This is a genomic window from Gordonia oleivorans (assembly GCF_040044975.1).
Taxonomy (GTDB): domain Bacteria; phylum Actinomycetota; class Actinomycetes; order Mycobacteriales; family Mycobacteriaceae; genus Gordonia; species Gordonia oleivorans.
Genome location: NZ_JBDZDI010000032.1, coordinates 1 through 43,036 on the forward strand (window position 1 = coordinate 1; position 43,036 = coordinate 43,036).

Consider the following 43,036-nt stretch of genomic DNA (forward strand, 5'->3'; position numbering starts at 1 on the left):
GTGGCGTCGTCGGCGGTCATCGACAGTTGCGGGACCTGATTGGTCTGAATCATAGTGTCGGCCATGGTGTTCACCTCCTCTGCTCGGTCGCTCCAACTGAACTGAGTCAAGTGTAGCGAGGGGGTCCGACAACTTTCGCCGGCGCGGAATCGGTTGGGGGTGAACGCTGTCAGCGTCGGCAGATCCGTGTTCGGTTGTCGGTGGCTCGGTTTCGCTGTCGGGTTGCGGAGGTCTCGACTCGGCTCGTCGCTTGCGCTCCTCACCGGCTCGACCAACGGGAGGGGGCGGGTCGGTTCGATGGGCGGGAGGAGCGCGGCCGACGCCACCAACGGGAGGGTGGGGCCGACTCCACCAACGGGAGGGGCGCGTCGCTTCGACGGATGGCACGGCCGGTTCCACCCAACGGGCGGGTCGGCCACCAACGAGAGGGTCCGGCTCGGCTCAGCCAACGGGAGGGCAGGGGCCGGTCAGCCCTCGCCGCGCGCCGCTTGTGCCTTCTTGCGTTCGATGTCGGCGAGAGCGCGTTCGAGTTCGGCACGTTCGGCGGCGTTGGCGGCCCAGGCGTCCTTGCGATTCTTGACGACGCGGGCCGGCGCACCGACGGCGATCGAGTAATCAGGGATGACGCCCTTGACCACCGCGTGCGAGCCGAGGACGCAGCCCCGGCCGACGATGGTGTTGCGCAGCACCGTCACCTTGGCGGCGACCCAGGTGTCGGGGCCGATGCGCACCGGCCCCTTGACGATGCCCTGATCCTTGATGGGCAGGGTGATGTCGTCCATGCGGTGGTCGAAGTCGCAGATGTAGCACCAGTCGGCGATCAGGGTGGAGCCACCGATCTCCAGGTCGAGGTAGGAGTTGACGACGTTGTTGCAGCCGAAGACCGTCTTGTCGCCGATGCGCAGGCTGCCCTCGTGGCAGCGGATGGAGTTGCCGTCGCCGATGTGGACCCAGCGGCCGATCTCCATCCGGCTCATCTCCGGGGTCGCGTGGATCTCCACATTGCGGCCGAGGAACAGCATCCCGCGCAGCACGATGTGCGGATTGGCCATCCGGAACTTCGCGAGACGGTAGTAGCGCACCAGATACCAGGGCGTATAGGCCCGATTGCGGAGCACCCAGCGCAACGAGTCGATCGTCAGGAACCGCACCTGCTCGGGGTCCCGACGACGCCCGGCCCGGAACCTCGACCGGTAGCTGGCGTTCCACATCGTGGTCATGACAGGCAACCCTAGGCCATCGCGTGTGGACCGGATTCGCCAGATATCACCTCCGGGGGCCGTGTCCGGGGCGTCGCGGCACCGGTCGCCGACGCCCCACAGGATAGGCTCTAGCGTTGGCGTCGCCGGTGATGGCTCCGGCGAGCAGAGGTAAAGGAGCTTCGATGGCGGTTGCCCGACGTCCGCGAGGTATGCGGCGCATGCCGGCAACTCTCGTCGTGGTGTTCGCGGCGGTGGCCGCCCTGGCGCTGTCCTCATGCTCCGACGGCCACATCGACGTCCGGTCGGTACCGGGAATCGGGTGGTCCAGCTACGGCGGCAACGCTGCGAACTCCAACTTCGCCTACCCCAGCGTCCCCGACGATCTGGCGTTGAGCTGGACCCGCCCGACCGGTGGCACGGTGACCGCGCCGGTGACCATCTCGGCGACCGGCAACGTCGGGGTGACCTCCAACGCGACCGGATGCAACCTGCTGGTGCTCGATCAGCGCTCGGGACGCAAGAACTTCTGCAAGAACATGCGTGAGGGTGTCTCGGGCAACGCCATGCTCACCGATCAGTACGACCAGCCCTACATCGGGGAACAGACCACCTTCCTGGCGTTCAACGCCGGTGGTGCGATCCGGTGGCGGATGCCGGTGGTCGGGGTGCCGTTGTCGGCGAAGTTCGCCGACCCGGGCATCGCCCTGATGGTGACGACACAGGGCCAGATCCTGCTCATCGACACCCAGACGGCGCAGTTCGCCGCACCCGAGGTACGGCTGCGTCCCGAGGCCGATCCGGCCGACCCGCTTTACGGATACGGCGACTGCGTCACCAACGGTCCGCGGTGTGCGGTTCCCGCTCCCCCCGCGGTCGACATGGCTCATCAGCGCTTCTTCCTGAATGTGTGGCCCACCGGCGCGATCGCCAGCGAGATCCGTGGGTTCTCCTACGCCGAGGTCGACGGCAAGCGGACGATCTCGGAGATGTGGAAGGCGCAGGTGCCCGGCGGGGTGATCGGGCCGGCCACGTTGTCGGCCGACGGCTCCACCGTCTACACCTTCAGCCGCCTCGGCCAGATCGTGGCCCTCGACGCCGCGACCGGCACCACCCGCTGGACCTACGACAACGGCGGCTACGGGTTCGCGACGATGACGGTGTCCCCGGATGGATTGATCATCCCGACCGGTGTCATCGGCGCCCCGTTGACGCTGCTGCGCGACCGCGGCGACAGAGCCGAAAAGGTGTGGCAGCGCAACGATCTGGCGACCGTGAGCCTTTCGGCGCTGACCAATTCGGGGACCGCGTGGACCGTCGTGCGCGATCCCGGCAAGGACACCCTGTCGCTGACCGAGGTGTCCACCGCCGACGGCAGCACCGAACGCAGTCTGACGCTGCCCGATTCGGCCGGCTTCACCACCGGTATCGCGGTGTCGGCGTCCGGGCAGATCGCCACCGCCACCAATCTCGGCGAGGTGTACTTCTTCGACTCGAAGAGCAACATCCCCGGCTGAGCGGAGGGTTCACGCACCGCGGAACGTGCGCCGGTAGGCGATCGGGGCCATGCCGAGTTCCTTGCGGAGGTGGTGACGGAGATTGTCGGCGGAGCCGATACCGGTCTGTTCGGCGATGACATCGACGGACAGGTCGGTGGTCTCGAGCAGCTCCCGGGCGAGGTCGAGCCGCCGGTCGCGCAGCCACGCGCCCGGCGCGGAACCCGTCTCGTCGCGGAACCGGCGGATGAAGGTCCGCGTACTCATCTGCGCGTGCGCAGCCATCCGGTCGACGGTGACGGGTTCGGCCAGATGCGTGAGCGCCCACTCCCGCGCCACCGCCGTTCCCGGACCGTCACCGACCGGTACGTGCCGTTCGATGAACTGAGCCTGACCACCCTCACGCCAGGGCGGGACCACACAGTGCCGGGCGACGCGGTTGGCGACGGCAGCCCCGTGATCGCGCCGAATGATGTGCAGGCACAAGTCGATTCCGGCGGCGAGACCCGCGGAGCTCAGCACCGCACCCTCGTCGACGAACAGCACCGATTCATCGAGGTCGACCTCGGGGTAGAGGCGCCGGAAGTCGTCGGCGTACTGCCAGTGCGTGGTCGCCCGCCTTCCGTCGAAGACGCCGGCCGCGGCGAGGACGAAGGCACCGGTGCAGATCGACACCAGTCGGGCGTCGTGCTTGCGCGCGTCGAGTGCGCGCGCCACGTCGGGGTCGAGGACGCCGTCACGACGACTCGACGCCAGGCGCGTACCGGGCACGACGATGGTGTCGGCCGTGGCGAGCGCCTCGGGTCCCGCCGCGGCGACGATCCCGTAGCCGGTGGTGGTGTCGAGAGGTCCGGGCGACAGCGACACGGTCGTGACCGAATACAGCGGGCTGCCGTCGTCGGCGCACGCCTGACCGAACAGCAGTGACGGCATCGTCGCGTCGAAACCGACGACCGGCGGCAGCAGCAGGACCGCCACCGCATGCGGAGTCGCGACAGACACACGCTTGGCATGATCTTCCGACATATTGGCAATCATGCCAGTGGTGGCCCGGCACGTCGATACCCGATGCTGTATCGGTGACCAACTCCCCCACGCCCACCGTGCCGACCTCCGGCCGGCGGACACCGCACCTGCACTGGGCCTGGATCGTCGCCGCCGTCAGTTTCATCGCGATCCTCGGCGCGGCCGGCTTCCGGGCCGTTCCGAGCGTGATGATGGACCCGTTGCACATGGAGTTCGGCTGGTCGCACGCCACCGTCGGCGCCGCCATGTCGATCAACATGGTGCTCTTCGGTGTCACCGCCCCGTTCTCGGCGGCACTCATGGACCGATTCGGGGTGCGCCCGATCCTGACCGGCGCGCTCCTGCTGATCGCCGCCGGCACCGGACTCGGCGTGTTCATGACCGCCAGTTGGCAATTGCTCCTGCTGTGGGGTGTCCTCGTCGGCCTGGGCACCGGGTCCATCTCGATGGGCTTCGTGGCGACCGTCTCCACCCGCTGGTTCGTCGCCAAACGCGGCCTCGTCACCGGAATCCTCACCGCCGCATCGGCGACCGGTCAGCTGATCTTCCTCCCCGTGGTCGCCCACATCACCGACGCATACGGCTGGCGGTGGGCGTCGATCGTGGTCACCGGCGCAGCACTCGCTGTGGTTCCGCTGGTGGTGCTGTTCATCCGGGACCGTCCCACCGACGTCGGTACCACCGCGTACGGCGCCCGTCCGGACGACGCCGAAACCGCTCTGCCCACCAGCGGATTCGGCTCCGCGGCAAGCGGACTCGTGCGCGGGATGCGCGTCCGGGCCTTCTGGCTGCTGGCCGGCAGCTTCGCGATCTGCGGAATGACGACGAACGGTCTGATCGGGACCCACTTCATCCCGGCGGCGCACGATCACGGCATGCCGACCACCGTCGCCGCATCATTGTTGGCGACGATCGGTATCTTCGACGTCGCCGGCACCGTGTTCTCGGGATGGTTGACCGATCGGGTGGATCCCCGCATCCTGCTGGTGATCTACTATCTCGGCCGCGGTCTGTCGCTGGTGCTGCTCCCGATGCTGTTGTCGCCCAACGCCGAACCGAGCACCTGGGTGTTCATCATCTTCTACGGCCTCGACTGGGTGGCGACCGTCCCACCGACGATCGCGATCTGTCGGCATTACTTCGGCGCGGACACCCCGGTGGTCTTCGGCTGGGTGTTCGCCTCCCATCAGATCGGTGCCGCCGTCGCCGCTTTCGGCGCCGGTTACATCAGGGATGCGCAGGGCTCCTACGACAACGCCTTTCACGTCGCGGCGGCACTGTGCGTCGTCGCCGCCGCACTGTGCGCGGGAATCCGGCTCCGCGCCAACGACATCGCCGAAACCGACGTCACCGAAACCGAGGTCACCGTAACCGACGTCACCGGGGCCGCACCGGCGGGCTCAGATCCCGCGGATCCCGGCCTCACAGACGAAGGCCACTCCCTTACGGCCGATCCTGGTGAGCACCAACGACAGTGACCGGGTGCCCTTGAGCTTGAGCCGTTTCCGCAGTGCGTCGGGGTCGACGTCGAGGCCGCGCACCAGGATCTCCAGGGTGCCGCAGTCCTGGGCGGCGAGCGCCTTGCGCAGGACCTTCTCACTTGTCGAGCCCAGCCGCTCGATGATGCGGAACCCGCGCTCACCGGATGGCACCGCATCGCCGGTGAGGTAGGCGATCTGCGGATCCAGTTGCCACAACCGGTGTCGGTGCGCGTAGTGCCGCACCAGTCCGGCGCGGACGACCGCACCGTCGGGATCGATGATCCACTCCCCCGGTTCACCGGTCGGGATGTCGTCGGGTTCGGCATCGGTGAGTTCCCAGACCGACACGGCGCCGTCGACACCGGTGCGCATCACCGTGGCCCGCCGTCCGACACCGATCCCCGGCCCCGACCACAGGCACGCCTCCCGCACCGACGAGTCGAGCGAGGTCACCTGCACCTCACCGGAGAATCCGAAACGATCCCGCATCACCTGATAGTCCAGTCCCGGAGCACATTTCACCGCCAGCGGACGCCCGGCATAGGTCATCAGAACATCCAGCAGCGGAGGGCTGAGCGCGTCCGGTGAGAACACCCGCCCGGCACCGGTGCGTCGCGCCGGGTCGGCGAGGACGACGTCGGCGGTCGAGGTCGGGGTCAGTGCGTCGGCGACGAGCAGCGTCGGAGGGCACGACACATTCAATGCGGTGTTGTGCCGCGCCATCGCGAGTCGCACACGATCGAGGTCGCTGCCGATGACACCACCGATTCCAGCGATGGCGGCGAGTTCGATCAGTTCAGCGCCGACCGAACAGGTCACGTCGTGCACGATCGCGTCGGGATAACGCCGGGCGATCTCGGCGGCGCGGTGCGCGGCGACGACCGATGCGGTCGACTGTTGCAGGGCGTCGTCGGTGAGAAGCAGATCGGCGGCGTGCCGGAGCTTGCCGACGGCACGCCGACGCAGTCGGACCGTCTCGATGAGAGCGGCGTCATGGGGTGCGTAGCGGCTGCGCGCCTCGGCGATGTCGGACAGCATCGACGCCGGCGTCAGGGCCAGGCCACCGACGTTCTCCAATGCCTTGTCGCCATGCCGTGACCGCAGAAATGCCACATCGTCGAGTCCGAACCTGTACCCCATCACCGTTGATCTTCTCGCGTCCCCGCCGCGGCGTACCACCCGGGTCCGCCGTCATCGGTCCATCCGGTCTGTTCGGCACCGGCATGTCGGGGCATCCGCCCGGTCGCTCGCGTTAATCTCACGGCGTGAAGTCGAGCGATCACCGTCCCGAAGAGTTGAACGGTCCGGCAGTCACCCGTGCCCAGTGGTGGGTCGGCCTCCCGGAGTCCGAGCGTGCCCGTCTGCGCACCGATCATCCGGAGTGGATCGGCAATTCCGACGGCATCCTCGCCACCGACCGCGACATCGCCAACCGCGCGATGCTCCCCACCATGCGTGCCGACCTCCAGAAGCAGAGCGTTGACCTCGAGAAGCGGCTCGCCGACAACCGCTTCGGCGGAACGTTCACCAGTGACGACACCCGCAAGTGGTACGTCGACAAGAAACTCGCCGACATCGGCGCCATCGAACACGAACTCGGACGCGCCGACGAGAAGAATCCGCGACTGCTGATCTCCTTCGACATGCACAGCGGTGAACGCGGCCACTGCGCCGTGGCCATCGGCAACCCGGATCACGCCGATCACATCGCCATCAGCACCCCCGGGCTCGGCACGACGATCTCGCCGTCACTCACCGGCGATCTGCCCTATCAGGGGATGGGTGGTGAATCGCGACTGCTCCGCGAGGAAGCCACCCGGCAGCTGGGATTGGCCGGGCGCGGACAGGAGACCGTGGCGGCCATCGCCTGGATCGGCTACGACACCCCGAATCTCACCGGGCCCGGCGGCCGAATCTCGACCGCGCGCGGCGCCTTTCACGTCAGCACCGAGGGCAAGGCACGCGACACCGCCCCGATCCTGTCCCGCTTCTATGCCGGCATCGCCGCCGCCTCGGACCGTCGTCCGCGTCTCGTCGCGCTCGGACACTCCTACGGGTCACTCGTGACCGCCGAAGCGCTGCGCCTGACCCACGGACTGATCAGCGACGTCATCTTCTACGGCTCACCCGGCCTCGGCGGCGAGCGCGGATACGATGCCGATTACACCCCGCAGGATTTCAACCTGATCGGCGGTCGCGCCTACTACCTCCGCAACGACGGCGACACCATCGCCGAACTCGGCATCTTCGGCAGCGACCCCGCCGAGAGCGCCGACCTCATCCGGCTGTCCACCCATGCCGGCACCGACAAGACCGGCGTGACCCGAGTCGGGAGCACCGCCCACGCCAGCTATACCCGCGACGTCGACGGGAAATCGACGATGGCCCAATACAATATGGCCGCGGTCGTGGCGAATCTCCCGGCGAATCTGATCGTCGGGCCGTAGCGACTACTGCGGCTTGGTGCCCGTCACGACGACGTTGTAGAAGAACTTCGGGGGCACGATCTTTCGCAGCACGTTCTCGTCGAGCCAGGTGAGCCGCTTCCACGAACCGAACGCGAATCCGGCCCAGCCCCAACCCAATTTGCCTGCGGGCACCGCGGCCTCGAAGGTCCGGACGGGCCAGCCGAGCATCGCGGCGGCGAATTCCTCGGTGGCGGTGTCGACGCCCTCGGCGCCGGCGGCGCGGGCGATGCCGGCCAGCTCGTCGGGATCGAAGGTGTGGATGTCGACGACGGCCTCGAGCGCGGCCGCGCGGGAGGATTCGTCGAGTTCTTCCTGCGGCCGCCGCCACGACTGCAGCGGACCGAGTTTGGTGATGTTGGTCGTCAGGTACCAGGTGGCGCGACTCATCCAGCGGGCGTAGAAGTCGCCGATGGTCGACGGCTCGCCGGCGAACAGGAACCGACCACCCGGCTTGAGGACCCGCAGCACCTCGCGCAGCGCCTGCTCCACATCCGGGATGTGATGCAGCACGGCGTGTCCGACGACGAGGTCAAAGGTGTTGTCGTCGTAGGGGATCTTCTCCGCGTCGGCCACCCGGCCGTCGACGTCGAGTCCGAGGTTCTCCGCGTTGCGCAACGCCACCTTCACCATGCCCGGCGACAGGTCGGTCACCGAACCCTTGGTCGCGACCCCGGACTGCATCAGATTGAGCAGGAAAAACCCGGTGCCGCAACCGAGTTCCATCGCCCGCCCATACGGCAGCCCCTCGTCGGTCTGCACGGCGTCGAACCGGCCGCGCGCGTAATCGATGCAGCGTTCGTCGAAGCTGATCGACCACTTCTCGTCGTAGGTCTCCGCCTCCCAGTCGTGGTAGAGCACCTGGGCGAGTTTGGTGTCGGTCAACGCGGCCTGCACCTGTTCGGCGGTGGCATGCGGATTCGGCGCGGGATCGATTCCCTGATCGTCGGTCGCGCCGCCCTCGGGGGTGGTCCCGTTCTCGGTGGTCGTCATCGCTTGGCGTTTCCTCTCTCCGACGCCCCCGGTGGGGGCCATCGCCTTACTTACCGGTGAACGTGGCCTTGCCGGGGCCGTTCTCCACGAACGACGCCATTCCGATCGCGCGGTCCTCGGTGGCGAAGAGCGCGGCGAACAGTTGTTCTTCGATCTTGAGCCCGGTGTCCAGGTCGACGCCGAGGCCCTGGTCGACGGCCTTCTTCGCAGCGGCGATGGCCACCGACGCGGCGTTGGCGAACTGTCCGGCCCACTTCAGGGCGGCGTTGTACACCTCGTCGGGGGCGACGACCTCATCGACCAGCCCGATCTCCAGCGCCTCGGCCGCACCGACGAAGCGGCCGGTGAACATCATGTCCTTGGCCTTCGACGGCCCGACCAGCCGGGCCAGACGCTGGGTGCCGCCGCCGCCGGGGATGACGCCGAGCAGCACCTCGGGTACGCCCAGTTTGGCGTTGTCGCCGGCGATCCGACGATCGGCGCCGAGCGCCACCTCGAGTCCGCCGCCGAGGGCGTATCCGGTGATCGCGGCGACGGTCGGCTTCGGGATCTCCGAGATCGCACCCAGCGCACGCTGCAGAGACCCGGCGACCTTGGACATCTCCGCGTAGGTCATGTCGGTCATCTCCTTGATGTCCGCACCGGCCGCGAGCACCTTGGGGCCGCCGTAGACGATGACCGCCTTGATGTCGTCACGTTCGGTGGCCTGCGCCGCGGCGGCCGCGAGTTCGGACTGCACCTGCCGGTTCAGCGCATTCATCGGTGGGCGATGGAGCAGGATCGTGCCCACGCCGGGATGCTCTTCAGAGGTTTCGAGAGTGACGAACTCAGCCATGGTCGAAGGCTACCGGTCCGATCCCGCCGATCGCGTTCCGGGTTGACCAACGAGACGGGTGGGGCGTCCCGATTCGCACAATCTGTCGGCCACCGCCACCGACGTGGTGAGGTCCGCCATCGTCACCGCCCCCAGCCCCCGGCATCCGCCATCGGAGAGCTCGACCGCCCGCTCGGCCGCGAGGACCGCGGCCACGCCGGTGGCCGCGGACTGGGCTCGCCCTCTCGCGATACGAACCTCCCCCCTTCGACGGTTGACCACGGTGATCCGCCACCGATCCGAGCCGACGTGTGGTGCCCGCCCGACCAGGGCCCGCAATCGCGGACGGCGTGCCGCGAGCGCCAACGCGCGAGTGGAGAGCGCGTCGGTCATCGCGAGGTGGGAACGCACCGCCGCCGGCCGCGCAGTGGTCCCGAGCAGCACATGGTCGGGAAAGTCGGCCCGCAGATGACGTCGCGGACGTTCGCCGCCGTAGCCGGGAAGTACTCGTGACTGGCGAAAGTTGGTGACCGGCATGCCATCCGGCGACGCGAAGATGTCCTGCCCGATCAATCCGATCGTCCACGCCACCGCCGCCGTCCCGTGGTGCTCACCGGTGCCCAGCATGACGCCGACGTCGATCTCGTCGTCGGGTGCGGACGCCATGTCGGCGACCAACGTGGTGGACAGGCCGGGGGCCAGCCCGGCGCCGAGGACCACCGTCTCCCGCGGACCGGTGCTGCGGCGCAGCGCGGCGAGGTAACGCGACGTCGCCGAGATCTCGACCACCGGCACCGGCAACGTGGCAGTCGTTCGTCCTCGACCCCGGACGCGTTGATCAGCACGTCGTGGCCGACGGCGAGGCCGGTGAGCACGTCAATTCCGTCCCGCGCCGACACATCGACCCGGCCGCCCTCGCCTTCGCGGCGCCCCGCGGGCGTGACGTCATGTCCGCGGCGCTCGAGTTCGCCGACGATCACCGATCCCACCGCTCCTCGCGCACCGAGAACCATTGCCCGCATCGCCACCACCGTCCAATCTCCAAACGTTCAGTTGGATATCAATGGTAGGCGGGCACGCCCTCGTTTCCAAACGTTCGGTTGGAGAATTGGTAGGGTGATCGTCCATGGCCTGGGACACCGAAGCGACCCGCACCAAACTCCTCGACGCCGGGGCACGTCAGTTCGCCCGCGCCGGGTTCGCCGGCGCGCGCATGGACGCCATCGGGCGCGACGCCGGGGTCAACAAGGAGCGCGTCTACCGCTACTTCGGCGACAAACAGGGTCTGTTCTCGGCGGTACTCACCCGCGAGCTCACCGACCTGCTGACCGGCATCGACGTCACCGGCACCGGCCCCGAGCGGGTCGGCGAGTTCGCCGGCCGCCTCTACGACCGCTGCCGCCGCCGACCGGAACTGCCGCGCCTGCTCGCATGGGAAAGCCTCGAACTCGACCACGCGGCGTCGCCCGATTCGCGTCGACCGATGTGCACCCGGAACTGGAGCGGCATCCGGTCGGCACTTCCCGACGTCTCCGAAGCCGACGCACAAGGTCTCCTGCTCGCGGTCATCTCGCTGGTGGTGAGTCACTGGACGCTCGGTGCGTTGCGTGATGTCATCCCCGCCGATCCCGATCCGGACCGCCACCGGGCGATGCTGATCACCCAGTGCACGGGCATGGCGACCGCCACCGCGGCCGCCGCGATGGCAGACTCCACAGGGACCACTCCCCGACCTCGGTGAGGAGATCCCATGAGCCCGACCTCGGCCGGCGAACCCGTCATGCTCGAGGTGAACGGCCGCACGGTCCGGCTGTCGAGCCCGGATCGTGTGTACTTCTCCGAGCGAGGCGAGACGAAGCTCGATCTCGCCCGCTACTACCTGTCGGTGGGCGACGGCATCGTTCGCGCCCTGTTCGAGCGTCCCTGCATGCTGCACCGGTTCCCGAAGGGCGTCGACGGAAAGAAGGTGCACCAGAAGCGCATTCCCGCCGGGGCACCCGACTGGGTGCAGACCACGCAGTTGTGGTTCCCACGGTACGGGCGCACCGCCGACGAGTTGAGCGTCACCGAACTCGGCAGTGTCATCTGGGCGGTACAGATGTCGACGGTCGAGTTCCATCCGTGGAACTCGCGCAGCGCCGACCCGGAATCACCCGACGAGTGGCGCATCGATCTCGACCCGATGCCCGACTGCGACTTCGCCCGCATCCGCCGGGTGGCGGGCGTGGTGCACGAGGTCCTCGACGATCTCGGCATCCGCGGGTTCCCGAAGACCTCCGGCGGACGCGGCCTGCACATCTACGTCCGGATCGCGCCGGAGTGGGGTTTCCAGCAGGTGCGCCAGGCCGCGCTCGCCTTCGCCCGGGAGGTCGAGCGACGCGCACCCACCGATGTGACGACCGCCTGGTGGCGCAAGGACCGCGACCCGGCCGCGGTCTTCGTCGACTACAACCAGAACACCCGCGATCACACCATGGCATCCGCGTACTCGGTGCGCGGCAACCCGCGGGGCACCGTGTCGGCGCCGGTGACCTGGGCCGAGATCGACGACATCGAACCCGACGACTTCACCATCGCGACCATGCCCGCTCGCTTCGCCGAGCTCGGTGACCTGCACGCGGAGATCGATGACGTCGCCTTCCGCATCGATGACCTGCTCGACTGGGCCGAGCGCGACAGCGGCGATGAGGCCGGGCATCCATCCGAGGTCGACGACCCGGACGTCGTCGACCTCGACTGAGGTCGTCGGCTGCGGTTTCGGCTGCGGGCTTCGGTTGTGGTCACGGCGCCGATCGCGTCGCCGCCACGCGTCCCACGCGGAGAAGTTGCCGACCGAGCGTGATCATCACCGCGCCGGGCACGACGATCCAGACCAGATTCGGCAGTACCGCGACCGTGAGGAATCCGACGATGTCGCCCCGTTCCAGCGACTGCCTGGTCATCTCCAGACCACTGGACGCCTCCACGAGAAAGTAGAGAACCGTTTTCCAGAAGGTGGCGACCGTGACGATCAGCCCGACCACGACGGCGGAGAACCGCCGACGATTCGACAGCACCCAGATCAGCACGAGTACCTCGAGCAGGTTGGCCCAGCTCTGGGCGCTGCCGAACGCGTCGGCGCCCGCGTAGCGGTGATCGAAGGACGAATAGAAGACGTGCCCCGGCCACAGCCACGCCATCGATCCACCCTTGTGCGAGACCGATCCCAGCAGCACATAACACGCGTCGTAGGTCTGGATGACCGCGGTGATGGCGAACCAGATCACCACCCACTGCGGCAGTCGCAGGTCGGCGGCTCGTGTGGTCACACCGGACGGCATCGACTCGGTCATCCGGCCAGCGTAGGCATCAGCGCAGACGATCTGCGGGCCAACAGCCGAGAAACCTGCTGCGCTACAACCCCACTCGCACGCCGATTCCGGCGATCAGCGCTTCCAGACCCCACTCGAATGCCTCGGCCGGCAACGACACGACCTCGTCGCTGAGCGCGTACTGCAGCGGCTGCTCGTCCGGATCGAGCCGGGCGCGGCGTTCCTCGGCGGTGAAGCGATCGCCGCCGCCCACGGGATGACGATGTTGTTCCTCGATCACGAATCCGGTGACGTAGGCGTTGACCGATTGCAGGGCGCGTTGAGCGTCCAGCGGGGTCATCCCGGCGGCGACGAGCACCCGGACCGGTGCTTCCAGACCGCGCAGGGCGGTGTCGTCGACGAGGGTCGTGCCGGCGACCAGTTTTGCCCCGTCCCGGAACGACAGCAGGATCTCGCGTGTCCGGTGACCACCGGCACGCAGAAGTTCCCGCCAGTCGTCGGCCGGCCCGTCGGGCACCGGATCGGCCAGCAGGGTCGCGAGTACCCGGGAGGCCATCTCGTCCTGCAGGTCGGCCATGTCGCGGAAGTGGTAGTACAGCGCCCCCGCCCGCACCCCGAGACGGGCGGCCAGCGCTCGTGCCGTGATCGCGTCCAGACCGGTCTCGGCGAGCTGCTCGAATGCGGCGTCGATGATCGCCGAACGGGTGAGCTGCGCACGTGGCACGGGTCGGCCCCTCTCCCCTTGACTTCTGAACATTGTTCAACAATGCTAGCAGACGCCGTTTTGAACAATGTTCAGGAGAAATCATGAAAGCTGCAGTCGTCTCCGACGTCACCTCACCGCCGCGGTACGCGGACTTCCCGGAGCCGCCGGTCACCGACGACGTCATCGAGGTTCGGATGCTCGCCGCCGGCGTCCACAACCTCGTCCGATCCGTGGCGGCCGGCGCGCACTACCGTCCGGCGACGACCTACCCTTCGTCGCCGGGGTCGACGGCATCGGCCTGATCGACGGCCGGCGCGTCTACACCGGCGGATGCCCGGACCCGTACGGCACCATCGCCGAGCGCACCATCGTGCCGAACGGATTCGCCGTTCCCATCCCGGACGCACTGACCAGCGAGGTCGCCGCCGCCGTGGTCAACCCCGCGATGTCGTCGTGGATGCCGTTGCGCTCGAGCACCTCGCGACTCGACGGCGGAACCGTCGCGGTCCTCGGCGCCACCGGAACGTCGGGTTGTCTGGCGGTCCGGATCGCGCTGCATCTCGGTGCCGCGCGGGTCATCGCGGCAGGTCGCAATGCCGAGGCCCTCGCCCGGCTGGCGGAGGATCCCCGGGTGGTGACGGTGTCGTTGGCCGACGCCGACGCCGACGAACACCTCGCCGCGAGGTTCGCCGAGGGCATCGACATCGTGCTCGACTACCTGTGGGGGCCGGTCGCCGAGGTGGCGCTCGGCGCACTCCGGGCGCACAGCCTCACCGCGCGCCGGACACCGGTCGACTACGTCCAGATCGGCGCGATGGCGGGACGATCATTGCAGCTCGACGCCGCCATCCTGCGCGCTCGGCCACTGACGATCCGCGGGTCGGGCGGCGGATCCATCGATCCGGCCCTGCTATTCGGTGAGCTGCCGAAGATCCTCGACGTCGCCGCGAGCGGAGAACTGCCGATCGCGATCCGCACCGCACCGTTACCCGATGTCAGCCGGGCATGGGATGCCGACGCGCCGGGCCGCCTGGTGATCACGATCGGCGACTGAGCACTCAGAGGTCGATATTCGGCGTCGTGGTGCCCAGCCCGGCGAAGTAGTCGTCCGAGTTGACGAAGGCGAGACCGGAAAGACCCTGTCCGGCACTGACGTTCGGCTCGATCGGCTCGATCACGCGCTCCGCGGCCAGCAACTCGGCAACGGTGGCGAACCTGGCCACCTCGGTCAGCTGCGCCCACGTCGGTGGCAGCAGGAAGTGTTTGCCCGCCGACCACGCCTCGAGTGCGTCCCCCGCGCTCGCCCAGCGTGCGATGTCGGCCTCACTGGTGGAGTCGTCGGGTTCCTGCCCCGGCGGCACCGCCGCGAGGAAGAACCGGGTGTCATACCGCCGCTTCTCATTTACCGGTGTGATCCAATGCGCCAGCGGCCGAAGGAGATCCGCGCGCAGGGTCAACCCGCGCAGGCGGAGGAACTCGGCGAAGGACAGGGATTTGTCGACCAGGGCGCCGCGGTCGTCGCGCAGCGTCGCCGGGTCGGGAAAGGTGCCGTCCGCGGTGGAGGCAAGCAGCACACCGCACTCCTCGAAGGTCTCACGCACCGCCGCACACACCAGGGCCTGCGCGAGTTCGGTTGTGGTGGAGAGGATTTCCGACCACCAATCGGCATCCGGTCCGGTCCAGGAGAGATCGGCGTCGCTGTCCCGGGGATCGACGCCACCGCCGGGGAACACCGTCATACCACCGGCAAAGGCCATCTGCTTGACGCGACGTTGCAGGAACACCTCGATGCCGTGATCGCTGTCGCGGACGAGAACGACGGTCGCGGCGTCACGAAGCGGGGCGGGCGTATCTGTCATGGCGGGCCTCCTACCGGTCACCCGAGCGTGTGCTCGGGCTCACCCGATCGACCCTATCGACGCGCGCCCCGGCGCCACCGACTGGGTTAGCCTGCCGAACGACGATGGGAACCCGCCCGGCGGTTGCGCCGAGCGAAGAACCGCCCGTCGACGCGCGACAGACTGATCTGCTGGCGGAAGGCCTTGGTCAGGTTCCGACTCGTGAGCACCTTGTTCAGGAGCCCTTGGGCGACGACCTCCCCCTCCGAGAGGAGCATCGCATGGGTGAATCCGGCGGGGATCTCCTCGACGTGGTGGGTGATCAGCACGATGGCAGGCGAATCGGGGTCGGCCGCCAGGGCGGAGAGTCGCTCCACGAGTTCCTCGCGTCCGCCGAGGTCGAGGCCCGCGGCGGGTTCGTCGAGGAGCAGCAACTCCGGGTCGGTCATCAAGGCCCGCGCGATGAGGACACGTTTGCGCTCCCCCTCCGACAGTGTGCCGAAGGCACGGTCGGCGAGGTGCTCGGCACCCATCGACTCCAGGGATTCCAGTGCCTGCGCACGGTCGACGTCGTCGTATTCCTCCCGCCATCGGCCGATCACCGAGTATCCGGCGGAGATCACCACGTCGGCGACGATCTCGTCGTCGGGGATGCGGTCGGCCAGGGCCGGGCTGGCGACACCGATGCGCGTCGAGAGCTCGCGCACCTCGACCTTGCCGAGCAACTCACCGAGGACGAACGCGACCCCCGACGACGGGAACAGTTCGGCGTTGGCCATGCGCATCAGCGTGGTCTTGCCCGCGCCGTTGGGACCGAGCACCACCCATCGTTCGTCGAGTTCGACCTGCCAGCTGACCGGTCCGACCAGCGTGTTTCCCTCGCGCACGACCGCGACGTCGCGGAAATCGATCATCAGATCGGGGTCGGTGGTCGGCTCTTGCGGCTCACTGGCGTTCACGGTTCCTATCGTGCCCTACCGGGGGCCGCCGTCGCGTGACAAACACCCGGGGAGGATGGCCGGCGAATCCCCCGGCCAAACGTCCACTGCCGCCGAGTAATCGAGAACGGCACGACCGAGGGCGGAATAGTCAGGCGGCACCACGCCTTGGCTACTCATATGAGTGTGCCGCTTTCCATCCTCGATCTCGCCCAGGTGGGCGCCTCCGAAACCGTCGGTGACTCCCTCGCCGCCTCCACCGAGATGGCCATCGGTGCTGAGCAGTGGGGTTACACCCGGATCTGGTACGCCGAGCACCACAACATGGCGAGCATCGCGTCGTCGGCGCCGGCGGTGCTCATCTCGCACATCGCGGCCCGCACCTCGTCGATCCGGCTCGGCTCCGGCGGAGTGATGCTGCCCAACCACTCGCCGTTGACCATCGCCGAGCAGTTCGGAACGCTCGGCGAGCTCTATCCCGGTCGCATCGACCTCGGCCTCGGCCGCGCCCCCGGCGGTGACCAGAAGACCTTCGCGGCACTGCGCCGCGACATCTCCGCGGCCGAGCATTTCCCGTCGGACGTTCTCGAATTGCAGGGCTATCTGACCGGCAGCACCCGCGTGGAGGGCGTGCAGGCCACACCCGGCAATGGCACGAACGTACCGCTCTACATCCTGGGTTCGTCGCTTTTCGGCGCGCAGCTCGCCGCCGCGCTCGGCCTGCCGTATGGTTTCGCCTCCCACTTCGCACCGGCCGCCCTCACCCAGGCCGTCCGGATCTACCGCGAGCAGTTCCGTCCGTCCGAGCAACTGAGCGAACCGTACGTGATCGCCGGGGCCTGTGTGATCGCCGACGACGACGCCGACATCGCCAAAGCCCAACTGCACCAGGCCAAGCGGCAACGCGTTGGTGCCTTGTTCGGTCGCGGCCGCCGCTTCACCGACGACGAGGCCGACGCCATCCTGTCGATGCCGCAGGGCCGCCAGATCGACGAGATGATGACCTACAGCGGAGTCGGCACGCCCGCCGAGGTGCGCGACTACCTGGACTGGTTCGCCGGACATGCCGACGCCGACGAGGTGATCGTCGCGTCCATCGCGCCGGACCGGGAGATCTGGTTGCGGACGCTGGAGCATCTGACGCCGGCGCGCGACCGGTCGGTGGCGTCGGCCTGACGAACGACTCGAAGCGGCCGGCCCCTGCCACAATGGCGGGGTGCAGACAGAACTCCCCGGAATCGGCGTCCTCCAACACGACGACGTGGACGAGTGGTATCGAACCCCTCCGCGGTACGTCGAGATCTTTGGTGCAGACTGCGAATTCACGATCGATGAGTTCGCGGGCGACCAGGCCGACGCCCTCGCCGCATGCATCATCGATTTCTGCGCACTCGATCGATCGGTCCTGACCTCCGCGGCCCCCGCACTGTTCGCGTACTACCGCGACGTCGCGGTGTCCATCGGCGACGAGGAAGGGTTCGGAGACCATCACCGAGGACGAGGTGTGGTCCCATGTCACGTTCAACCTGCGCCCACACGTGGTGTTTCAGGACGAGCACTGGTACGTCATCTGCGAGGACGAATGCGACTGGGAACCCGAACACGGCTTGCAGACGGTCTTCACCGACGGCCGAACCCTCACCCGGATCAGCTCCTACGACGGACACCCGACTCACCGGTCGGCCTACGGTCGCGGATACGAGGTTCCCGAGGGTGCGGTGTACTGGTCGCCGTCGGTGGGGTGAGTCGGCAGGTGGTGCGGCCCGGCCAGGCGCGTTCTCTTCACTGGGTCCGAAACCAGCCGCACCTCCCGCTGGCCGAGTGCGGACGAGCTTGCGAGTCGGTGTATCGAGGCCACCCACCGCAACCCGCGCTGCAAGACAACCCACCGCAACCCGAGGTTAGAACGAAACCAGCTGCACCACAGGAGGTCTCGAGGCTCGTCGCTAGCGCTCCTCACACCTCGACCAGCAGGTGGGGACGGAACCAGCTGCACCACACGAGGTCTCGAGGCTCGTCGCTAGCGCTCCTCACACCTCGACCGGCAGGTGGGGACGGAACCAGCCTTGTCTCACCAGGTCTCGAGGGTCGTCGTTTCGACGGAGCTTAACGCAGGACTGGCACTCCTCACAGCTCGACCGACGGGCGGGGACGAAACCAGCCGCACCTCCCGCTGGCCGAGTGCCGACGAGCTTGCGAGTCGGTGTATCGAGGCCACCCTCCGCGACCCGCGCTGCAAGACAACCCACCACAACCAGTGGCTAGTACGAAACCAGCAGCACCACACGAGGTCTCGAGGCTCGTCGCTAGCGCTCCTCACACCTCGACCCACGGACAGGGACGAAACCGGCCTTGTCTCACCAGGTCTCGAGGCTCGTCGCTAGCGCTCCTCACACCTCGACCAGCGCGCGGGGACGGAACCAGCTGCACCACAGAGGGTCTCGACCGGCGGGTCGGAACACCTCGAGCGGCTTGTGCCTAGCCCTTGTCGATGAGCCGGAAATCGGCGAAGTCGAATCCGGGAACGACGATGCAGCTGACCAATGACGCCTCGTCGCCGGTGCATCGCGCTCGCTGCCAGTGTCGTGGCGGCACCAACACTTGCGGCCGATGACCAGAGCCGATGTCGGCACCGACCGCAACAGTGGTGACATCGTCCGGTTCGTCACCGTCGCCACCCAGGTCGAGTTCGACCGGCGCGCCGCGATGATAGAGCCACATCTCGGCACCGCGCACCGTGTGCCAGTCGGATTGCTGACCGGGCATGAGGAGAAACAGGATCGCGGTTCCGGCCGCGCGATCGGCGTCGTAGCCGGGCAGGACCGCGGCAGGGAGCACCAGATCGCTGCGCCAGGTCTCGGTGAACCAGCCGCCTTCGGGATGCGGGTTCAGCCCCAATCCCTGTGCCCAGTACGGCAATTCGTCGGGTTCGCTCATCGGATCACCTCCGCGATCACCGTCACCGACCCGGGCGCGATCTCGGTGAAACCCGCATCGCGTACCGCGACCGCGGCGCCGGTCGCATCCGCGGCCATCAGTGCCGCCCACCGCGAGGAGTCTGCGGCACACACCGACAGCGGGCAGCCGGCATCACGCCACACCCGGGCCGACGTCTCGTCCATCAACCGCACCGCGAGCATCGACGCATGGCCGACCTGCGCGGCGAGTTTGCCGACGGTCATCTCCAGGTCCGGGTTCACCCACAGGCACACGCCGCCGATGGGTGGTTCGGTCGGTAGCGAGCCCGCCACCTCGGTGCCACCGATCTGCAGTCGCGAGATCCGCTTGTCGACGTCGCCAACCCGACCGGGAACCAGCGCTCTGGCCTCGACGTCACCGACGGTGGCCGTCACACCCCAGACCTCTTGCGCCGCAGCCCATTGCGTACCGCGCGCCCGTCGGGCGATCTTGCGGATGCGGGCGTCGCACCACGCGTCCATCGGCTCTGACCACGGTCCGTCGCCACCGGCACGATCGTCCAGACACAGCAGGGCCACGGCTCGGGCAGCGGCCACCAGCAGGTCCGCACGGTCCGGTGGTGCGGTCTTCTCGATCCGCAGAACCATCTGCATCGCGAGGACGTCGGCCGGATTCTCCGGATCGTCCGCTCCGCCGACGTAGCGGGTCAGGCGCCGGTAGTCGTCGGCGAACGGATTCGACGGCAACCCCGGATCGGTCACTCGAGCGGAACCCGCCGCAGCACGCCGTCGGCGGCGTCGGCGGCCTCGATCTCGTCGCGGGTGACGCCGAGGATGAACAGCACCGCGTCGAGGAACGGATGATTCAGCGCGGCGTCGGCGACCTCGCGCAGCGCCGGCTTCGCGTTGAACGCGATGCCGAGCCCGGCGACGCTGAGCATGTCGATGTCGTTGGCGCCGTCGCCGACGGCGATGGTCTGCTCCATCGGCACCCCGACGTGGTCGGCGAACGACCGCAGGGCCCGGGCCTTTCCGGGGCGGTCGACGATCTCGCCGACGACACGCCCGGTCAGTTTGCCGTCGATCACCTCGAGGGTGTTGGCGCGCACGAAGTCGAGTTCCAGCTCGTGAGCGAGCGCGTCGATGACCTGACGGAATCCGCCGGACACCACACCGCAGTGATAGCCGAGCCGGTGCAGGGTCCGGATGGTGGTGCGCGCACCCGGCGTCAGTTGCAGCGACGCGGCCACCTCGTCGAGCACGGAGGCGTCGAGTCCGGCCAGCGCGGCCACCCGCTGATGCAGCGACTGCGCGAAATCCAACTCACCACGCATCGCGGCCTCGGTCACCGCCGCCACCTCGGCCTCCCGGCCGGCGTGGGCGGCGAGCATCTCGATGACCTCACCCTGGATGAGGGTGGAGTCGACGTCGAAGACGATGAGACGTTTCGCGCGGCGCGCCAGCCCACCGCGCTCGACGGCGATGTCGACCGAATGCTTCGTCGCGACGCGGGCAAGGCCCTTGCGCAGCGCGGTGTCGGCGGCGACGTCGTCGCGGCCGCCGACGCTGATCATCAGTTCCAGTCCGGTCAGCGGATAGTCGGCGACGCCGCGGATGGAGTCGATGTTGCCGCCCTGTCCGGCGAGTTCGGCGGCCACCGCGCTGAACGCGCGTGCGGTGACCGGACTGCCGAGCAGCACGACCGCATGTGTGGACGGCGCATGTCCGTCCGACGGTGCGTTGACCTCGGCACTGACGTCCATCCCGATCGACGACATCGCCTGTTCGACGACATCCTGGACGGCCTCCGGATCGCCGTCGACGGCCACCAGCACACCAAGGGTGAGGCGATCGTGGATCACCACCTGCTCGACGTCGAGCAGCGACACCTGCTGGCCGGCCAGTGCGCCCATGAGCACCGAGGTGACGCCCGGCTTGTCGGGGCCGGTGACGGTGACCAGAAGGGTCGTCTTCACGACCGCACCCGGACCGGGCGATGCCGATCCGGGTGCGGTTGTGGTGTGTGATTCTTTCGAGTCGACCACCGAGTGATTCCTGGTCAGTCGGCCGAGGACTCGTGGTCGCCGACGGTCAACGGATCGCGTCGGGTGTGCTCGGCGGATTCGCTGCTGTGACCCGGTCCGACGTGGGCCTCGGCATGCATCCGCTCGATCATGTGCGGATAGTGCAGTTCGAAGGCCGGACGCTCGGAGCGGATGCGGGGCAGCTCGGTGAAGTTGTGACGCGGTGGCGGGCAGCTGGTGGCCCACTCCAAGGAGTTGCCGAAGCCCCACGGATCATCGACGGTCACGACCTCGCCGTAGCGGTAGCTCTTGAACACGTTCCACAGGAACGGCAGCGTCGACAGTCCGAGGATGAACGCACCGGTCGTCGAGATCATGTTCAGCGTGGTGAACCCGTCCGACGGCAGGTAGTCGGCGTAGCGGCGCGGCATGCCCTCGTTACCCAGCCAGTGCTGCACCAGGAAGGTGGTGTGGAAACCGATGAAGGTCAGCCAGAAGTGCCACTTGCCCAGACCCTCGTCGAGCATGCGTCCGGTCATCTTGGGGAACCAGAAGTAGATGCCGGCGTAGGTCGCGAACACGATGGTGCCGAAGAGCACGTAGTGGAAGTGGGCGACGACGAAGTAGCTGTCGGACAGGTGGAAGTCCAGCGGCGGGCTGGCGAGCAGGACACCGGTCAGACCACCGAAGAGGAACGTCACGATGAAGCCGACGGAGAACAGCATCGGCGTCTCGAACGTCATGTTGCCCTTCCACATCGTGCCTATCCAGTTGAAGAACTTCACACCGGTGGGCACCGCGATCAGGAAGGTCATGAAGGAGAAGAACGGCAGCAGCACGGCGCCGGTGACGTACATGTGGTGCGCCCACACCGCGACCGACAGGGCCGCGATGGCCAGGGTCGCGTAGATCAGGCCGGAATAGCCGAAGATCGGCTTGCGGGCGAACACCGGGTAGATCTCGGACACGATGCCGAAGAACGGCAGCGCGATGACGTACACCTCGGGGTGACCGAAGAACCAGAACAGGTGCTGCCAGAGAATCACACCACCGTTGGCCGGGTCGTAGAGATGGGCGCCGAACTGGCGGTCGACCTCCAGGCCGAGCAGGGCCGCGGTCAGCAGCGGGAAGATCAGCAGGATCAGGATCGTGGTCACCAGGATGTTCCAGGTGAAGATCGGCATCCGGAACATCGTCATACCGGGTGCACGCAGGCAGACCACGGTGGTGACCATGTTGACGCCACCGAGGATGGTGCCCAGACCCGACACACCCAGACCCATGATCCACAGGTCGGCGCCGACGCCGGGCGAGTGGATCGCGTCGGTCAGCGGGGTGTAGGCGGTCCAGCCGAAGTCGGCGGCGCCACCGGGGGTGATGAATCCGCCGATCGCGACGGTCGAGCCGAAGACGAACAGCCAGAAGCCGAAGGCATTGAGTCGCGGGAAGGCGACGTCGGGGGCACCGATCTGCAGCGGCAGAACGAAGTTCGCGAAGCCGATGACGATCGGGGTCGCATACATCAGCAGCATCACGGTGCCGTGCATGGTGAACAGCTGGTTGAACTGCTCGGTGGAGAGGAACTGCATCCCCGGGTGGGCGAGCTCGGCGCGCATCAGCAGCGCCATCAGGCCGCCGATCAGGAAGAACGCGAAGCACGCGACGATGTACATCATGCCGATCAACTTGTGATCGGTCGTGGTGATCAGCTTGTAGATGAACGAACCCTTGGGCTGATATCGCTCCGGGTACGGACGAACTGGTGCCACTTGCGTGGTGGGCTGGTCTACCGCGGTCACAGATCCTCCTCTTGCCCGACCGGTCGGGAAGCGTTTTTCCGTCGGTCGGCACATGAACAAACCGAGCGCTGGTTACCGATCCTAAACCCTTGCACCCACCCTGGCCGAGTGGGTCCTACGATCTGTCGTACTCGATTTTCCGCCGACGCCATCGACGCAGGTCAGACCGCTCGATGCGGGCGACGCGCCGCCTCACCACAGGGTGCCATCGACCCCGGTCCACCGTCCCGCTTGCGACGTCGGCGAAACCCGTCGGCGCCCCTGCTAGGTTGGGCGGGTGCAGCGCGGCGGTGACCACCGGAACGGACGGACTAAGAACACCTCTCGACTCCGAGGGATGATGGCGATCTCGACGATCGGTGTGGCCGCGGCCCTGGCGGTGAGCGGGTGCTCCGAGGACCAGTCGACGCTGACGACCCCCGACGGCAAGACCATCTCCACCTCGACGACCCGCATCGCCGAGGTCAACGTGGTCTCCGCCGACCGCGACTACGCCCGGACCTGCCTGGCGCCGACGGTCGCCGACGCCCCGCAGGCCGACGTCTCGCGCATCGTGGTCACCGATCCGGCCCTGCTCGACGACATCTGCGCCCTCGGACTCGGCCCGAAGGTGACCGCGGTGACCGCGGCGCCGGGCAGCGTGCCCGAGTATCTCGGCCCGCAACTGACGTCGGTGCCGACCATCGGTGCCGAACCCGATGCGGCCGCGGTGCAGACCGCGGCACCCGACATCGTCCTGACCACGCCGTCGACCGCGGCGTCCGCCGGCGCCTTCGGCACGACGAAAACGGTCACCATCGCCACCGACGACGACTGGCAGGAACGTTTCACCGCGGTCGCCGCCGCGCTGGGCCGCTCCGGCGAGGGCACTCGGTTGCTGCAGGAGTTCGACACCGAGGCACAGAAGACCGGCCGTCGGATGGATGCCGCCCACAATCAGGTGTCCCTGGTCCGGTTCACCAAGGATGCGGAGATCCTGGCCGGCACCGGCAGCTTCGCGGGTCAGATCCTGACCCAGATCGGCGTCCAGCGACCCGCCGCGCAACGCGGGCCGGAGGACGTCACCGTCACCGATCAGAACTTCACCGACGCCGACGCCGACCTCATCTATGTGTCCTTCGAGGGTGAGGACGGGCAGGCGCACGGCGAGGAGGTCCTGCTCTCGGATCGCTGGCTCGACATGGGGGCACCGACGTGGAAGCGGGTGCTGTCGGTGAACGACGAGATCTGGTACGGCGGTGGCGGATTGGCCTCGGCGTGGTTGGTGCTCAACGACGTCAAGGAATCCCTCAATGCCAACTCCTGATCTCAGCGTGGCGGCCCGGACCCTGGCCGCCCTGCACCGGCCCGGCGATCCCGTCGTGCTGCCGACCGTCTGGGACGCGTGGTCGGCGCCCTGGCCGTCGACGCCGGGTTCGCCGCACTCACGTTGGGCAGTCACCCGGTGGCCGACTCCATCGGCCGCTCCGACAACGAGGGCATGACCTTTGCCGAGTTGTGCACCCGGGTCGCCCAGGTCGCCGAGGCCGTCGACGTACCTCTGTCGGTCGACATCGAGTCCGGATACGGCGAGTCGGCGGCCACCCTCATCGGCGGTCTCCTCGACGCCGGAGCGGTCGGTCTCAACATCGAGGACACCGTGCACTCCGAGGGCGGGAGGCTCCGCGAACCCGCCGAACACGCCGAGGTCGTCGCCGCACTGCGCGAGGCGGCCGACGCCGCGGGCGTGCCCATCGTGATCAATGCGCGGACCGACGTGCTGCTGCGTCGGATCGGCGACGACGCCGACCGCGTCGACCGCGCGATCGACCGGCTGCGCCGCTGCGCCGACGCGGGTGCGACGTGCCTCTACCCGGTCGGCCGGCATGCCGACGACGTGCACCGCCGGCTGACCTCGGAGTTGCCGCTCCCGGTCAACGCCATCGGGTTGCCCGCCGAGGACTCCCTGACCCATTTCGCGGACCTCGGTGTCGGCCGGATCAGCTTCGGCCCCTTCTGGCAGGCCGACCTCGCGGCCCGCTCGACGGCACTGCTGGCCCGCTGGCACTGAACGCGGGCTCTCCCGACCGCGAGCTCACCACACATGCGCATCCGGCCATGGTTTGACCCCGACCGGGTGAAACCGTCGACGTCGGCAGAGGTCGACGAGCATCGTGGACAGATGACTGTCACCGATGAATACCTGGCGAACAACGCCGCCTACGCCGCCACCTTCTCCGGCCCGCTGCCGCTGCCGCCGAGTCGCCACGTCGCGGTGGTCGCCTGCATGGATGCGCGCCTGGACGTCTACCGCATCCTCGGCCTCAAAGACGGTGAGGCACACGTCATCCGCAATGCGGGCGGCGTCGTCACCGACGACGAGATCCGATCACTGGCCATCAGCCAGCGACTGCTCGGCACCACCGAGATCATCCTCATCCACCACACCGACTGCGGCATGCTGACCTTCACCGACGACGATTTCAAACGCGAGATCCAGAACGAGATCGGGCAGAAGCCGCAGTGGGCCGCCGAGGCATTCGGCGACGTCGACGAGGACGTGCGTCAGTCACTCACCCGGATCCGCAACAGCCCGTTCATCACCAAGACCAGCTCACTGCGCGGCTTCGTCTTCGACGTGGCCACCGGAAAACTCAACGAGGTCACCGATTGATCGTCTCTGACTGATCGTCTCCGCCTGATCATCTCCGACTGATCGTCACCACCGGGCTCACGGCCAGCCGGGCGCCGACGGAATCGACCCGTCGGCGACCGCGGTGGCCAACTGCGCGTGGTCGCGTTCGGTCTGATCGGCGTAGGCGTTGGCGAATCGCACCACCGATTCCTCGGCCTTGCGTGATGTCCCCAGATAGTCGGCGATCGCGCGGGCATCCCCGCTGCGCGCGTGCGCACGGGCCAGCACGTGTCCGCAGGCCGTCGCGAACTGCTCGATGACGCCGGCCACTCGCGGTCCGTCGGGGATGACCTTGCCGTCGCGGAACTGGCGCACGTAGAAGTCCCAGTCGGCGATCCGGGTCCAGCCCAGGAACATGTCGGAGGCACTCTGGATCAGTCGCTGGCCGTTGACGACTCGTTGACCGTGGTTGTCGTAACTGCTCGGCGACAGGAACGGTTCGTACACCGAGGCGGCGGCCTGTTTGATCTGGAAGAACATCGGGTCGCCGGTCTCGTGTTCCTCGGCCAGATTGAGGAACACCCGCATCCCGACGCTGCCGACGCCGACGACCTGCTGCACCGCGTCGACCAGATCGAAGCGACGCAGCAGCGCGGCGATGTTCTCCGGGACCGTCGCATAGTAGGCGCGGATCACGTCGTTGAGCACGTCGCGGTAACCACTGAGTGCGTGAATCCGGTACGGCGGGTCCTCCACGATCTGCCGACGGCCATCCACCTGATGGGTCAGCTTCTTGCTCGCTCCCCGCGCCGTGCGTTTCTGCGCCCGCTTCTCCAGATACGAATCGAGCCGGGCTCCGTTGGCCGGTGACGCCACATACCCGACGAGGTCGTCGACGGAGATCTTCTCCGCCCACACGTCCAGGATCGGCCACCCGGCGTACGTCCGAATCCATTTGCGGTAGCCCTGGAATCCGGCGCGGACCGCGCCGGTGGCGGTGACGGCGTCGACGTTGTTCTCGCGGGCGAGGACCACCAGGCTCGCCAGGAATCGCAGGAGGTCCCATTCGAACGGTCCGGGAAGCGTCTCGTCGAAGTCACGCAGGTCGAAGGCCAGGGTCCGCTCGGGGGTGTTCCACAGCCCGAAATTCAGGACGTGGGCGTCACCGCAGAGTTGCACCGTGATCCCCGTGTTCGGACGCGACGCCAGGTCCGCGGCCATCACCGCGGCGGCCCCGCGATAGTAGGTCCACGGCGATGCCGACATGCGTCCGTGGCGGATCGGCAACAGCACCTGATCCCGAATGGTGTTCTGCGCCAAGATGGTGGCGAGCGCATCGTGTCCACGCCGATCCGGATCCCAGTCACCCAACGCACTGCGTGGCACGACCTTGCGGGCGGCCTTACCGATCGACCGGTCGGCGGTCGAGTAGATCGTGGGGCCGGTCGCGAGCATCTCGCTCTGCGTCGGCGGCTGCGGCAGTGACGGGGTGGCCATGACTGACCAGTCTGCTCCACGATGACCCATCAGGTCACCCGATCGTGCCGGTGAGTCGTGTCGGTGGCGCCCACTACCCTGGACGGCATGGCAACCACGATCCCCGAGGGCTACGACGACCTGCTCGACCGTCCGATTGTCGGTGTGCTCGCCACCGTCGGACCCGATGGCGTACCCAATGCGACCCCGATGTGGTTCGCCTGGCAGGACGGGCAGCTGCGGTTCACCCACACCAAGGCCCGCAAGAAGATCGCCAACCTGCAGCAGAATCCGAACTATTCGTTCGTCATCACCGATCCCGACAATCCGTATCGGTACCTCGAGGTGCGGGGCACCCTCGAATCGGTCACCGACGATCCGACCGGATCGTTCTACGTCGTGCTCGGCAAGCGCTACGGCAACGCCGATCAGGCTCCGCCCCCGGACGCCGCCGATCGCGTCATCCTCGCGTTGAACGCCACCTATTTCGGAAAGAAGTAGCGCCGCGGCCACCTCATCGACCGACACCGCACCCACCGTGGTCGCCGCACCGGCCCCCAAACCGGCCGCCGCGCTGCATGTCCTGTGGCGTCCCGGCGTCGGCCTCTCGGTCTGGGACGAGACCGACGGGAACGACACCGAAGCCGCCGGGTCACCGTATCCGGAACCGTTGCGATCATTGCTGTCCGGCAAACGATTTCGCCGGCAGGTCGGAGTGATTGACGAGTCGGGCAGGCGTCGCTTCGTCGCGACGATGACGCTCGGGGTGGCGTCGGCGGTGTCGTTCCTGGACGCGACGCGCTCGGTGGCGGTCGCCGGCGACATCGCGTGGTACCGCCACCTTCTCGACGGGGTGAGACGCTTCGTCGATGCCCGCGTCGTGGCACCCACCGTCGCCGAGGTGGCGGGCGAGTCGGTGTTCGTCTGGCGCCCGGTGGCCACACCGCAGTGGCGTGCGTGGTCGGCGGTGATCACCGGCGGCGCACCGGCGGCGCTGCTGGACAACGGCGGCACCGAGGCGCTGATGGACTTTGCGGCCGAACTCGTCGATCACGAGTGCCGTGCCCGGATCACCGCGTCGGCGACCCGCCTCGGCGCGGCCGATCCGGCCACCCCGCTGATCGCGGCCCTCGTCGACTCCGCGGTTCCGGCGTCGGCCACCCGCCCGACCGCTATGTCGGCGTGGACGCAGTGGACGGCGAGCGCTCCCGCCGGCGATTCGACGGTGCTCTTCCGTCTGCACGAACCCGACGATCCGGATCATCCGCAGGACCTCGACGACGAACTGTTCACCGCCGGTTCGGTTCCCGGCGACCCGCACCGGCTCCGGTGGCGTCTGCAGGTCTGCCGACGCTCCGACGACGGTCACATCGATCCGGTGGTCCCGCATCGCCTGGACGCAACCGAACTCGACGAGATCACCACCGAACTCGCCACCGCGGTGCGCGCATTCCCGGATCTGGGTCGCGCCGACCCCGACCGCACCTCGCTGGACTTCCTGCTCACCGGCGATCTCGCCGAAGCGCTGTTCACCAGCGGCGCACAGGCATTGGCTGAGGCAGGCCTCCCGGTCCTGCTCCCCCGCACCATCGCCGAGGTGCGGCCCACCCTCGGGGTGCGGGCGGCCCCGGTGACCGGCGGTGGCGCCCCGGCCCGCATGGTGGGCCTGCGCGAGATCCGTGAGTTCGAGTGGCGACTCGCCCTGGGTGACGGCCCGGACGCCATCACGCTCAGCGACGCCGATCTCGACGAATTGTCGCGTCAGAAGGGCGATCTGGTGCGCATCCGCGGGGTGTGGGTACGCGCCGAGGGCGCCGCGCTGACCCGCGCGGCCGCCTTCATCGCGGCGCAACGCGCGCTGCGGACGTCCGGGCACACACCCGACATGGGTGAGCTGCTCGACATGGTCGCGCACGACACCGACCGCGTGCCGGTACCGGTGACCTCGGTGCAGGGACTGGCCTGGCTCGATGCCATCGCCGAGACGGGCACGATGGCCCCGGTCCCGGTGGCGGCCCCGGCGTCGCTGCACGCGGTGTTGCGGCCCTATCAGCACCGCGGCCTGGAGTGGCTGGCGTACCTGTCGGCTCAGGGCATCGGTGGCGTCCTCGCCGACGACATGGGCCTGGGCAAGACGCTGCAGATCATCGCGCTGCTGTGTCATGAACACGACGCACGCAACGATGGTGGAGACGAAAGCAATTGCACGCCAACACTGATCGTGTGCCCGATGTCGGTGGTCGGCAACTGGGTTCACGAGTTGGAGCGGTTCGCACCGGCTCTACGGGTGACTGTCCACCACGGCGCCGGACGATCCAAGGGCGCCGCGTTCACCGCGACCCACTCCGCCATCGACGTCGTGCTCACCACCTTCGCCATCGCCGCCCGCGATCGCGATCTGCTGGCCGCACATCGGTGGCGGCACGTCATCGTCGACGAGGCGCAACACGTCAAGAACGTCCGGACGGCCGCCGCCCGCGCACTGCGCGCCATCCCCGCCGCCCACCGCATCGCCCTGACCGGCACCCCGGTGGAGAATCGGCTCGAGGACCTGCGTGCGGTGATCGACCTGGTCAATCCCGGACTACTGGGTTCGGCCTCGGTGTTCCGCAACCGTTTCGCCGAACCGATTGAGCGGGACCGGGATCCGGCCACCGTCCGACGGCTGGCCACCCTCACCCGCCCCTTCATCCTGCGGCGGGAGAAGACCGATCCGGCCGTCATCTCCGATCTGCCGGAGAAGAACGAACTCACCGTGCGGGCCAACCTCACCGTCGAACAGGCCGCCCTCTACCGCGCGGTGATCGACGATCTGATGGCCGCACTGGCCGACAAGCAGCAACGCGCGCTGCGGCGCCGCACGGTCCTCGCCGCACTGACCCGGCTCAAACAGATCTGCAATCATCCGGCGCATTACCTCGGTGACGGATCGGCGATACTGCGCCGCGGCCACCATCGGTCGGGCAAGCTCGAACTCCTCTCCGACATCGTCACCACCCTGGTCGCCGAAGGTGATCAGGGGTTGCTGTTCACCCAGTTCGCCGTGTTCGGCGAACTGGTCTCGTCGTGGCTGACCGAGGTGCTGGGCACCGAGATCCCGTTGCTGCACGGTGGTCTGCCACGCGGCGAGCGTGACCTGCTGGTCGAGCGGTTCCAGCGCGGTGACGGCTCCGCGCGGCCGCCGATTCTGGTGGCCACGCTCAAGGCCGGCGGCACCGGACTCAACCTGACCGCCGCCAATCACGTTGTGCACGTGGATCGGTGGTGGAATCCGGCCGTGGAGGACCAGGCCACCGATCGTGCCTACCGGATCGGTCAGACCCAGCGGGTGCACGTGCGGCGCTTCGTCTGCGTGGGCACCCTCGAGGAACGCGTCGACGACCTCATCGCCAAGAAGCGCGAGTTGTCCCGGCTGACGGTGTCGACGGGCGAGAACTGGATGGGTGACCTCGGCGACGACGAACTGTTCGAACTGTTCCGGCTCCGCGACGAGGCGGTGAGCGAATGAGTGCGCGGCGTGGCACCACCCCGGTCCGCGGTTATGCGTTGACGCCGTGGTCCCGGGCCCTGGTCGACGTCGTCGAGGGCCGACCGGGTGGGCAGGTCACCTCCGAGATCGTCGAGAACCGCAAGATCACGAAGGCGCGCAGCTACTTTCGCGATCGGAATGCGCATCGGGTGTCCATCGGTGATGGAATGGTGACCGCGGTCGTCGAGGGCAGTCAACTCGACCCCTTCGAGGTGTTCCTCGAGGTTCGCACCGTCGACGCCACCACGGTGGTCTCGCTGCTGGCCGCGGCCGGCGGCATCACCGACGTGATGTATCTGGCCCGTGGCGAGCAACCCGACACGCTCGGAGAGTTGTTGCTGCCCACCGAAAGTGCCGACATCGTCGGTGACTGCACGTGCCCGGACTCCTCGGGTCGCTGCATTCACGTACTGACGGTGACCTATGAGATCGCGGCCGAGATCGACCGCACCCCGCTGACACTGCTCACGCTGATGGGAACATCGTTACCCGAACTGCTCGCGGCCATCGAGGACGTGTCCGGAGAACCGTCCGGGCTCCCCGACAATCCGCTCGTGTGGACCGAATCGCGTTCTGCACCACCGACCGTCGACTTCTACGGCACCGGCGCGACCGCTCCCCCGCTGCCGTCACCGCCGCGGATGAATCCGATGACCGACCTCGACACCGCGGCGTTGCGGGCGGCCCTGCGGGCATCCGGGGTGGCGCCGGGTGACATCGCCGAGGCGGTCGATGAGCTCGGTGACCTGTACGACCGGCTCGTCGAGGAGTGAAGGACCGTCAAGGGGCCGCTACCCTCGCTCATTCATTGCGCTCGTGCAGAACAACCTCCACCCGGCTGGGCTCGAAGGCGGCGACAATTCGCCGGCGTCGTCGCCCGTAGCCACCCGATGAACCCATGTGGACGACGTACTGGCGAGCGCGATCCGGTAGGTCGGGAAACCACCGCGGGTCGGCGGCAGGGTGCGCATGCCACGTCGGTACCCACGCCTGGGTCTCGAGGCCGAGGAGTTGGCGCTTCTTCTGGGTGCGAGCATCTCCCGACCCGACCCACTTCGTATGCACGGCCACATGCGCACGCGTGATGTCGGACAACGGGATTCGCCACCCCGCGTCCGTGCCGCGTGCAGGCTTCTCGACATATCCGGCTCGCGTGGTGGCGTCGACGGCGATCACCATCAGCGTTCGGCGACGCAGTATCCACCACACGAGCAGTGCGATGACCACGAACATCACGATCACGACCACCACACCCGTCGTACTGCCGCCTGACGCGAGAGTCCCGGCCAGGGTGGTCACCACGATGACAAGGGCCGTGCCGATGAAGATGACCTGCATGATCATCGAGGTCCGGAACCGGGTCACGGTCAACCCCGGCTTCGGCGCTGCTGACCGCCCGGGAGCCGCCATCGACGTCCTTCGGTTGTGCCCCGCTAGAAGTCCCAGTCCTCGTCTTCGGTGTTGACGGCCTTGCCGATGACGTAACTCGAACCGGACCCGGAGAAGAAGTCGTGATTCTCGTCGGCGTTGGGTGACAGGGCCGACAGGATCGCCGGGTTCACGTCGGTCTCGTCCTTCGGGAACATCGCCTCGTAGCCGAGGTTCATCAGCGCCTTGTTCGCGTTGTAGCGCAGGAACTTCTTGACGTCCTCGGTGAGACCGACCTCGTCGTAGAGCGCCTCGGTGTAATCGGATTCGTTGTCGTAGAGCTCGAAGAGCAACTCGAAGGTGTAGTCCTTGAGTTCCTGGCGACGCTGCGCGCTCTGCGTCTCCAGACCACGCTGATACTTGTAGCCGATGTAGTAGCCGTGCACCGCCTCGTCGCGGATGATCAGCCGGATCAGGTCAGCGGTGTTGGTGAGCTTGGCGCGCGACGACCAGTACATCGGCAGATAGAAACCGGAGTAGAAGAGGAACGACTCCAGCAGCGTCGAGGCCACCTTGCGCTTGAGCGGATCCTCGCCGCGGTAGTAGTCCATGACGATCTGCGCCTTGCGCTGCAGCTGGTCATTCTCCTCCGACCAGCGGAAGGCCTCGTCGATCTCCTTGGTCGAGCACAGGGTGGAGAAGATCGAACTGTAGCTCTTGGCGTGCACCGACTCCATGAACGCGATGTTGGTGAGCACCGCCTCTTCATGCGGCGTCGTCGCATCCGGGATGAGCGAGACCGCACCGACGGTGCCCTGGATGGTGTCGAGCAGCGTCAGACCGGTGAACACCCGCATGGTGAGCTGCTTCTCGTACTCCGTCAGCGTGTTCCACGACGGGATGTCGTTGGACACCGGAACCTTCTCCGGCAGCCAGAAGTTTCCGGTCAGGCGATCCCAGACCTCGGCGTCCTTCTCATCGGGGACGCGGTTCCAGTTGATCGCCGAGACCCGGCTGACCAGCTTGATGGGGGCGCCGTCGGCGGGGCTGTGAGAGGTGGCCGTCATCTGTTCCTCGGGGTCGATGGGTGGATTCGGGTCGGTGTCCGCAGTTCGCCGCAGCGCGGCTGGTGCGATGAGCGATAGGACCAATCTAGGCCGTCGCGCCCGGCCATCGTGGACCGACACTCGATCCGACGCCAAGATCGTGAAAAACCACAACATCTGGGGATGGTGTGACGCACGAGGCCCCAAATCATGGGTGGCTGGTCGCCACTCATCCCAGGGCAGACCACACCGGATCACCACCGATGACGGTCGCCGCCACCCGCACGTCGCGGGGCCGCACACCGAACGGATCGTCGTCGAGCAGCACGACGTCGCCGAGCGACCCCACGGCGAGCGGCGGCGCCCCGTTGGTCGAGGAGAACAACGCCTGTCCGACGGTCAGTCGTTCGGCGGCATTCCACGCCGGCTCACCGGGTTCGGCGCGCCACACCGCGGCGTCGATGGCCAGCCACGGATCCAGGGGCGCGATCGGCGCGTCCGATCCGAGCGCGAGGGCCACCCCGGCCCGATGCATGCTCTGCAGCAGAAAGCACCGATCGGCCCGATCCGCCCAGACACGTTCGGTGACAGCGCGGTCGTCGAGGAGATGCGCGGGTTGCACGCTCGCCACCACCCCGAGGCCGGCCATCCGGACGAGGTCGTCGCGGCGCATCAACTGGGCGTGTTCGATGCTGCCATGGGCGCCGGTCACCCCGAAGGCATCGAGCGCCTCGGTGACCGCGGCGTCGCCGATGGCGTGCACCGCGACGTCGAGGCCACCCGCGGTGGCGCGCGAGAGCAATTCCCGGATCTGGGCACCGGAGAAGTTCTGCTTGCCGAATGGATGGGGTTCGGGTGCGTAGCGGTCGCAGCAGTGCGCCGTCAACGATCCCAGCGAACCGTCGGTGATCATCTTCAGCGGACCGAGAAGAACGTTGTGCGCCAACGGGTCACCGGTGCGCAGACCAGAACCGGGCAGACCGGACCCGAGGACCTCGTCGAGGGCGTCGGGGTAGAACCCGGCGCGGATGCGGGGCGCAATCATGCCGGCGGCGATCCGCTCCGGCCAGACGCGATGTGCGCCGGCGAATTCGAGGTCGGTGATCCCGACGATGCCGCGGGTCAGGGCCGCGGTCATCGCCCGCTGCACCTGATCGAACTCCGGGGTCTGCGTCGGTGCGATCTCGTCGAGGCGCGCGAACACCGCGAACCACTCGTTCTCGTCGACGAGGCCCGTGCGGTGCTCGAGGCCGCAGACCTGCAGTGCTCGGCTGTTGAGCCAGCCGCTGTGGGCATCACCGGAGATCAGGATCACCGGATGCCGTCCGGACACCGCGTCGAGTGCGGTCACCGACGCCGGCTCCGACCACTGCGACGGTCGGTGTCCGACACCGAGGATCACGCGCGAATCCTGTTGCCCGGACGACGAATCCACCTCCTCGATGTGGTGGTGCACCCGATCGATCACCGCCTGCGGTGCAGTGCAGCCGGAGACGTCGAGCCGCTCACCCCACCGCGCCCACTGGGTGACGTGCACGTGGTGATCCCAGAGTCCGGGGATCACCCACCGCCCGCCGGCATCGAGTTCGCGGGCCGACTGCCCGTGCGCGGTGACCCCGCCGATGTCGGCGACCCGGCCACCGGCGATCCTGATGTCGACGGGTTCGGTGACCGTGCCATCCTCGGACACGATCCGCGCCGAACGGATGATGAGGTCGGCGCCGGTGGGCTCGGATGACGCCTCAGGTGACATGGACGAGTTCGAGTGCGGCACCGGCGAGGTCACGGTCACCGACGACGTCCGCGTCGTCCAGGGCGCGTCGATGCCAGACGGTGAGCAGCAGATCATCGGCGGTCGCGCGGATGGCGACGTCTGCCTCCGCGGGCTCGTCGGACACATCGAATCGCTCGGCGGTCGGGCGCAGCACCCAGTGACGGTCGGTGTGGTCGTGGGCGTGCAGGTGGATCGTGCGGCCCAGCACCTCGTCGGGCACGGGGTCGCCGGCGGCGATGAAACGCGGAACGAACACCTCCAGCCACTCGTCGATGCCGTCGGCGGCGAGGTCGGCCTCGATCGGTGCCTGGGCTGCCGGCGCGGTGGCCGATTCCAGATCCCAGCGATGCACCGCCAATTCGTGGGCTTGGCGCCGATACCAGAAGGCCACGGTCCGCTCGCCGACGAAGGTCTTCGCCGGGGAGTCCGGGTCGCGTGAGATCAACGCGTCGACGAGAAGGTCGCGTCCGGCCGCGTACCAGTCGATCACCGCGGCGCCCTCGGGGACCGGGATTCCGTCGTATCCGCGGTACAGTCGCGTCTCCATCAGGCGGTCGGCGGCCCAGCGATGGACGGCGCCGACGTGTCCGAGGAGGTCGTGAACGGTCCAGCCGGGACATGTCGGCACCGGCAGGGTGAGCGATGCGGGGGTGGTGGCGGCGAGCCGATCACTCTCCAGCCGGATGGCGTCGAGCCAGCGTTCGGGTGTCATCCGTCGCAGGCTACCCTCAGCGCTGGTCGGCCACCTGGATGTGCGGCGCCAACTGACGCAGCACCGGCAGGAGATACTCGATGGGTGGCTGGAACGATTCGTCGTAGGAGTGCCGGAACCGGCGTTCTTGGCCGTTGGGATTCGTTTGATTGGTCAGGAGCACCAGTGTCTGCGTCCGGGTGGTGGTGGAGATTCCCCCGGTCCGGTCGGTGTGGAGGTCGATGACCGCCACCGCAGCGGTGATCTCCGGCCACGGCGCGAAGTTGCGTCCGAGGGTGGCGCCGTTTCGGTCGAAGGACATCTTCTCCTTGCCGCGTTTGGTGGTGACCACCAGGCGACCGGTCGACGCCAGCTGCTGCTGCACCGCCTGCTGGACCGCCGGGTCGAGAACGGTGTCCTCGACACTCACGTCCGTCCGGAACTCGACGTGCGGGGCGAGTCTTCGGACCGCCTGACGGAACTCCTCGTAATTGTGGGAGTGGTTGAAGCACAGGGTCGTTCCGTACTGCACGGGTCGACCGTTGGCGCCGCGCTCACGCGAGGTGACCACCAGCGAGGTCATCTGTCGTTTCGCCACACTGGTCTTGTGGGGATCGATCTTCGAGTACTCGCGGCCGTTGGAGACGAAATCCAGGGCCCTGACCTGATCCCAGCGCAATTGGAATCGCGGAGCCCAGATTCCGGCAGCACCGGCGGTCACCTGGGGTTTACCGATCACCGACCGGGCTCCCCAGAGCGACAGCAGGTACAGCAAGCCCAGGATGCCCCCCCACGAAACCGAAGAAGAACACGCCGACCGCCGAACCCGTGGCCACGAAGATCAGTGCCAGCAGGAGCAGCACGCCGACGACCGACCCGAACACCCAGAAGGTGGTCCAACTCGGGGGCGCGGCGCCGACGACGCCCACCTCGGTCGGCACCGGCCGCGGTGCGGTTACCGGCGGGGCCGGTTGCGCGGCCTGCCCCGGCCACCCGGGTTGAGCGGGTGGGGCCGGCGCGACGGGCGGCGCGGGCCAACCCGACGCGGCCGCCGGAGCGTGCTGCGCGGGCGGCACCGGCCACCCGGACTGGACCGGCGGTACCGGCGTACTCCCCGGTGCCGGCCGCTTCCGGTAGTCGATCTTCTTCTCGGCCATCCGCACCCCCGATGTCGCGGCCTGTTACAGGGTGCCCATCACAGCATGCACGACACGCAGTTCTCAACCTCGGTGCCCTCGAGAGCCATCTGACGCAGTCGGATGTAGTACAGCGTCTTGATTCCCTTGCGCCACGCGTAGATCTGTGCCTTGTTGACGTCACGAGTGGTGGCGGTGTCCTTGAAGAACAGGGTCAGGCTCAGGCCTTGATCGACGTGCTGGGTCGCCGCGGCGTAGGTGTCGATGATCTTCTCGTAGCCGATCTCATAGGCATCCTGGTAGTACTCCAGGTTGTCGTTGTCCATGAACGGCGCCGGGTAGTAGACGCGACCGATCTTGCCTTCCTTGCGGATCTCGACCTTGGCGGCGACCGGGTGGATCGAGCTGGTCGAATGGTTGATGTAGCTGATCGATCCGGTCGGCGGCACCGCCTGCAGGTTCTGGTTGTAGATCCCGTATTCGGCGACCGATGCCTTCAGCACCCGCCAGTCATCCTGGGTCGGGATGTGGATGTCGGCCTCGGCGAACAGCTCTCGCACACGCTGCGTCGCCGGCTCCCACACCTGCTCGGTGTACTTGTCGAAGAACTCGCCTGTTGCGTACGTCGACTTCTCGAAGCCGGCGAACGCCTTGCCGCGCTCGCGGGCGATGGTGTTCGACGCCTGCAGGGCGTGGAACAGCACCGTGTAGAAGTAGATGTTCGTGAAGTCCACACCCTCCTCGGAACCGTAGAAGATCCGCTCCCGGGCGAGATAGCCGTGCAGATTCATCTGGCCGAGGCCGATCGCGTGAGAGTCGTTGTTGCCCTTCTCGATCGAGGGCACCGAGGTGATCGCCGTCTGGTCACTGACGGCGGTCAGGCCACGGATCGCGGTTTCGATGGTCGCGCCGATGTCGGGTGAATCCATCGTCTTGGCGATGTTCAGCGACCCGAGGTTGCACGAGATGTCCTTGCCCACATGGGAATAGGACAGGTCGTCGTTGAACGTCGAGGGCGTGGACACCTGCAGGATCTCCGAGCACAGATTGGAGTGGGTGATCTTGCCGTCGATCGGGTTGGCCCGGTTCACCGTGTCCTCGAACATGATGTAGGGGTAGCCCGATTCGAACTGCAGCTCGGCGAGGGTCTGGAAGAATTCGCGCGCCTTGATCTTCGTCTTGCGAATCCGCTTGTCCTCCACCATCTCGTGGTAGGTGTCGGTCACGTTGACGTCGGCGAACGGCTTGCCGTAGACACGTTCGACGTCGTACGGGCTGAACAGGTACATGTCGTCGTTGTTCTTGGCGAGCTCGAAGGTGATGTCGGGGATCACCACGCCCAGGCTCAGGGTCTTGATGCGGATCTTCTCATCCGCATTCTCCCGCTTGGTGTCGAGGAAGCGGTAGATGTCGGGATGATGGGCGTGCAGGTACACCGCACCGGCACCCTGACGCGCGCCGAGCTGATTGGCGTAGGAAAAAGAATCCTCGAGCAATTTCATGATCGGAATAACGCCCGACGATTGATTCTCGATTTTCTTGATGGGCGCACCGTGCTCGCGGATATTCGACAACAAAAGGGCGACGCCACCACCGCGTTTGGACAGCTGCAATGCAGAATTGATCGACCGCCCAATGGATTCCATGTTGTCTTCGATTCGCAACAAGAAACAATTATGGACCACGGTCCCATGAATCGAATACGTGTGGGTCCCCTCGACGTGGAGGTTGTACACCTTCTCGGGAGTCTGATCGGTGTGCTTCAGCTCACGAATGCCATAGACATGGCGGCCGTGGACCACCTGATAGGTCGTCCGTAGGGCGCCCTTGCGACCGACATAGTTGTGCAGGTTCTTCCCGACGTCGAAAATGAAATCCTCGTTGGTACCCGGAGTACCGGGAACGAATGCCTGACCCGTGATGTTGCCCGCCTGGTTGACGTAGCGCCGGACGGTGGACATGATGCCGAGTCGTCGCAGAATCAACTGAACCTGGTCGACCAGTTCAGGATTCACCAGATCCACCATCATTCCACCGGTGGTTGAGCAGCCGTCGCCCCGGAAGAGCCCGATGAGCAGTCCACGTTGGAACTCCTCATCTGCGGTGAGCACATCCGCCGAAAGCCGCTTGTCACCGAAGCCGGTCCCAGCAAGGGAGAGCAGCAGCTCCGCGATCACCTTGCTGTTGCACACCATTCGGACCGAATGGTCGCTGACGCTCTCATGGACCCGCAAGTCGGTCGCGAAGACTCGCTTGAAGGCGTCCGCGAGATCGTTCTGATAGAAGAGTTCATGTGCACCCAAGGTGAAGTGCACACCGTTGGGCACGGATCTGTTCGTTGAGCGCTTGGAATCATGCCCCTCGGCCACATACCAACCGAGGATCAATCCGAGGTCATAGGACTCTTCGACATACCGATTGACCGAGTTGAACGTCTGGCTGTGACGCTGCTTGTTTCGGTGCTTCTTGTCGGAGTTGACCTTCTGGATCAGCCCATCGACTTCCTCGTATGTCCCCTCCCCCACGTACGCCATCAGGTCGTGGCGTCGCACTGGCCGCCCCTGAGAGGGTGCCGTGGTGACGATGAAGTCCGACGGATCGATGTCCTTGGCCGCGAGCCACACAAAGCCGTTGAAGATGTCGGCGCCATCGCCGCCGATGATGGTGTCTACTTCCCGCGTTGTCCAGACCAGGATCGGATGCTCCGGCGTGCAGAGGATCGGCTCCTTGTGTCCGAAGTGCGAAATCGACACCAGCGCTTGATCATTGGGGTTCTCGATCAGCTTCTCCACGGCGGCATACGTGCCGTCGTGGGAGAGCACCCGATCGCCGGGCTTGAGTGTTTCGATGGCCTGGGGGCCGTGCTCGGTATCGACCGGAGTCCCGGCCGGAAAACAACTCACGGGCTCACCGCGCTGCTTTTTTCCCGAATTCAGAAATGTCGGAGTCGCCGGCTGAAAACGGCCTTCCATGATTTCGTCGACGAGATTGCGTGCCAGCGTCGTATCACCGTCGGCCAGGGTCAACGCCACCATGCAGACGCGATCCTCGAACCGCTCGAGGTAGCGCTTGCCGTCGAAGGTCTTCAGCGTGTAGCTGGTGTAATACTTGAATGCGCCGAGGAAGGTCGGGAACCGGAACTTCTTGGCATACGCGTGCCCGAAGAGCAGCTTGACGAATTCGCGGTCGTAGCGTTCGAGGACCTCGGGCTCGTAATAGTTCTCCTCGATGAGGTAATCGAGTTTCTCGTCGAGGTCGTGGAAGAACACCGTGTTCTGGTTGACGTGCTGCAGGAAGTACTGATGCGCCGCCTCGCGGTCCTTCTCGAACTGGATACGACCGTCGGCGTCGTACAGGTTCAGCATCGCGTTGAGCGCGTGGTAGTCGAGCTCGCCCGGATCGTGTCCGGCCGGTCCCGCGTGCACGCCGGACTTGCTCGCCGAGGTGGTGGTGTCGGTGGTCACGTCGGAGACAGAAGTGGTGGGCGACACGGAGACTCTCCTGTTGGTGGGTGTCGAAACGGGTGATGGGCGTGCTGATTCGTGGACGTGCTGGCTGTTGTGATCGTGGGGTGGGGTGCGAACCCCTCACCCGCACACGATAGGCGTGGGGTCTGACACTTCCGGTTCACGCAGGTCGGCGACCATGGTGGCGCCGAATTCCGCCAGTCCCTCGCGGACGCGGGTGACGTCGTGTTCGGTCCCCATCAATTCGAATCGATAGAGGTAGGGCACCGAGCACTTGCGCGCGATGATGTCGCCGGCGAGGCAGTACTCCTCGCCGAAGTTGGTGTTGCCGGCCGCGATCACCGCACGGATGCGCGAGCGGTTGTGGGGGTTGTTGAGGAAGCGGATGACCTGCTTGGGGACGAAGCCACCGCCAACCATCGAGGAGGACTTACCGCCCCCATAGGTGGGACAGATCAACACGAACGGCTGGTCGACCTCGAAGGAACCGATCCTGCCTGCGGCGTTCCCGGCGTCTGCGGTCACGGCGTTCGGGGCGCCCCGGTCGATCAACGGGATGCGCACCGCGGGCAGCCGCAGCTTCTCGACGAAACGATGGGTGTTCTCCGACACCGAGGAGAAGTACACGATGAGCGGCGGTGTGCCGGTCGGCTGTTCCACCATCTCTCCCACCGCCTGCCGGATCGTGAACGGCCATCTGCGGCCGCTGAGGTCTTCTTCTCGAAAGTTGTGGTCCGGTTGCCTGCCCCGGAATCACTCACGGGGCAGGCAACCGCGTCCACGTGCTGCGCGCGAGCCCGGCCGATCCCGACTTCCCCTCCGGATCGGCACTTGGCGATCGCGTCAGGCAGCGGCGGCGGCGAGGGCCTTGATGCGGTCCGGGCGGAAGCCCGACCAGTGGTCGTCGCCGACGACGACAACCGGTGCCTGCAGGTACCCGAGGGCCATGACGTAGTCGCGCGCCTCGTCGTCCTGACTGATGTCGACGACCTCGTACTCCAGGCCATGCTTGTCCAGGGCCTTGTAGGTCGCATTGCACTGCACGCACGCCGGCTTGGTGTAGACGGTGATTGCCATTCGCAGAACGCTCCTCGTGTCACGTGATGATCAGCAGATGCTCGTCGGTCGGGTGTGGTCACGGACCCCTCGGAGCCCGATTTCCCAGCGTGAAGATCGTGACGCAGGTCACTGCGTGTATCGAACTTCTCCTACCGCTACGGCACTCTCGCGTCTCGGTCCGGCTGGTGTTGAGAACACTACACCTAGTGCCTGACATTTCCGAGCACCACTAGAAGTTGTGAATCACATTCATGAAACTCGCTGGTCGCGGCCGGTACGCAATCTCAAATCCCGGCGTGTCCCGGGCGCGTCGGGCGTGTCGCACCCGGTGGTGATACCGACGACCGGACGCCGGCCACCGGAGACGCCGCGAGGCGCGCCCGGAGCAGATCCGGGACACGCCTCGTGGATGCCTACGAGCGACGACGTCAGACGCGTGCGGGCACCTGATCGGCCAGCACCCGCACCGCACCGACCACATCGTCGATCACCTCGGCCGGCAGCGCACCGTCGGCGAGGCCGGCGGTCGCCAAACCGAAGTCGATGTCCTCGACAACTTGCCCGCCGGCGATGCCGACGGCCTTGCGGGTGTCCTGACGCGACCAGGTCCCGGCGTAGCGGCCCAGTGCGGCCCCGATGACGCCGACCGGCTTCTCGGTCATCGCGCCCTGTCCGTAGGGACGTGACAGCCAGTCGATGGCGTTCTTCAGGACCGCCGGGATGGTGCCGTTGTACTCGGGCGTCGCGATGAGGACCGCATCGGCCGCGGCGACGTCCTCACGCAGCGCCACCACGGCCGCGTCGAGGTCACCGGCGTCGATGTCCTCGTTGTAGAACGGCAGACGGTCCAGGCCCTCGACGACGGTCACCGTCACACCGGCCGGCGGGTTGTCGGCGGCCGCCTGGGCCAGGCGACGGTTGATCGAGTCGCGGCGCAGGCTGCCCACCAGGGCGACGACGGTAACGGTCGAATCGGTCATGTTGCTCCTCCTGTGGTCAAAACAAGTTGATAGAATCAACCGGACCACGGTCCGAATATTTCGCCACGGCGTCAAGAGTTAGGTTCATCACGTGTCCGACGAGCAGAACGCGATTCCTCTGCATCTCACCGCACCGGGTGAGACCGAACGCGCCGATGCAGCCCGCAACCGCCGGCTGTTGCTGGCCGCGGCCAAGAACCTCATCGACACCCGCGGCGCGGCGGCGGTGACCATGGATGCCGTCGCCGCGGAGGCCGGTGTCGGCAAGGGCACCGTGTTCCGTCGGTTCGGCAGCCGGACCGGACTCATGCATGCCCTCCTCGATCACTCCGAATCCGAATTGCAGCAGGCGTACCTGTCCGGTCCGTCCCCGCTCGGCCCGGGCGCGCCGCCCCTCGACCGGCTGCTCGCCTACGGGCGGGCCCGGCTGAAGATGACCACCGATCACCTCGACATCCTGCTCGAGGCCGGCGCCGACAACGGCGAGTTCATGAAGCACCCGGTCTGGCGCTCGTCGACGCAACACATTCAGATCCTGTTGCGCCAGATGGGATTCGGTGATCACGTCGACGCGCTCGCGATCGCGATCCAGGCTCCCCTCGGAGCATCTGCGGTCGCCCACCTCACCGAGGTCGTCGGACTCGACCTCGCGACCATCGCCGACCAATGGGACCACTTCATCCGCACCCTCGCCGCCGGCATCGGCCCGCACTGAGACCGGGTGCGCGGGTTCCCACTCGGCGCGCACGAAACCCGCCACCGTCTTAGTACTACAGCCGTAGATCGGGTTTATTGTTGTTGTGACCTGCGGTTTTGGTGGCATTGTTGGGCGCGTTTCTGGTGACGTCGGCGCCACAGGGTCCAGTCGAGGATGCGGTCGACGGCGTG

39 protein-coding genes and 3 pseudogenes are annotated in these 43,036 nt (G+C 67.1%); 17 read left to right on the forward strand and 25 right to left on the reverse strand.

All coding sequences use genetic code 11. The annotated features are described in order from the left end of the window. Positions 1–467: 467 nt before the first annotated feature. Positions 468–1,220: an acyltransferase gene (locus tag ABLE92_RS25010; protein ID WP_348807518.1), complete on the reverse strand. Its 753-nt coding sequence runs from the start codon at positions 1,218–1,220 to the stop codon at positions 468–470. Between the two features lie 164 nt (positions 1,221–1,384). On the opposite strand from ABLE92_RS25010, the gene ABLE92_RS25015 reads away from it, so the two are divergent. Further along, positions 1,385–2,716, forward strand: a complete 1,332-nt coding sequence (locus ABLE92_RS25015; RefSeq protein WP_348807519.1) for an outer membrane protein assembly factor BamB family protein — start codon at positions 1,385–1,387, stop codon at positions 2,714–2,716. Between the two features lie 9 nt (positions 2,717–2,725). On the opposite strand, the gene ABLE92_RS25020 is transcribed toward ABLE92_RS25015, so the two are convergent. Next, positions 2,726–3,721, reverse strand: a complete 996-nt coding sequence (locus ABLE92_RS25020) for a GlxA family transcriptional regulator (RefSeq protein WP_348807520.1) — start codon at positions 3,719–3,721, stop codon at positions 2,726–2,728. Between the two features lie 53 nt (positions 3,722–3,774). Between ABLE92_RS25020 and ABLE92_RS25025 the strand changes: the two genes are divergently transcribed. Then, positions 3,775–5,199 (forward strand): MFS transporter, encoded by a 1,425-nt coding sequence (locus tag ABLE92_RS25025; RefSeq protein WP_348807521.1) that lies wholly within the window; start codon positions 3,775–3,777, stop codon positions 5,197–5,199. On the opposite strand, the gene ABLE92_RS25030 is transcribed toward ABLE92_RS25025, so the two are convergent. After that, positions 5,122–6,342: a THUMP-like domain-containing protein gene (locus ABLE92_RS25030; protein WP_348807522.1), complete on the reverse strand. Its 1,221-nt coding sequence runs from the start codon at positions 6,340–6,342 to the stop codon at positions 5,122–5,124. The two genes, ABLE92_RS25025 and ABLE92_RS25030, sit on opposite strands and share 78 nt — an antisense overlap. Before the next feature lie 125 nt (positions 6,343–6,467). On the opposite strand from ABLE92_RS25030, the gene ABLE92_RS25035 reads away from it, so the two are divergent. Further along, the gene (locus ABLE92_RS25035) at positions 6,468–7,649 is read left to right on the forward strand and encodes an alpha/beta hydrolase (protein WP_348807523.1); all 1,182 of its coding nucleotides are present in this window, start codon (positions 6,468–6,470) and stop codon (positions 7,647–7,649) included. Between the two features lie 3 nt (positions 7,650–7,652). Here the strand turns inward: ABLE92_RS25035 and ABLE92_RS25040 are convergent, their stop codons facing one another. From ABLE92_RS25040 to ABLE92_RS25050, 3 genes are read right to left on the reverse strand one after another with little or no spacing between them, the layout of a single operon-like run. Then, a complete protein-coding gene (locus ABLE92_RS25040) occupies positions 7,653–8,660 on the reverse strand; it encodes a class I SAM-dependent methyltransferase (protein WP_348807524.1) in 1,008 nt (335 codons plus the stop codon). A gap of 46 nt (positions 8,661–8,706) precedes the next feature. Next, on the reverse strand, positions 8,707–9,495 hold the full coding sequence (locus tag ABLE92_RS25045; RefSeq protein WP_348807525.1) for an enoyl-CoA hydratase/isomerase family protein: 789 nt from the start codon (positions 9,493–9,495) through the stop codon (positions 8,707–8,709). Between the two features lie 9 nt (positions 9,496–9,504). After that, complete coding sequence (locus ABLE92_RS25050; protein ID WP_348807526.1) at positions 9,505–10,275, reverse strand: saccharopine dehydrogenase; 771 nt, start codon at positions 10,273–10,275, stop codon at positions 9,505–9,507. Between the two features lie 325 nt (positions 10,276–10,600). Between ABLE92_RS25050 and ABLE92_RS25055 the strand changes: the two genes are divergently transcribed. Both ABLE92_RS25055 and ligD read left to right on the forward strand, forming a co-directional pair. Beyond that, positions 10,601–11,215 (forward strand): TetR/AcrR family transcriptional regulator, encoded by a 615-nt coding sequence (locus ABLE92_RS25055; protein WP_348807527.1) that lies wholly within the window; start codon positions 10,601–10,603, stop codon positions 11,213–11,215. Positions 11,216–11,224: 9 nt separating this feature from the next. Further along, the gene (gene ligD / locus ABLE92_RS25060; protein ID WP_348807528.1) at positions 11,225–12,214 is read left to right on the forward strand and encodes a non-homologous end-joining DNA ligase; all 990 of its coding nucleotides are present in this window, start codon (positions 11,225–11,227) and stop codon (positions 12,212–12,214) included. A gap of 40 nt (positions 12,215–12,254) precedes the next feature. Here the strand turns inward: ligD and ABLE92_RS25065 are convergent, their stop codons facing one another. Both ABLE92_RS25065 and ABLE92_RS25070 read right to left on the reverse strand, forming a co-directional pair. Continuing rightward, the gene (locus tag ABLE92_RS25065; protein ID WP_348807529.1) at positions 12,255–12,806 is read right to left on the reverse strand and encodes a hypothetical protein; all 552 of its coding nucleotides are present in this window, start codon (positions 12,804–12,806) and stop codon (positions 12,255–12,257) included. A gap of 61 nt (positions 12,807–12,867) precedes the next feature. Continuing rightward, the gene (locus ABLE92_RS25070) at positions 12,868–13,509 is read right to left on the reverse strand and encodes a TetR/AcrR family transcriptional regulator C-terminal domain-containing protein (protein WP_348807530.1); all 642 of its coding nucleotides are present in this window, start codon (positions 13,507–13,509) and stop codon (positions 12,868–12,870) included. An 83-nt stretch (positions 13,510–13,592) separates the two neighbouring features. On the opposite strand from ABLE92_RS25070, the gene ABLE92_RS25075 reads away from it, so the two are divergent. Together ABLE92_RS25075 and ABLE92_RS25080 are read left to right on the forward strand one after the other, a co-directional pair. After that, on the forward strand, positions 13,593–13,793 hold the full coding sequence (locus ABLE92_RS25075) for a hypothetical protein (protein WP_348807531.1): 201 nt from the start codon (positions 13,593–13,595) through the stop codon (positions 13,791–13,793). A 68-nt stretch (positions 13,794–13,861) separates the two neighbouring features. Then, positions 13,862–14,545: an alcohol dehydrogenase gene (locus tag ABLE92_RS25080; RefSeq protein WP_348807532.1), complete on the forward strand. Its 684-nt coding sequence runs from the start codon at positions 13,862–13,864 to the stop codon at positions 14,543–14,545. Positions 14,546–14,549: 4 nt separating this feature from the next. On the opposite strand, the gene ABLE92_RS25085 is transcribed toward ABLE92_RS25080, so the two are convergent. Further along, on the reverse strand, positions 14,550–15,350 hold the full coding sequence (locus tag ABLE92_RS25085) for an NUDIX hydrolase (protein WP_348807533.1): 801 nt from the start codon (positions 15,348–15,350) through the stop codon (positions 14,550–14,552). Positions 15,351–15,436: 86 nt separating this feature from the next. Continuing rightward, on the reverse strand, positions 15,437–16,243 hold the full coding sequence (locus tag ABLE92_RS25090) for an ABC transporter ATP-binding protein (protein ID WP_348807556.1): 807 nt from the start codon (positions 16,241–16,243) through the stop codon (positions 15,437–15,439). 204 nt (positions 16,244–16,447) lie between these two features. On the opposite strand from ABLE92_RS25090, the gene ABLE92_RS25095 reads away from it, so the two are divergent. The 3 genes and pseudogenes from ABLE92_RS25095 (at position 16,448) to ABLE92_RS25100 (ending at position 18,012) form a co-directional block, all read left to right on the forward strand. Further along, positions 16,448–17,443: an LLM class flavin-dependent oxidoreductase gene (locus ABLE92_RS25095; RefSeq protein ID WP_348807534.1), complete on the forward strand. Its 996-nt coding sequence runs from the start codon at positions 16,448–16,450 to the stop codon at positions 17,441–17,443. Positions 17,444–17,483: 40 nt separating this feature from the next. Further along, a pseudogene (locus tag ABLE92_RS26240) lies at positions 17,484–17,723 on the forward strand (DUF6985 domain-containing protein); the annotation flags it as partial. Positions 17,724–17,769: 46 nt separating this feature from the next. Next, positions 17,770–18,012: a DUF6985 domain-containing protein gene (locus ABLE92_RS25100; RefSeq protein ID WP_348807535.1), complete on the forward strand. Its 243-nt coding sequence runs from the start codon at positions 17,770–17,772 to the stop codon at positions 18,010–18,012. Between the two features lie 733 nt (positions 18,013–18,745). On the opposite strand, the gene ABLE92_RS25105 is transcribed toward ABLE92_RS25100, so the two are convergent. The 4 genes from ABLE92_RS25105 to ctaD form a co-directional block, all read right to left on the reverse strand. Then, positions 18,746–19,204, reverse strand: coding sequence for a cupin domain-containing protein (locus ABLE92_RS25105; protein ID WP_348807536.1), 459 nt, complete (start codon positions 19,202–19,204; stop codon positions 18,746–18,748). Continuing rightward, complete coding sequence (locus ABLE92_RS25110; RefSeq protein ID WP_348807537.1) at positions 19,201–19,947, reverse strand: peptidyl-tRNA hydrolase; 747 nt, start codon at positions 19,945–19,947, stop codon at positions 19,201–19,203. The genes ABLE92_RS25105 and ABLE92_RS25110 overlap by 4 nt, the downstream gene beginning before the upstream one ends. Further along, positions 19,944–21,161, reverse strand: a complete 1,218-nt coding sequence (serB, locus tag ABLE92_RS25115; RefSeq protein ID WP_348807538.1) for a phosphoserine phosphatase SerB — start codon at positions 21,159–21,161, stop codon at positions 19,944–19,946. The genes ABLE92_RS25110 and serB overlap by 4 nt, the downstream gene beginning before the upstream one ends. Positions 21,162–21,244: 83 nt before the next feature. Continuing rightward, positions 21,245–23,008, reverse strand: coding sequence for an aa3-type cytochrome oxidase subunit I (ctaD, locus tag ABLE92_RS25120; protein WP_348807539.1), 1,764 nt, complete (start codon positions 23,006–23,008; stop codon positions 21,245–21,247). Positions 23,009–23,345: 337 nt separating this feature from the next. Between ctaD and ABLE92_RS25125 the strand changes: the two genes are divergently transcribed. The 3 genes and pseudogenes from ABLE92_RS25125 to ABLE92_RS25135 all read left to right on the forward strand — a co-directional run bounded on the left by ABLE92_RS25125 (position 23,346) and on the right by ABLE92_RS25135 (position 25,661). Further along, on the forward strand, positions 23,346–24,314 hold the full coding sequence (locus ABLE92_RS25125) for an ABC transporter substrate-binding protein (protein WP_348807540.1): 969 nt from the start codon (positions 23,346–23,348) through the stop codon (positions 24,312–24,314). Further along, positions 24,301–25,058: pseudogene (locus tag ABLE92_RS25130) on the forward strand (isocitrate lyase/PEP mutase family protein). The gene ABLE92_RS25125 and the pseudogene ABLE92_RS25130 overlap by 14 nt, the downstream one beginning before the upstream one ends. A 111-nt stretch (positions 25,059–25,169) precedes the next feature. Continuing rightward, positions 25,170–25,661: a beta-class carbonic anhydrase gene (locus ABLE92_RS25135; protein ID WP_348807541.1), complete on the forward strand. Its 492-nt coding sequence runs from the start codon at positions 25,170–25,172 to the stop codon at positions 25,659–25,661. A gap of 57 nt (positions 25,662–25,718) precedes the next feature. On the opposite strand, the gene ABLE92_RS25140 is transcribed toward ABLE92_RS25135, so the two are convergent. Next, positions 25,719–27,119, reverse strand: coding sequence for a DUF2252 domain-containing protein (locus tag ABLE92_RS25140; RefSeq protein ID WP_348807542.1), 1,401 nt, complete (start codon positions 27,117–27,119; stop codon positions 25,719–25,721). 87 nt (positions 27,120–27,206) lie between these two features. On the opposite strand from ABLE92_RS25140, the gene ABLE92_RS25145 reads away from it, so the two are divergent. Genes ABLE92_RS25145 through ABLE92_RS25155 form a run of 3 tightly spaced genes read left to right on the forward strand, consistent with a single transcriptional unit; the run spans position 27,207 to position 31,400 of the window. Next, positions 27,207–27,599: a PPOX class F420-dependent oxidoreductase gene (locus ABLE92_RS25145; protein WP_348807543.1), complete on the forward strand. Its 393-nt coding sequence runs from the start codon at positions 27,207–27,209 to the stop codon at positions 27,597–27,599. A 37-nt stretch (positions 27,600–27,636) separates the two neighbouring features. Further along, positions 27,637–30,606 carry a DEAD/DEAH box helicase gene (locus ABLE92_RS25150; protein ID WP_348807544.1) on the forward strand — a complete coding sequence of 990 codons (2,970 nt, stop codon included), beginning with the start codon at positions 27,637–27,639 and terminating at the stop codon, positions 30,604–30,606. Continuing rightward, positions 30,603–31,400 (forward strand): hypothetical protein, encoded by a 798-nt coding sequence (locus ABLE92_RS25155; RefSeq protein WP_348807545.1) that lies wholly within the window; start codon positions 30,603–30,605, stop codon positions 31,398–31,400. The genes ABLE92_RS25150 and ABLE92_RS25155 overlap by 4 nt, the downstream gene beginning before the upstream one ends. Before the next feature lie 28 nt (positions 31,401–31,428). Here ABLE92_RS25155 and ABLE92_RS25160 read toward each other — a convergent pair whose 3' ends face one another. From ABLE92_RS25160 to ABLE92_RS25205, 10 genes and pseudogenes are all read right to left on the reverse strand, one after another. Then, positions 31,429–31,992 (reverse strand): hypothetical protein, encoded by a 564-nt coding sequence (locus ABLE92_RS25160; protein ID WP_348807546.1) that lies wholly within the window; start codon positions 31,990–31,992, stop codon positions 31,429–31,431. 68 nt (positions 31,993–32,060) lie between these two features. Beyond that, positions 32,061–33,062 carry a class 1b ribonucleoside-diphosphate reductase subunit beta gene (gene nrdF / locus ABLE92_RS25165; RefSeq protein WP_348807547.1) on the reverse strand — a complete coding sequence of 334 codons (1,002 nt, stop codon included), beginning with the start codon at positions 33,060–33,062 and terminating at the stop codon, positions 32,061–32,063. 208 nt (positions 33,063–33,270) lie between these two features. Further along, complete coding sequence (locus ABLE92_RS25170) at positions 33,271–34,794, reverse strand: amidohydrolase (protein WP_348807548.1); 1,524 nt, start codon at positions 34,792–34,794, stop codon at positions 33,271–33,273. Next, positions 34,784–35,527 carry a maleylpyruvate isomerase family mycothiol-dependent enzyme gene (locus ABLE92_RS25175; protein WP_348807549.1) on the reverse strand — a complete coding sequence of 248 codons (744 nt, stop codon included), beginning with the start codon at positions 35,525–35,527 and terminating at the stop codon, positions 34,784–34,786. The genes ABLE92_RS25170 and ABLE92_RS25175 overlap by 11 nt, the downstream gene beginning before the upstream one ends. A 16-nt stretch (positions 35,528–35,543) precedes the next feature. Next, positions 35,544–36,245 carry a hypothetical protein gene (locus ABLE92_RS25180; protein ID WP_348807550.1) on the reverse strand — a complete coding sequence of 234 codons (702 nt, stop codon included), beginning with the start codon at positions 36,243–36,245 and terminating at the stop codon, positions 35,544–35,546. Beyond that, the gene (locus tag ABLE92_RS25185) at positions 36,235–36,663 is read right to left on the reverse strand and encodes a hypothetical protein (protein WP_348807551.1); all 429 of its coding nucleotides are present in this window, start codon (positions 36,661–36,663) and stop codon (positions 36,235–36,237) included. The genes ABLE92_RS25180 and ABLE92_RS25185 overlap by 11 nt, the downstream gene beginning before the upstream one ends. A 38-nt stretch (positions 36,664–36,701) precedes the next feature. Continuing rightward, positions 36,702–40,043, reverse strand: a pseudogene (nrdE, locus tag ABLE92_RS25190) (class 1b ribonucleoside-diphosphate reductase subunit alpha); the annotation flags it as partial. Between the two features lie 186 nt (positions 40,044–40,229). Next, positions 40,230–40,772, reverse strand: coding sequence for a class Ib ribonucleoside-diphosphate reductase assembly flavoprotein NrdI (nrdI, locus tag ABLE92_RS25195; protein ID WP_348807552.1), 543 nt, complete (start codon positions 40,770–40,772; stop codon positions 40,230–40,232). A gap of 180 nt (positions 40,773–40,952) precedes the next feature. Then, positions 40,953–41,186 carry a glutaredoxin-like protein NrdH gene (gene nrdH / locus ABLE92_RS25200; protein WP_348807553.1) on the reverse strand — a complete coding sequence of 78 codons (234 nt, stop codon included), beginning with the start codon at positions 41,184–41,186 and terminating at the stop codon, positions 40,953–40,955. 410 nt (positions 41,187–41,596) lie between these two features. Continuing rightward, a complete protein-coding gene (locus tag ABLE92_RS25205) occupies positions 41,597–42,148 on the reverse strand; it encodes an NAD(P)H-dependent oxidoreductase (protein ID WP_348807554.1) in 552 nt (183 codons plus the stop codon). A 91-nt stretch (positions 42,149–42,239) separates the two neighbouring features. Here ABLE92_RS25205 and ABLE92_RS25210 point away from each other — a divergent pair, with 91 nt between their 5' ends. After that, a complete protein-coding gene (locus ABLE92_RS25210; RefSeq protein WP_348807555.1) occupies positions 42,240–42,863 on the forward strand; it encodes a TetR/AcrR family transcriptional regulator in 624 nt (207 codons plus the stop codon). Positions 42,864–43,036: the final 173 nt, after the last annotated feature.

What these genes read in the sequence shown, in the direction of transcription:
- ABLE92_RS25135 (WP_348807541.1), top strand. Translation starts at nt 25,170, where the DNA reads ATGACTGTCACCGATGAATACCTGGCGAACAACGCCGCCTACGCCGCC.
- ABLE92_RS25010 (WP_348807518.1), bottom strand. Translation starts at nt 1,220, where the DNA reads ATGACCACGATGTGGAACGCCAGCTACCGGTCGAGGTTCCGGGCCGGG.
- ABLE92_RS25140 (WP_348807542.1), bottom strand. Translation starts at nt 27,119, where the DNA reads ATGGCCACCCCGTCACTGCCGCAGCCGCCGACGCAGAGCGAGATGCTC.
- ABLE92_RS25090 (WP_348807556.1), bottom strand. Translation starts at nt 16,243, where the DNA reads ATGATCGATTTCCGCGACGTCGCGGTCGTGCGCGAGGGAAACACGCTG.
- ABLE92_RS25095 (WP_348807534.1), top strand. Translation starts at nt 16,448, where the DNA reads ATGAGTGTGCCGCTTTCCATCCTCGATCTCGCCCAGGTGGGCGCCTCC.
- ABLE92_RS25085 (WP_348807533.1), bottom strand. Translation starts at nt 15,350, where the DNA reads ATGACAGATACGCCCGCCCCGCTTCGTGACGCCGCGACCGTCGTTCTC.
- ABLE92_RS25030 (WP_348807522.1), bottom strand. Translation starts at nt 6,342, where the DNA reads ATGGGGTACAGGTTCGGACTCGACGATGTGGCATTTCTGCGGTCACGG.
- nrdI (WP_348807552.1), bottom strand. Translation starts at nt 40,772, where the DNA reads ATGGTGGAACAGCCGACCGGCACACCGCCGCTCATCGTGTACTTCTCC.
- ABLE92_RS25045 (WP_348807525.1), bottom strand. Translation starts at nt 9,495, where the DNA reads ATGGCTGAGTTCGTCACTCTCGAAACCTCTGAAGAGCATCCCGGCGTG.
- ABLE92_RS25205 (WP_348807554.1), bottom strand. Translation starts at nt 42,148, where the DNA reads ATGACCGATTCGACCGTTACCGTCGTCGCCCTGGTGGGCAGCCTGCGC.
- ABLE92_RS25055 (WP_348807527.1), top strand. Translation starts at nt 10,601, where the DNA reads ATGGCCTGGGACACCGAAGCGACCCGCACCAAACTCCTCGACGCCGGG.
- ABLE92_RS25145 (WP_348807543.1), top strand. Translation starts at nt 27,207, where the DNA reads ATGGCAACCACGATCCCCGAGGGCTACGACGACCTGCTCGACCGTCCG.
- ligD (WP_348807528.1), top strand. Translation starts at nt 11,225, where the DNA reads ATGAGCCCGACCTCGGCCGGCGAACCCGTCATGCTCGAGGTGAACGGC.
- ABLE92_RS25065 (WP_348807529.1), bottom strand. Translation starts at nt 12,806, where the DNA reads ATGACCGAGTCGATGCCGTCCGGTGTGACCACACGAGCCGCCGACCTG.
- nrdH (WP_348807553.1), bottom strand. Translation starts at nt 41,186, where the DNA reads ATGGCAATCACCGTCTACACCAAGCCGGCGTGCGTGCAGTGCAATGCG.
- nrdF (WP_348807547.1), bottom strand. Translation starts at nt 33,062, where the DNA reads ATGACGGCCACCTCTCACAGCCCCGCCGACGGCGCCCCCATCAAGCTG.
- ABLE92_RS25040 (WP_348807524.1), bottom strand. Translation starts at nt 8,660, where the DNA reads ATGACGACCACCGAGAACGGGACCACCCCCGAGGGCGGCGCGACCGAC.
- ABLE92_RS25125 (WP_348807540.1), top strand. Translation starts at nt 23,346, where the DNA reads ATGATGGCGATCTCGACGATCGGTGTGGCCGCGGCCCTGGCGGTGAGC.
- ABLE92_RS25155 (WP_348807545.1), top strand. Translation starts at nt 30,603, where the DNA reads ATGAGTGCGCGGCGTGGCACCACCCCGGTCCGCGGTTATGCGTTGACG.
- ABLE92_RS25075 (WP_348807531.1), top strand. Translation starts at nt 13,593, where the DNA reads ATGAAAGCTGCAGTCGTCTCCGACGTCACCTCACCGCCGCGGTACGCG.
- ABLE92_RS25105 (WP_348807536.1), bottom strand. Translation starts at nt 19,204, where the DNA reads ATGAGCGAACCCGACGAATTGCCGTACTGGGCACAGGGATTGGGGCTG.
- ABLE92_RS25185 (WP_348807551.1), bottom strand. Translation starts at nt 36,663, where the DNA reads ATGGCCGAGAAGAAGATCGACTACCGGAAGCGGCCGGCACCGGGGAGT.
- ABLE92_RS25020 (WP_348807520.1), bottom strand. Translation starts at nt 3,721, where the DNA reads ATGTCGGAAGATCATGCCAAGCGTGTGTCTGTCGCGACTCCGCATGCG.
- ABLE92_RS25175 (WP_348807549.1), bottom strand. Translation starts at nt 35,527, where the DNA reads ATGACACCCGAACGCTGGCTCGACGCCATCCGGCTGGAGAGTGATCGG.
- ABLE92_RS25170 (WP_348807548.1), bottom strand. Translation starts at nt 34,794, where the DNA reads ATGTCACCTGAGGCGTCATCCGAGCCCACCGGCGCCGACCTCATCATC.
- ABLE92_RS25015 (WP_348807519.1), top strand. Translation starts at nt 1,385, where the DNA reads ATGGCGGTTGCCCGACGTCCGCGAGGTATGCGGCGCATGCCGGCAACT.